This window comes from Acidovorax sp. JG5 (assembly GCF_017939685.1).
Lineage (GTDB): Bacteria > Pseudomonadota > Gammaproteobacteria > Burkholderiales > Burkholderiaceae_C > Acidovorax.
In genome coordinates, this window is the sequence record NZ_JAGKSE010000001.1 from 395,407 (window position 1) to 451,015 (window position 55,609).

Annotated in this window: 52 protein-coding genes and 1 riboswitch (2 of these 53 running past the window's edge); of the genes, 29 read left to right on the forward strand and 23 right to left on the reverse strand. The window is 66.8% G+C overall.

From position 1 onward, the window contains the following. The 3 genes from J8G26_RS01775 to J8G26_RS01785 form a co-directional block, all read right to left on the reverse strand. Window positions 1-421, reverse strand: partial view of an enoyl-CoA hydratase/isomerase family protein gene (locus J8G26_RS01775; protein ID WP_210567703.1) — the 5' portion only. The gene continues 374 nt to the left of window position 1, outside the view; only the first 421 of its 795 coding nucleotides appear in the window; its start codon is at window positions 419-421; its stop codon lies beyond the left edge, outside the window. 81 nt (window positions 422-502) lie between these two features. Further along, window positions 503-1,396, reverse strand: coding sequence for a MaoC family dehydratase (locus J8G26_RS01780; RefSeq protein ID WP_210567704.1), 894 nt, complete (start codon window positions 1,394-1,396; stop codon window positions 503-505). Between the two features lie 16 nt (window positions 1,397-1,412). Next, window positions 1,413-2,330, reverse strand: coding sequence for an SDR family NAD(P)-dependent oxidoreductase (locus J8G26_RS01785; protein ID WP_210567705.1), 918 nt, complete (start codon window positions 2,328-2,330; stop codon window positions 1,413-1,415). A 195-nt stretch (window positions 2,331-2,525) separates the two neighbouring features. Here J8G26_RS01785 and J8G26_RS01790 point away from each other — a divergent pair, with 195 nt between their 5' ends. The 6 genes from J8G26_RS01790 (at window position 2,526) to J8G26_RS01815 (ending at window position 9,347) form a co-directional block, all read left to right on the forward strand. Further along, window positions 2,526-3,431, forward strand: a complete 906-nt coding sequence (locus J8G26_RS01790; RefSeq protein WP_087742963.1) for a MaoC family dehydratase N-terminal domain-containing protein — start codon at window positions 2,526-2,528, stop codon at window positions 3,429-3,431. Between the two features lie 71 nt (window positions 3,432-3,502). Further along, window positions 3,503-4,663, forward strand: coding sequence for an acyl-CoA dehydrogenase family protein (locus J8G26_RS01795; protein WP_087748097.1), 1,161 nt, complete (start codon window positions 3,503-3,505; stop codon window positions 4,661-4,663). Window positions 4,664-4,796: 133 nt separating this feature from the next. Continuing rightward, window positions 4,797-5,978 (forward strand): CaiB/BaiF CoA-transferase family protein, encoded by a 1,182-nt coding sequence (locus J8G26_RS01800; RefSeq protein WP_210567706.1) that lies wholly within the window; start codon window positions 4,797-4,799, stop codon window positions 5,976-5,978. Between the two features lie 50 nt (window positions 5,979-6,028). Next, the gene (locus J8G26_RS01805; RefSeq protein WP_210567707.1) at window positions 6,029-7,396 is read left to right on the forward strand and encodes an MmgE/PrpD family protein; all 1,368 of its coding nucleotides are present in this window, start codon (window positions 6,029-6,031) and stop codon (window positions 7,394-7,396) included. Between the two features lie 62 nt (window positions 7,397-7,458). Beyond that, entirely contained in the window at window positions 7,459-8,466 is a 1,008-nt protein-coding gene (locus J8G26_RS01810; protein ID WP_087742966.1) for a tripartite tricarboxylate transporter substrate binding protein BugD, read from the forward strand. An 11-nt stretch (window positions 8,467-8,477) separates the two neighbouring features. Next, window positions 8,478-9,347: a CoA ester lyase gene (locus J8G26_RS01815; protein ID WP_210567708.1), complete on the forward strand. Its 870-nt coding sequence runs from the start codon at window positions 8,478-8,480 to the stop codon at window positions 9,345-9,347. 191 nt (window positions 9,348-9,538) lie between these two features. On the opposite strand, the gene J8G26_RS01820 is transcribed toward J8G26_RS01815, so the two are convergent. The 8 genes from J8G26_RS01820 to J8G26_RS01855 all read right to left on the reverse strand — a co-directional run bounded on the left by J8G26_RS01820 (window position 9,539) and on the right by J8G26_RS01855 (window position 18,329). Beyond that, window positions 9,539-10,660, reverse strand: a complete 1,122-nt coding sequence (locus tag J8G26_RS01820) for a CaiB/BaiF CoA-transferase family protein (protein WP_210567709.1) — start codon at window positions 10,658-10,660, stop codon at window positions 9,539-9,541. Between the two features lie 45 nt (window positions 10,661-10,705). After that, the gene (locus tag J8G26_RS01825; protein ID WP_246881187.1) at window positions 10,706-11,335 is read right to left on the reverse strand and encodes a hypothetical protein; all 630 of its coding nucleotides are present in this window, start codon (window positions 11,333-11,335) and stop codon (window positions 10,706-10,708) included. Between the two features lie 4 nt (window positions 11,336-11,339). Continuing rightward, window positions 11,340-11,804: a PaaI family thioesterase gene (locus J8G26_RS01830; protein ID WP_087742969.1), complete on the reverse strand. Its 465-nt coding sequence runs from the start codon at window positions 11,802-11,804 to the stop codon at window positions 11,340-11,342. A 264-nt stretch (window positions 11,805-12,068) separates the two neighbouring features. Next, a complete protein-coding gene (locus tag J8G26_RS01835; RefSeq protein ID WP_210567710.1) occupies window positions 12,069-13,634 on the reverse strand; it encodes a class I adenylate-forming enzyme family protein in 1,566 nt (521 codons plus the stop codon). Between the two features lie 57 nt (window positions 13,635-13,691). After that, entirely contained in the window at window positions 13,692-14,639 is a 948-nt protein-coding gene (locus tag J8G26_RS01840) for a tripartite tricarboxylate transporter substrate binding protein (protein WP_210567711.1), read from the reverse strand. A gap of 218 nt (window positions 14,640-14,857) precedes the next feature. Continuing rightward, window positions 14,858-16,165: a Glu/Leu/Phe/Val dehydrogenase gene (locus tag J8G26_RS01845; RefSeq protein ID WP_210567712.1), complete on the reverse strand. Its 1,308-nt coding sequence runs from the start codon at window positions 16,163-16,165 to the stop codon at window positions 14,858-14,860. A 197-nt stretch (window positions 16,166-16,362) separates the two neighbouring features. After that, window positions 16,363-17,229, reverse strand: a complete 867-nt coding sequence (locus J8G26_RS01850; protein ID WP_087748098.1) for a PPK2 family polyphosphate kinase — start codon at window positions 17,227-17,229, stop codon at window positions 16,363-16,365. Window positions 17,230-17,390: 161 nt separating this feature from the next. Then, on the reverse strand, window positions 17,391-18,329 hold the full coding sequence (locus J8G26_RS01855) for a LysR family transcriptional regulator (RefSeq protein WP_087742973.1): 939 nt from the start codon (window positions 18,327-18,329) through the stop codon (window positions 17,391-17,393). A 124-nt stretch (window positions 18,330-18,453) separates the two neighbouring features. Here J8G26_RS01855 and J8G26_RS01860 point away from each other — a divergent pair, with 124 nt between their 5' ends. Continuing rightward, the gene (locus J8G26_RS01860; protein ID WP_198848002.1) at window positions 18,454-18,903 is read left to right on the forward strand and encodes a PACE efflux transporter; all 450 of its coding nucleotides are present in this window, start codon (window positions 18,454-18,456) and stop codon (window positions 18,901-18,903) included. Window positions 18,904-19,013: 110 nt separating this feature from the next. Here J8G26_RS01860 and J8G26_RS01865 read toward each other — a convergent pair whose 3' ends face one another. Beyond that, window positions 19,014-19,757, reverse strand: coding sequence for a hypothetical protein (locus tag J8G26_RS01865; protein ID WP_210567713.1), 744 nt, complete (start codon window positions 19,755-19,757; stop codon window positions 19,014-19,016). Window positions 19,758-19,917: 160 nt separating this feature from the next. Here J8G26_RS01865 and J8G26_RS01870 point away from each other — a divergent pair, with 160 nt between their 5' ends. After that, on the forward strand, window positions 19,918-20,109 hold the full coding sequence (locus J8G26_RS01870) for a helix-turn-helix transcriptional regulator (protein WP_210567804.1): 192 nt from the start codon (window positions 19,918-19,920) through the stop codon (window positions 20,107-20,109). A gap of 16 nt (window positions 20,110-20,125) precedes the next feature. Next, window positions 20,126-20,213: riboswitch (S-adenosyl-L-homocysteine riboswitch) on the forward strand. A 29-nt stretch (window positions 20,214-20,242) separates the two neighbouring features. Continuing rightward, a complete protein-coding gene (metH, locus tag J8G26_RS01875; protein WP_210567714.1) occupies window positions 20,243-22,981 on the forward strand; it encodes a methionine synthase in 2,739 nt (912 codons plus the stop codon). Between the two features lie 106 nt (window positions 22,982-23,087). Here the strand turns inward: metH and J8G26_RS01880 are convergent, their stop codons facing one another. Further along, window positions 23,088-23,648: a shikimate kinase gene (locus J8G26_RS01880; protein ID WP_210567715.1), complete on the reverse strand. Its 561-nt coding sequence runs from the start codon at window positions 23,646-23,648 to the stop codon at window positions 23,088-23,090. 169 nt (window positions 23,649-23,817) lie between these two features. Beyond that, window positions 23,818-24,591, reverse strand: coding sequence for a ferredoxin--NADP reductase (locus J8G26_RS01885; RefSeq protein WP_210567716.1), 774 nt, complete (start codon window positions 24,589-24,591; stop codon window positions 23,818-23,820). Between the two features lie 186 nt (window positions 24,592-24,777). Here J8G26_RS01885 and J8G26_RS01890 point away from each other — a divergent pair, with 186 nt between their 5' ends. Genes J8G26_RS01890 through J8G26_RS01900 form a run of 3 tightly spaced genes read left to right on the forward strand, consistent with a single transcriptional unit; the run spans window position 24,778 to window position 29,423 of the window. Next, a complete protein-coding gene (locus J8G26_RS01890) occupies window positions 24,778-25,983 on the forward strand; it encodes an ABC transporter substrate-binding protein (protein WP_210567717.1) in 1,206 nt (401 codons plus the stop codon). Between the two features lie 39 nt (window positions 25,984-26,022). After that, the gene (locus J8G26_RS01895; RefSeq protein WP_210567718.1) at window positions 26,023-27,918 is read left to right on the forward strand and encodes an ABC transporter permease; all 1,896 of its coding nucleotides are present in this window, start codon (window positions 26,023-26,025) and stop codon (window positions 27,916-27,918) included. Beyond that, window positions 27,915-29,423 (forward strand): ATP-binding cassette domain-containing protein, encoded by a 1,509-nt coding sequence (locus J8G26_RS01900; RefSeq protein WP_210567719.1) that lies wholly within the window; start codon window positions 27,915-27,917, stop codon window positions 29,421-29,423. Before J8G26_RS01895 ends, J8G26_RS01900 begins: the two co-directional genes overlap by 4 nt. Before the next feature lie 134 nt (window positions 29,424-29,557). Here J8G26_RS01900 and J8G26_RS01905 read toward each other — a convergent pair whose 3' ends face one another. Further along, entirely contained in the window at window positions 29,558-31,108 is a 1,551-nt protein-coding gene (locus J8G26_RS01905; RefSeq protein WP_210567720.1) for a YifB family Mg chelatase-like AAA ATPase, read from the reverse strand. A 210-nt stretch (window positions 31,109-31,318) separates the two neighbouring features. On the opposite strand from J8G26_RS01905, the gene J8G26_RS01910 reads away from it, so the two are divergent. The 6 genes from J8G26_RS01910 (at window position 31,319) to glcF (ending at window position 37,408) form a co-directional block, all read left to right on the forward strand. Next, on the forward strand, window positions 31,319-32,050 hold the full coding sequence (locus J8G26_RS01910; RefSeq protein WP_087742993.1) for a TorF family putative porin: 732 nt from the start codon (window positions 31,319-31,321) through the stop codon (window positions 32,048-32,050). A gap of 46 nt (window positions 32,051-32,096) precedes the next feature. After that, window positions 32,097-32,435 carry a P-II family nitrogen regulator gene (gene glnK / locus J8G26_RS01915; protein WP_086910987.1) on the forward strand — a complete coding sequence of 113 codons (339 nt, stop codon included), beginning with the start codon at window positions 32,097-32,099 and terminating at the stop codon, window positions 32,433-32,435. 42 nt (window positions 32,436-32,477) lie between these two features. Next, window positions 32,478-33,917: an ammonium transporter gene (gene amt, locus J8G26_RS01920; RefSeq protein WP_087742994.1), complete on the forward strand. Its 1,440-nt coding sequence runs from the start codon at window positions 32,478-32,480 to the stop codon at window positions 33,915-33,917. Between the two features lie 212 nt (window positions 33,918-34,129). Beyond that, entirely contained in the window at window positions 34,130-35,251 is a 1,122-nt protein-coding gene (glcE, locus tag J8G26_RS01925) for a glycolate oxidase subunit GlcE (protein WP_210567805.1), read from the forward strand. Window positions 35,252-35,321: 70 nt separating this feature from the next. Next, complete coding sequence (locus J8G26_RS01930; protein WP_210567721.1) at window positions 35,322-36,107, forward strand: YoaK family protein; 786 nt, start codon at window positions 35,322-35,324, stop codon at window positions 36,105-36,107. A 35-nt stretch (window positions 36,108-36,142) separates the two neighbouring features. After that, the gene (glcF, locus tag J8G26_RS01935) at window positions 36,143-37,408 is read left to right on the forward strand and encodes a glycolate oxidase subunit GlcF (RefSeq protein WP_210567722.1); all 1,266 of its coding nucleotides are present in this window, start codon (window positions 36,143-36,145) and stop codon (window positions 37,406-37,408) included. 24 nt (window positions 37,409-37,432) lie between these two features. Here glcF and J8G26_RS01940 read toward each other — a convergent pair whose 3' ends face one another. Then, window positions 37,433-38,053 (reverse strand): phosphoribosyltransferase family protein, encoded by a 621-nt coding sequence (locus tag J8G26_RS01940; protein ID WP_210567723.1) that lies wholly within the window; start codon window positions 38,051-38,053, stop codon window positions 37,433-37,435. A 249-nt stretch (window positions 38,054-38,302) separates the two neighbouring features. Here J8G26_RS01940 and J8G26_RS01945 point away from each other — a divergent pair, with 249 nt between their 5' ends. Next, window positions 38,303-39,166 (forward strand): ProQ/FINO family protein, encoded by an 864-nt coding sequence (locus tag J8G26_RS01945; protein ID WP_210567724.1) that lies wholly within the window; start codon window positions 38,303-38,305, stop codon window positions 39,164-39,166. A 10-nt stretch (window positions 39,167-39,176) separates the two neighbouring features. Here J8G26_RS01945 and J8G26_RS01950 read toward each other — a convergent pair whose 3' ends face one another. The 3 genes from J8G26_RS01950 to lplT are packed head-to-tail and all read right to left on the reverse strand — an operon-like array spanning window position 39,177 to window position 41,969. Next, window positions 39,177-39,671 (reverse strand): glutathione peroxidase, encoded by a 495-nt coding sequence (locus J8G26_RS01950; protein WP_210567725.1) that lies wholly within the window; start codon window positions 39,669-39,671, stop codon window positions 39,177-39,179. Window positions 39,672-39,711: 40 nt separating this feature from the next. Further along, window positions 39,712-40,608 (reverse strand): DMT family transporter, encoded by an 897-nt coding sequence (locus J8G26_RS01955; RefSeq protein ID WP_210567726.1) that lies wholly within the window; start codon window positions 40,606-40,608, stop codon window positions 39,712-39,714. 56 nt (window positions 40,609-40,664) lie between these two features. After that, window positions 40,665-41,969, reverse strand: coding sequence for a lysophospholipid transporter LplT (gene lplT / locus J8G26_RS01960; protein WP_087743000.1), 1,305 nt, complete (start codon window positions 41,967-41,969; stop codon window positions 40,665-40,667). A gap of 184 nt (window positions 41,970-42,153) precedes the next feature. On the opposite strand from lplT, the gene alr reads away from it, so the two are divergent. After that, complete coding sequence (gene alr / locus J8G26_RS01965; protein WP_210567727.1) at window positions 42,154-43,269, forward strand: alanine racemase; 1,116 nt, start codon at window positions 42,154-42,156, stop codon at window positions 43,267-43,269. Window positions 43,270-43,530: 261 nt separating this feature from the next. Here alr and J8G26_RS01970 read toward each other — a convergent pair whose 3' ends face one another. Continuing rightward, on the reverse strand, window positions 43,531-44,010 hold the full coding sequence (locus J8G26_RS01970; RefSeq protein ID WP_087743002.1) for a MarR family transcriptional regulator: 480 nt from the start codon (window positions 44,008-44,010) through the stop codon (window positions 43,531-43,533). A 73-nt stretch (window positions 44,011-44,083) separates the two neighbouring features. On the opposite strand from J8G26_RS01970, the gene J8G26_RS01975 reads away from it, so the two are divergent. The 3 genes from J8G26_RS01975 to J8G26_RS01985 all read left to right on the forward strand — a co-directional run bounded on the left by J8G26_RS01975 (window position 44,084) and on the right by J8G26_RS01985 (window position 47,641). Next, on the forward strand, window positions 44,084-44,896 hold the full coding sequence (locus J8G26_RS01975) for a siderophore-interacting protein (protein ID WP_087743004.1): 813 nt from the start codon (window positions 44,084-44,086) through the stop codon (window positions 44,894-44,896). Window positions 44,897-45,001: 105 nt separating this feature from the next. After that, the gene (locus J8G26_RS01980) at window positions 45,002-45,913 is read left to right on the forward strand and encodes a transglycosylase SLT domain-containing protein (RefSeq protein WP_087743006.1); all 912 of its coding nucleotides are present in this window, start codon (window positions 45,002-45,004) and stop codon (window positions 45,911-45,913) included. 147 nt (window positions 45,914-46,060) lie between these two features. Beyond that, the gene (locus J8G26_RS01985; protein ID WP_087743008.1) at window positions 46,061-47,641 is read left to right on the forward strand and encodes an ABC transporter substrate-binding protein; all 1,581 of its coding nucleotides are present in this window, start codon (window positions 46,061-46,063) and stop codon (window positions 47,639-47,641) included. A gap of 73 nt (window positions 47,642-47,714) precedes the next feature. Here the strand turns inward: J8G26_RS01985 and J8G26_RS01990 are convergent, their stop codons facing one another. After that, the gene (locus tag J8G26_RS01990) at window positions 47,715-48,338 is read right to left on the reverse strand and encodes a glutathione S-transferase family protein (protein ID WP_087743011.1); all 624 of its coding nucleotides are present in this window, start codon (window positions 48,336-48,338) and stop codon (window positions 47,715-47,717) included. A 198-nt stretch (window positions 48,339-48,536) separates the two neighbouring features. Continuing rightward, the gene (gene hpaI / locus J8G26_RS01995; RefSeq protein ID WP_087743014.1) at window positions 48,537-49,367 is read right to left on the reverse strand and encodes a 4-hydroxy-2-oxoheptanedioate aldolase; all 831 of its coding nucleotides are present in this window, start codon (window positions 49,365-49,367) and stop codon (window positions 48,537-48,539) included. 115 nt (window positions 49,368-49,482) lie between these two features. On the opposite strand from hpaI, the gene radA reads away from it, so the two are divergent. The 4 genes from radA to J8G26_RS02015 all read left to right on the forward strand — a co-directional run bounded on the left by radA (window position 49,483) and on the right by J8G26_RS02015 (window position 52,569). Beyond that, on the forward strand, window positions 49,483-50,862 hold the full coding sequence (gene radA / locus J8G26_RS02000; RefSeq protein ID WP_210567728.1) for a DNA repair protein RadA: 1,380 nt from the start codon (window positions 49,483-49,485) through the stop codon (window positions 50,860-50,862). A 69-nt stretch (window positions 50,863-50,931) separates the two neighbouring features. Next, a complete protein-coding gene (locus J8G26_RS02005; RefSeq protein WP_210567729.1) occupies window positions 50,932-51,366 on the forward strand; it encodes a glycerate kinase in 435 nt (144 codons plus the stop codon). 43 nt (window positions 51,367-51,409) lie between these two features. Next, complete coding sequence (locus J8G26_RS02010) at window positions 51,410-52,360, forward strand: branched-chain amino acid transaminase (RefSeq protein WP_094097038.1); 951 nt, start codon at window positions 51,410-51,412, stop codon at window positions 52,358-52,360. 2 nt (window positions 52,361-52,362) lie between these two features. Next, on the forward strand, window positions 52,363-52,569 hold the full coding sequence (locus J8G26_RS02015; RefSeq protein ID WP_210567730.1) for a zinc-finger domain-containing protein: 207 nt from the start codon (window positions 52,363-52,365) through the stop codon (window positions 52,567-52,569). Here the strand turns inward: J8G26_RS02015 and J8G26_RS02020 are convergent. Beyond that, window positions 52,563-53,519, reverse strand: coding sequence for a capsular polysaccharide synthesis protein (locus J8G26_RS02020; protein WP_210567731.1), 957 nt, complete (start codon window positions 53,517-53,519; stop codon window positions 52,563-52,565). The genes J8G26_RS02015 and J8G26_RS02020 overlap by 7 nt on opposite strands. A gap of 68 nt (window positions 53,520-53,587) precedes the next feature. On the opposite strand from J8G26_RS02020, the gene J8G26_RS02025 reads away from it, so the two are divergent. Both J8G26_RS02025 and J8G26_RS02030 read left to right on the forward strand, forming a co-directional pair. Next, the gene (locus tag J8G26_RS02025) at window positions 53,588-54,682 is read left to right on the forward strand and encodes a glycosyltransferase (protein ID WP_210567732.1); all 1,095 of its coding nucleotides are present in this window, start codon (window positions 53,588-53,590) and stop codon (window positions 54,680-54,682) included. After that, window positions 54,679-55,609, forward strand: partial view of a glycosyltransferase family 2 protein gene (locus tag J8G26_RS02030; protein ID WP_210567733.1) — the 5' portion only. Its footprint extends 125 nt past the window's final position; the window shows 931 of its 1,056 coding nt (coding positions 1-931); it begins with the start codon at window positions 54,679-54,681; the stop codon falls past the right edge of the window. The genes J8G26_RS02025 and J8G26_RS02030 overlap by 4 nt, the downstream gene beginning before the upstream one ends.

The following is a 55,609-nucleotide window of genomic DNA, read 5'->3' on the forward strand; positions in this document are numbered from 1 at the left end:
CCAGGCCGATGCGGCCAAATACCGCGCAGAACTTGGCGCGGCGCGTGGCCAGCACAAAGTCTGCCGCCAGCGCCAGGCTCAGGCCGGCGCCAAACGCCGGGCCGTCCACGGCGGCGATGACGGGCTTTTCCAGGTTCACGAGCTCAGGGAACCACTGGTGCAGCTCGCGCATGCCGGTGCGGAAAGTGAGGCCGGTGCGGCTGGTGTCGAGCATGGCCGAGATGTCGCCGCCCGAGCAGAAGGCCCCGCCCGCGCCGGTCAGGATGACGGCATGCACCTGCGCGTCGTCACGCATCTGCGCAATCGCGGCGGCCAGGGCCGGGCGCATGTCCATGCTGAGCGCGTTGCGCGCCTCGGGGCGGTTCAGGGTGATGGTGCCGATGCCGTCCAGCACCGAGGTCAACACGGGGGATGCGCTCATGGCGTTCTCCTGGGATTGTTATGGATGAAAATGGGCCGCAGCGCTTTCACAGCAAGCGCTGATAGCTCACTTTTTGATAGTTCAGGACAATTCGGCAAACCCGTGGCTCAGCACCACCTTGTCGCGCTCGGCCACGCGGGCGCGCAACTGGAATTGCCCTGCTTGACCGGGCACGCGCCAGATCTCGGTCACCAGGGTCTCGCCCGGGTACACCGGTGCGGCGAAGCGAATGTCCAGCGCCTTCAGGCGCGCGGGGTCGCACCCGCCACACTGGCGCAGCACCGCGCGGGCCACCAGGCCGTAGCTGGCCAGGCCGTGCAGGATGGGGCGCTCAAAGCCGGCCTTGGTGGCCACGGCCGGGTCGGCGTGCAGCGGGTTGAAATCGCCCATCAGGCGGTACAGCAGCGCCGCTTCTGGGCGGGTGGGCTGGGTGTCGGTGAAGTCGGGCGCGCGGTCCTCGGGCGTGGGCTGCAGCGCGGGCAGCGGTGCGTCGCTGGGCTGGCCGCCACCTTGCTGGCTGTAGCCGCCGTCGCCGCGCAAGAAGGTCGCCTGCTGCACAGTGGCCAGCAGCTCGCCGGCAGCGGATTCGAGGCGCCGCTCGGTGATCATGATGGCGCCCTTGCCCTCCCCCTTGTCGGTCAGGTGCGTGATGCGGTTGTGGCCCACAACGTCGCCGCTGGCTGGCAGCGCTTGGTGCCAGCGCACGCGCTGCTCGCCGTGCAGCAGTTTCACCCAGTCGATGCCGGTGTCGGGTTCGCGCGCCCAGAAGCCGGGGTAGCCCAGCACCACGGCCTGCGTGGGCAGGGCGCGCAGGCCGCCCTCCAGGCCCTCATAGACGAAGGGCAGGGCGGCGGCGTCCAGCGGGTCGTTGCCCAGTCCGAGGCTGAGCGCATAGAGCATGGTGTCGCGCTCGGTGTACGACTGGCGGACCACGCCAAAGTCGCGCGCCTTCAGGTGGTGGTAGTTGATGGGCATGGAGCCGCTCCCGGGGTCAGACTGGATCCCAGCTGAACACATCCGCCGAACGGTCCATCGGCACGAACGAGGCCTTGAGCGCGGGCATGCCGTGCTCGGCGATGAACTCGGGCGTCCAGCCTTCGCTGCGGTGCACCGAGCGCAGGGGGCGCGGCTGGCTCATCAAAAAGATTTCGTTGTTGCGCACGGCAAACACCTGGGCGTTCACGTCCTGGGCCTGGTCAGACAGCAGGTACACGGCCAGCGGCGCGATCTTGTTGGGCGTCATCTGCTGGATCTTGGCCACGCGCGCCTGCTGCTCGGGCGTGTCGGTGGGAATCGACCCGATCATGCGGCTCCAGGCAAACGGGGCGATGCAGTTGGAGCGCACGTTGAACTTCTGCATGTCCAGCGCAATGCTCTTGGACAGGGCCACCAGCCCCAGCTTGGCGGCGCTGTAGTTGGCCTGGCCAAAGTTGCCGATCAGGCCCGAGGTGGAGGTCATGTGCACAAAGGCGCCGCTTTCCTGCTCCTTGAAGTGGGTGGCGGCGGCGCGGGCCATGTAGTAGCTGCCGTACAGGTGCACCTTGATGACGGCGTCCCACTCGTCCAGGCTCATCTTGTGAAAGAAGCGGTCGCGCAGGATGCCCGCGTTGTTGACCACGCCGTCGATGCGGCCAAAGTGGTCCAGCGCGCACTGGATGATGCGGCCGGCAGCGGCAGCGTCGGCCACGCTGTCCATGTTGGCAACGGCCTGGCCGCCGGCGGCCTTGATCTCGTCCACCACTTTTTGCGCGGGGCCGGCGTCGGTGCCCTCGCCGGTGGTGGAGGTGCCGATGTCATTCACCACCACCTTGGCGCCGGCCGCGGCCAGGGCCAGCGCCATGTCGCGCCCGATGCCGCCGCCAGCCCCCGTGACCACCACTACCTTGTCCTGCACCATCTTTTTCGTCATGTTTGTCGTCCTTCGTTAGCGATATGGAAATCAATGGCCGCGAGCATGAACGCAAAGGCCCCGGTGCGCTATTCGGCAATCAAGAGGACAGGCTTTTGCCGCATGAAAGCAGGCCTTTGGCGCATCGGGGCTTCATGGCTGCCAAAGACATGCTTTCATAAACGTGGATTGCGCGGGCGCGGGCCTGCCGCGACGATGGCGGCCATGACAGATATCACCATCGACACCGCCGCCCTGGCCCACCTGCAAACCTGGCAGGGCCAAAGCGAAACCCTGAGCGACACCCTCACGGCAGCGCCCGTGGACGCCCTGTCGGCCACGCTGGACAGGGACGACCCGGCGCCCGCTGCCGGCACCGCCCTGCCGCCGCTGTGGCACTGGCTGTATTTTTTGCCGCATGCCCGGCAAAGCGAGATCGGCCCCGACGGCCACCCCAAGCGCGGGGGCTTTTTGCCGCCCGTGCCGCTGCCGCGCCGCATGTGGGCGGGCGGGCGCCTGCGCTGGGAAATGCAGGGTGATGGCGCCAACCCGCTGCGCGTGGGCCAGCAGGTGCAGCGCACATCCACCATCCAGTCGGTCAAGCACAAGGCCGGGCGCACCGGCGAGCTGCTCTTTGTGCTGGTGGAGCACCAGTACCGCAATGCCCAGGGCCTGGCGCTGACCGAAGAGCACGACATTGTTTACCGCAGTGCCGCCCAGCCCGGCGACCCCGCACCCGCGCCGCAAAAGCCGCCACTGGACGGCCAGGCCGCCTGGTCGCGCACCATCGTGCCCGACGACGTGCTGCTGTTTCGCTACTCGGCGCTCACCTTCAACGGCCACCGCATTCACTATGACCGCAAGTACGTCACCGAGGTCGAGGGCTACCCCGGCCTGATCGTGCACGGCCCGCTGATCGCCACGCTGCTGCTGGACCTGCTGCGCCGCAGCCTGCCGGGCGCGCAGGTGCTCACGTTCGACTTCCGCGCAGTGCGCCCCACGTTCGACCTGCACCCGTTCAGCGTGCACGGCAAACCATCGGCCGACGGCAAGACCGTGGAGCTGTGGGCCCAGGACCACGAGGGGTTCCTCACCATGCAGGGCACGGCCACCTTGGCCTGAAAACTACCAAATCAATAGCTGCTCACGCTTGCTACATAAGCGCTAGAGCCCCAAAACACTTGAAATCCACCATGATTCACCAGCCCGACCAATACCAGGAAATCCGCGACGCCGTGCGCGCCCTCTGTGCCCAGTTCCCCGACGAATATTTCCGCAAAATCGATGAGGCCCGCGCCTACCCCGAGGAGTTTGTCGATGCCCTGACCAAGGCCGGCTGGATGGCCGCGCTGATCCCGCAGGAATACGGCGGCTCGGGCCTGACCATGGCCGAGGCCTCGGTGATCATGGAGGAGATCAACCGCAGCGGCGGCAATTCCGGCGCCTGCCACGGCCAGATGTACGTGATGAACGCCATCGTGCGCAGCGGCTCGCAGGCGCAAAAAGAAAAGTACCTGCCCCAGATCGCTTCGGGCGCGTTGCGCATCCAGTCCATGGGCGTGACCGAGCCCACCACCGGCAGCGACACCACCAAGCTCAAGACCACGGCGGTGAAGAAGGATGGCCGCTGGGTCATCAACGGGCAAAAGGTCTGGATCTCGCGCATCCAGCACAGCGATTTGATGATTTTGCTGGCGCGCACCACGCCAGCCGACCAGGTGAAGAAGAAGTCCGATGGCCTGTCGTGCTTCCTGATCGACCTGCACCAGGCGATTGGCAACGGCCTGACGGTGCGGCCCATCCTGAACATGGTCAACCACGAGACCAACGAGCTGTTCTTCGACAACCTCGAAATCCCCGAGGACGCGCTGCTGGGCGAAGAAGGCAAGGGCTTCAAGACCCTGCTGGACGGCCTGAACGCCGAGCGCACCCTGATCGCCGCCGAGTGCATTGGCGATGGCTACTGGTTCATTGACCGCGCCGCCAAGTACGCGAACGAGCGCGTGGTGTTCAACCGCCCCATTGGCCAGAACCAGGGCGTGCAGTTCCCGATTGCCGATGCCTTCATCGAGCTGGAAGCCGCCAACCTGATGCGCTGGAAGGCCTGCGAGAAGATCGACGCCCACCAGAACGCGGGCGCCGAGGCCAACATGGCCAAGTACCTGGCGGCCAAGGCCAGCTGGGAAGCGGCCAACGTCTGCCTGCAGACCCACGGCGGCTTTGGCTTCGCGTGCGAGTACGACATCGAGCGCAAATTCCGCGAAACCCGCCTGTACCAGGTGGCGCCGATTTCGACCAACATGATCTACAGCTACGTGGCCGAGCACATCCTGGGCCTGCCGCGGTCTTTCTGATGGACTTACTCCTTCCCCCGCTGGGGGAAGGTTGGGATGGGGGCTGCCAGGCAAGGTGACGCCGCAGGCCCCCACCCCCACCCTCCCCCAGCGGGGGAGGGAGTGAAGGCAGCCAACACATAACGGAGTTTCCATGACCCGCCCCCTCGACGGCATCACCGTCGTATCGCTCGAACATGCGGTGGCCGCACCGTTTTGCACACGCCAGCTGGCCGACCTGGGCGCGCGCGTCATCAAGGTGGAGCGCCCCGGCAGTGGCGACTTCGCGCGCGGCTATGACCAGCGGGTGAAGGGTCAGTCGTCGCATTTCACCTGGCTCAACCGCAACAAGGAAAGCCTGGCGCTGGATGTGAAGCAGCCGCAGGCCAAGGCCGCGCTGCTGCAGCTCTTGAAGACCGCCGATGTGCTGGTGCAAAACCTGGCGCCCGGCGCGGCCGCGCGCATGGGGTTGTCGTATGAAGCCCTGAAGGCGCACAACCCGAAGCTGATCGTGTGCGACATCAGCGGCTATGGCGCCGACGGGCCGTATCGCGACAAGAAGGCCTACGACCTGCTGATCCAGAGCGAGGCGGGGTTCCTGTCTGTGACGGGCACGCCCGAGACACCCTCCAAATCCGGCATCTCGGTGGCCGACATCGCTGCAGGCATGTATGCCTACACCAACATCCTGTCGGCCCTGCTGCTGCGCGGCAAGACGGGCGAGGGCAGCCATATCGATGTGTCCATGCTCGAAGCCATGGGCGAGTGGATGGGCTACCCGATGTACTACGCCCACGATGGCGCCCCGCCGCCGCCGCGCACCGGCGCGTCGCACGCCAGCATCTATCCCTACGGACCGTTTGCAGCCGGCGACGGCAAGACGGTGATGCTGGGCCTGCAGAACGAGCGCGAATGGAAGGCCTTTTGCGACACCGTGCTGCAGCGCCCTGAGGTGGCCACGGACGCGCGCTTCTGTTCCAACGGCCAGCGCAACGCCCACCGCGACGCGTTGCAGGCGCTGATCTTGCAAGAGTTCTCCACGCTCAGCGCCGCCCAGGTCGTCGAGCGCCTGGAGGCCGCTGGCATTGCCAACGCCCGCGTCAACGACATGGCTGACCTGTGGGCACACCCGCAGCTGGCCGCGCGCCAGCGCTGGCGCACCGTGGGCACGCCTGCGGGCGCGGTGCCCGCGCTGCTGCCGCCGGGCGTGAACAGCGCGTTCGATTACCGCATGGACGCCGTGCCCGCCGTGGGCCAGCACAACGCAGCCATCCTGGCCGCGCTGGGCTGGAGCGCCGAGCAGATCGACGCACTGCAGGCCCCGCAATCTGTTTGAATCAAAAACCATAGCTGATAGCGCTTATCCCGCCTGCACTGGAGCCAAAAATGAAGCAAGAAACCCAAGCCGCCATCCACCCCCTGGCACAGTTTGCCGCCACGCTGCAATGGAGCGATGTGCCCGCGCCCGTGCAGCGCCGCGCCGAAGACCTGTGGGTGGACTGGTTCGGCTCGGTGCTGGCCGGCTGCCGCGCGCGGCCCGTGGCCAGCATCACGCGCTTTGCGCTGGCGCAGGGCCCTGCCTCGGGCCCCAGCGAAGTCATTGGCCACGGCGTTACCAGCAGCCCCATGATGGCGGCGCTGACCAACGCTGCGGCCGCGCATGTGGCCGAGCAGGACGACGTGCACAACGGCTCGGTGTTCCACCCGGCGGCGGTGGTGTTTCCGCCCGCGCTGGCGGTGGCGCAGGCCATCGGCGCCAGCGGCGCGCAGCTGATGGCGGCCTGCGTGGCCGGCTACGAGGTGGGCATCCGCGTGGGTGAGTTTTTGGGCCGCAGCCACTACAAGATTTTCCACACCACGGCCACGGCCGGCACGCTGGCGGCGGCCGCCGCCGTGGGCCGCCTGCTGGAGCTGACGCCCGCGCAGATGCAGCACGCCTTCGGATCGGCCGGCACGCAATCGGCCGGGCTGTGGGAGTTTTTGCGCACCGCCGCCGACAGCAAGCAGCTGCACACCGCACACGCCGCAGCCGCAGGGCTGATGGCCGCGTATCTTGCCAAGGACGGTTTCACCGGCGCGCAAGACATCTTCACCGGCCCGCAGGGCCTGGCCGCGGGCATGTCGCAGGATTCCAACCCGGCCAGGCTGACCGACGGCCTCGGCACCCGCTGGGCCACGGCCGAGACATCGTTCAAATGGCATGCCTCGTGCCGCCACACGCACCCGGCCGCCGACGCGCTGCAGCAGGTGATGCGCGAGCACGACCTGGCGCCCGCCGACATCGCGCAGGTCACCTGCCATGTGCACCAAGGCGCCATCGACGTGCTGGGGCCGGTGGTCTCGCCCAGCACGGTGCACCAGTCCAAGTTTTCCATGGGCACGGTGTTGGCACTGGCCGCGCGCTTTGGCCATGCGGGTTTGACCGAATTCGACGCGCAGTTCCTGGCCCCCGACACGGTGGCCTTGCGCGAGAAGGTGCGCATGGAGTTGGACGCCGAGGTGGACGCCGCCTACCCGCAGCGCTGGATCGGCAAGGTCACCGTGCAGACGACCGACGGCCGCACGCTGCACGGCCGGGTGGACGAGCCCAAGGGCGACCCCGGCAACACACTGTCGCGCGAGGAAATCACCGCCAAGGCGCTGCGCCTGGCGGCTTATGGCGGCGCGGTGCCTGCCGCGCAGGCCGACGCCGCCGTGCAGCGCCTGTGGCAGGTGCAGGATTGGCCGCGCACGCAGCACCTGCTGGGCCCGTAAGCTACGAAGGGCGCTGGCCAGGCGCCCGTTCATCACAAACCACAAACAGGAGACAGACCCCCATGACAGCACGCTTCATCCCGATTTCCCGCCGCACCGTTGCCGGCTCCATCGCTGCCGCCTGCGCCACGCTGGCACTGTGCGGCAACGCCCTGGCCAACACCTGGCCCGAAAAGACCGTCACCCTGGTCGTACCCTACAGCGCTGGCGGCCCCACCGACGTGGTGGCGCGCCTGCTGGCGGTGCCCATGGGCCAGTCGCTGGGCCAGACGGTGGTGGTGGAAAACACGGTGGGCGCGGGCGGCACGCTGGCGCCCGCGCGCATCGCCCGCTCCAAACCCGACGGCTACACCATCCTGATCCATCACATGGGCATGGCCACGGCCCCGGCGCTCTACAAGAAGCTGCCTTATGACCCGCTCAAGGACTTCGAGTACGTCGGCCAGGTGCTGGACGTGCCCATGACCCTGCTGTCGCGCAAGGACTTTCCGGCGAACAACTTCCAGGAGCTGCAGGACTACGTGAAGAAGAACCAGGACAAGGTGTCGCTGGCCAACGCCGGCATTGGCGCCGTGTCGCAGCTGTGCGGCATGCTGTTCATGCACCAGCTGGGCGTGAAGCTGACCACCATCCCCTACAAAGGTGCTGGCCCAGCCATGAACGACCTGATGGGCGGGCAGGTGGACCTGCTGTGCGACCAGACCACGCAGACCGCGCCCGTGATCCAGGACGGCAAGCGCGCCAAGGTGTTTGGCGTGACCACGCCGCAGCGCCTGTCGTCCATGCCCAATATCCCCACGCTGGATGAGCAGGGCCTCAAAGGCTTCGACGTGAAGGTGTGGCACGGCATGTACGCTCCCAAGGGCACGCCCAAAGACGTGATGGCCAAGCTCAACAAGGCGTTGAACGTGGCGATCAAGGACGAGAACGTGAAAAAGCGCATTGCCGAGCTGAGCTCCGATCTCGTCTCGCCCGACAAGGCCACCCCTGAGGGGCTGCGCAAGCACCTGGAGGCCGAGGTGGCGCGCTGGGACAAGGTCATCAAGGCTGCGGGCGTATCGGCCGAATAAGGAAAGCATCCATGTCCGATCTGGTGCAGCAGGCCTGCTCTTTTCTTTTCGTGCCGGCCACCCAGCCCGAGCGCTTGCCCAAGGCCCTGGCCAGCGGCGCCGACCTGGTGATCGCCGACTGGGAGGACGCCGTGGCTCCCGCCGACAAGGAGCGTGCCCGCACCGCCCTGGCCGAGGCCGTGGCCGCGCTGGAAGGCGCGGCGCGTGCGCGCCTGCTGGTGCGCATCAACAGCGAGGGTTCGCCCTGGTTCGCCGCTGACCTGCAGGCCCTGGCACAGCTCACGGCCCAGGGCCTGGCTGGCGCCGTGGTGCCCAAGGCAGAGCACGCGCAAACGCTGCAGGCCGTGGCCCAGGCCGCCGGGCCGCAGGCCGCGCTGGTGCCGCTGGTCGAGAGCGTGGCTGGCCTGGCCGCCGCCGATGCCCTGGCGGCAGCGCCGCAGGTGGTGCGCCTGGCCTTCGGGCACCTGGACTTCCAGGTCGATGCCGGCATGGCCTGTGGCGAAACCGAAGAAGAGCTGCTGCCCGTGCGCATGGCCCTGGTGTTCGCCTCGCGCCGCGCAGGGCTGGCCGCACCCGTTGACGGCGTGACGGTGGACACGCGCAACCCCGCGCGCATGGCCCGTGACGCCGAGCGCGCGCGGCGCATGGGCTTTGGCGGCAAGCTGTGCATCCACCCGGCGCAGGTGCCGGTGCTGCATGCCGCCTTCGACCCCGACGAGGCTGCGGTGGCCCACGCGCTGCGTGTTCAGCAGGCGCTGCAGCAGGCCGGTGGCGGCGTCTGCGTGCTGGATGGCCGCATGGTGGATGCACCGGTGCTGGCGCAGGCGCAGCAAACCTTGCTGCGCCACGCGCGGGCGCAGCAGCGCCTTGCGTCCCGCTGAAGTTGGAGCCGTTCGCCCAGGGCTTCCTGGATCGTGAACGCGTTCTGACGCAGCAATGCTGCTGGCCAAAGTCGCCTGTCTGGCGTTGGCCTCGCAGGCGTTCCGGCTTCTGGCGGCGTCGCCGCTGTTCAGGCAACGCTGAACGCACCTCCGGCGAAGAACGCCGTGACGGGCCTTCTACCCAGCGTCGCCTAGAGCGCTGGACGCTGGCGCCACACGGCCTGCGCTCCCGCCTGGCCCAGGCTTTCCATGACTGCCTGCGTGTGCGCACCCGGCACGCAGGCCTCGCCCGGCTCATAGGCCGCGCCGTCAAAGCGCGGCGCCGGTGCGGCCTGCAGCACGCCCTGGTGCTCGGTGTACACGCCGCGCGCCTGCATGTGCGGGTGCGCTGCCGCCTCTACTGGGCTGAGCACGGCGCCAAAGCAGGCATCGGTGGGCTCCAGCAGCGCCTGCCAGTGCGCGCGCGGCTGGGCCAGAAACAGGGCCGCGAGGCGCGAGCGGCGCTTGGGCCAGGCCGCCTTGTCCCACTGGGGGCCGGTGAAATCCGGGTCGTCGGCCAGCCCCAGAACCTCCAGCAGCAAGGCATGGAACTGCGGCTCGATGGCGCCCACGGTGATGTGCTGACCATCGGCGCAGACATAGGTGTCGTAGAACGGTGCGCTGTCGTGGATGCTCTGGCCGCGCACATCGGCCACCAGGCCGCTTTGGCGCGCGCTGAGCATCAGGTTCAGCATGTGGGCCGAGCCGTCCACGATGGCTGCGTCCACCACCGTGCCGCGGCCCGTGGCGCGCGCCTGCACGATGCCCGACAGCAGCCCCGTCATCAGGTACATGGCCCCGCCGCCGATATCGCCCAGCACGGCAAAGGGCGACACGGGCCGCGCGTCAAAGGGGCCGCAGCCCCACAGCGCGCCACTGACGGCGGCATAGTTGGTGTCGTGCCCGGCACGCGGCGCCAACGGCCCGCTCTGGCCCCAGCCGGTCATGCGTCCGTACACCAGGCGGGGGTTGATGCGTTGGCAATCCTCGGGGCCCAGGCCCAGGCGCTCCATCACGCCGGGGCGCATGCCTTCGATGAGCGCATCGGCCTCGGCCACCAGCGCCAGCACCAGCTGGCGGCCTTCCTCGGTTTTGAGGTCGGCGAATACCGAGCGCTTGCCCCGGTTGAGCAGCGGGCCCGTGGTCGCCTGGCTCTTGGCCTCGCGCACCACCGAGATCACGTCCGCCCCCAGGTCGGCCAGGTGCATGGCACAAAACGGCCCCGGGCCCAGGCCACCAATCTCCAGCACACGTACGCTGTCCAGAACCTTCACGATGTCTCCTTGGGTGGTGTTTTGTGTGTTGCTGGTGAGAGCGCGTCACGACAGGCCTGAGGCCCCGAGCACGCTTTCTACCGACCGCACCAGCGTGCGCAGGCGCGGGCCCACTTCGGTTTCCAGCTTGCCGCACAGCGGGCTGTAGATGGGCAGCGTCACCGCAAACACCCACAGCTCGCCGTCCTGCGGCCGGGACATTGCCACCGCGATCGACTCCAGCTCGCGGTGCAGGTCGCCGTGGCTGCGGCAAAAGCCGTGCTCTGCCAGGTCGCGGCGCGCGTCGCCCAGCCGCTGATCCAGCCAATCGGCGCGCTGCGGGTCGGTGGCGCGCAGGTCGCGCAGGTAGGCCTCGCGTTCCTCATCGGGCAGGCCCAGCAGATAGGCGCGGCCCGACGCGGTGCGCGGCAGCGAGGTGTGCACACCCACCTCGGGCCGGAAGACGGGGTTGCCCAGGCTGTTGGCCTGCTCCACCAGGCACAGCTCGCGCCGAAAACCCACGGCCAGCTGCACCTGCCCCTCGGTCAGGTCGGCCACATCATCGCTGCCGGCTTTATCCCCGTAGACGACGATACGCCCGCAAAATTTGCCCGAGCGTGGGCAGAGGAGGCCCCGATCTGGGGGCGCCTGCTGCAGGCCGCAGGCGTGCAGCCCAGCTGAGGCGCTCTGCGTCATGCTCTCACGCCCCGGCTGCTGCCGGGGCGCGTGCAATCAGTTTGAAGCTGCCGGTGGCCAGGGCCACCAGGGTACCGTCCTCGGCGCGCACCTCGCCACGGGCAAAACTGATGGATCGCCCGCGCCGCTCGCAACGCGCGGTGGCGATCAGATCCCCGCGGCCCGCGGCGACGTAGTGCAGCGTCAGGTCGATGGTGGCCACGCCATAGGCGGCGGGGTCATGGGCGCGCGCAGCCGCAGCCAGCGTGCAATCAAGCAAGGTGGCGATCGAGCCACCATGCACCTCTCCGCGGCTGTTGGCCTGTTCTGCCTGAAAGCCCATGCGCACCTGGGCCATGTCGTTGCCAATGCGCTCGCCGCGCAGCGCCATGGCGCGCGCCATGGCCATGGGCAGGCCGAAGAACATGTCGGGTGCCTCGCCAGTGAAGGGGCTCAGGGGAATGTCGGGGGTGCTGGACTGGTTTGTCATGGTTGCATGCGAAAGAAAATTACGCGGAAGAACTGTACTGCGCGCGCGGCACTGCGGTGGACGTGACTGGCCGCCTGGCAACGCGCAAACCACCTATTCGTTTGCCTTGTCTGCCATCACCGCGAAGGTGGGGAGCCGCCGTTGGCGGACGCGCAGGTCTTTGCCGTGTGCAAACACTGGCATTCTTGTGCTCGTGGGGATCCAGCGCCCCACCTTCAGACGTTCATCTGCGCGGCAAGGAAGATGAAGCACCCGCCACGCGCCTCACGGGGCCACGGTGGCCTGCAGGTACTGCTCGCGCAGCGTGCGCTTGAGCACCTTGCCGATCTCGCTGCGCGGCAGGCGCTCGGCCAGCCGCAGGTCGGCCACGCGCTGGGTCTTGCCCACGCGGGCGTTGAGCCAGTCGCGCAGCTCTTGCGCGGCGGCTTGCGTGCCGGGCCGCGCCACCACGCAGGCCACGGGGGTTTCGCCCCATTGCTCGGAGGGCACGCCCACCACGGCGCACTCGGCCACCTGGGGGTGCTGGCACAGCACGGCCTCGATGTCGCTCGGATAGACGTTGAAGCCACCCGTGATGATCATGTCCTTCTTGCGGTCGCCCAGCACGATGAAGCCGTCCGCATCCAGGCGACCTACGTCGCCGCTGCGGATGTAGCGCTGCCCTTGCGCGTCAAACCACTCGGCCTCGCGTGTCTTGTCGGGCAGGCGGTAGTAGCCGCTCATCATGCCGGCCGAGCGGCCGACGATCTCGCCCTGCTCGCCCGTGGGTAGCTCGCGTCCCTGCTCGTCGATGAAGCGGATGTCGGCCCCCGCGCCGGGGCGGCCTACGGTGTGCAGCTTGTCGGGGTGGTCGTGGCAGTGCAGCTCGCAGCGCACGCCGCCCTCGGTCATGCCGTAATACTCGATGAGCCGGCCCGGCCAACGCTGCAGTACCTCGGTCTTGAGTGCGGCGCTGAACGGCGCGCTGGTGCAAAACTTGTGCTGCAGCCGGCCCAGGTTCGCGCGGTCAAATTCGGGGCAGGCCATCAGGCGCTGGTATTGCACGGGCACCAGCATGGTGTGGGTGGCGCCGTGCTGCTGTGCCAGCGCCAGGTAATGCGTTGCGTCGAACCTGCGCATCAGCACCAGCGTGCCGCCCAGTGCCAGCGTGGGCAGCGCCGCCACCAGCGTGGTGTTGGAGTACAGCGGCGTGGCGCACAACGAGACGGCATCGGGCCCGTAGCCGTTGGTGACCGCGCGCTTTACATGCGCCCAGCGCATGGCCCAGGACTGCACGATGCCCTTGGGCACGCCCGTGGTGCCGGATGAATAGATCACGTTGAACGGCCAATCGGGCTTTGGCGCGATCGGTGCGGCAGCGCCGTCGCTCTGCGCCAACCATTGCGACCAGGGCTCGCCGGCGTCGGACGCATCGTCCAGGGCCACGCAGCGCAGCGCCGCACCCGCATGCAACGGCCATTGCGCGGCCACCTCGCGGTCACGCAGCACCAGGCGCGCGCCGCAGTTGTCCAGCATGGCGCTCAGGTGCTCGGCCGTGGCTGAGGGCGCCAGCGGCGCCACAGCCACGCCGGCGCGCAGCGCGCCAAGGTAAGCCAGCACATATTCGACCGAGGTGCCGGCGCAGATGGCCACCACATCGCCGGGCTCAAGGCCGTCACGCTGCAGGCTGCGGGCCGCGCGGTCCATGCCCGCGCGCAGCGCGGCGTAGTCCAGGCGCTGATCCCCCAGTACGAGGGCGGTGTGGCGGGGGCGGTGCAAGGCCTGCTGCGCAATCAGTTCGGGCAGCGAGCCGAAGGGCTGGGAAAGCCGTTGTTCGATGTCTGGGTGCATGGAGTCGGGATGCCAATGAAAGGCGGGGGACGTGCGCGCGCGCCCGTACCGCCGGGGTTATTCGAGGGACAGGCCCGCCGCCTTGACGATCTGGGCCCAGCTCTTGCGCTCCTGGGCGATGAAGGCGTCGTACTCGGCCGGCGTCTCGCCGCCGGGCACGCCGCCCAGCTCGGCAAAGCGCTGGCGCACCTCGGGCGTCTGCATGGCCTTGCGCGCCGACTGCTGCAGGCGCTCGACCACGGCGTCGGGCGTGCCGGCCGGTGCCAGCAGGCCAAACCAGGCCGTGACCTGCATGGGCACGCCAGCCTCGGTCATGGTGGGCACATCGGGCAGTTGCGCCGAGCGCGTGCCGCTCGTGATGGCCAGCGCACGGAACTTGCCGGCCTTGATGTGCGGCATGGAGCTGGGCAGGTTGTCGATCATGAAATCCACCTGCTGCCCCAGCAGCGCCGTCACGGCCGGGGCCGCGCCGGGATAGGGCACCAGCGTCACGTCGATGCCCGACTTCTGGCGGAACATTTCCGAGGACATGTGGGGCGACTGGCCCACGCCCGAGGTGGATACGTTCAGCCGGCGCGTCTTCGCCAGGCCCACCAGGTCCTGTGCGCTGCGCACCGGCGAGTCGGCATGGACCACCAGGATGTTGGGCACGGAAATCACGTTGGTGATGCCGCGCAGGTCGCTTTCCTTGTAGCTGAGCTGCTTGTAGAGGCTGAAATTGATGGCCACCGGGCCGATGTTGCCCATCAGCAGCGTGTGGCCGTCGGGTTTTGCGCGCGCCACCTGCGCGGTGCCGATGCTGCCGCCGCCCCCGCCCTTGTTCTCCACGACGATGGCGGTGCCGAGATCCTTGGCCATCTTCTCGGCCAGCACACGCGCTGCAATGTCGGTGGTGCCGCCCGCGGCGGCCGGCACGACGATGGTGATGGGCCGCTCGGGCCAGGCGGCCCAGGCGACCAAAGGCAGGGTTGTCACGGCGGCCAGCATGCAGCGTCGAAAAATCATGGGTGGTTCCTCTTGGACGCGCCGACCTCGGCGAGGCTTTCAGCGCATGGGAACCAACCATAGCCGGGCCACCGCGATCCGTGCCTAGGGTTTTGGAGCGGATCGCTTTGCCAATGGCAAAGCCTGGCTTTCTAGACGCGAAAGCAGGCACTCTGGTATGGGCCGGCAGAAAAAAAGGCTGCCCATGGAGCAGCCTTTGTTTGCGAACGCTGTACTTTTCAGGGGTACAAACCGCGCATTTCACGCGCATGCAGGATGCGCTGGCAGGCCACGATGAAGGTGGCGGTGCGCAGGCTGACCTTGTGCTCCTGGGCCACCTGCCAGATGCCGGCGAAGGCCTCTTGCATGATGCGCACCAGGCGGGCGTTGATCTCGTCCTCGCTCCAGAAGAAGCTGGAAAAATCCTGCACCCATTCGAAGTAGCTCACCGTCACGCCGCCGGCGTTGGCGATGACGTCGGGCAGCACCAGCACGCCCTTGTCGTGCAGGATGTCGTCGGCCTCGGTGGTGGTGGGGCCGTTGGCGCCTTCGATCACGAGCTTGGCCTTGATCTGGCCCGCGTTGTCCTTGGTGATCTGGCCTTCGAGCGCGGCGGGGATCAGGATCTCGCAATCCACGCCCCAGAACTCTTCGGCTTTCATCACGTCGGCACCGGCAAATCCGCCCACGCCGCCGCGCGCCTTCACATGGGCCAGCAGCGCGGGCACATCGAGGCCGTTGCTGTTGACGATGGTGCCGGTGTGGTCCTGTACGGCCACCACCTTGGCGCCGGCTTCGGCAAACAGCTTGGCCGCCGTGCCGCCCACGTTGCCAAAGCCTTGCACGGCCAGGCGGGCGCCTTCGATGGGCAGGCCGGTCAGCCTGGCGGCTTCCACGCCCACGGTGTACACGCCGCGGCCGGTGGCCTCGACGCGGCCCAGCGAGCCGCCCAGGTCCACTGGCTTGCCGGTGACCACGCCGGTGGCGGTGGCGCCGGTGTTCATCGAATAGGTGTCCATCATCCAGGCCATGATCTGGCCGTTGGTGTTCACATCAGGCGCAGGGATGTCCTTGGAGGGGCCGATCAGCAGGCCGATCTCGCTGGTGTAGCGGCGCGTCAGGCGCTCCAGCTCACCCAGCGAGAGCTTCTTGGGATCGACACGGATGCCGCCCTTGGCACCGCCGTAGGGCACGTTCACAGCCGCGTTCTTGACCGACATCCAGGCCGACAGGGCCATCACTTCCGACAGCGTCACGTCCTGGTGAAAGCGCACGCCGCCCTTGCCGGGGCCACGGCTGAGGTTGTGCTGCACGCGGTAGCCTTCGTAGTGGGCGATGGTGCCGTTGTCCAGCTCGATCGGCACGTCCACGATCAGGATGCGCTTGGGGCGCTTGAGCGTTTCCACCCAGCGCGCCAGGCTGCCCAGGTAGGGCGTGACGCGGTCCACCTGCTGCAGGTAGTTGCCCCAGGGGCCGAGGTGGTTGGGGTCCAGGTACGACGGCAGGGTGTGGGTGGCGCTGGCGGGCGTTCCGGTGGGGTGTGACATGGAGGGTTCCTTGTGGGATCAGTTCAGGGGATGAAGCTTATGCCTGTGCCGCCGGGCTGTCCAAGGCCGGTGTTTCACGGGGTTATGCATTGTTTGCATGATGGGCCGGTCTCCGCGGGTGCGTCGGTTGCTCACTAAAAGATAGCTGTCAGCGCTTGCCATTCGGGCGCTACAGGCCTGAATGGCATCCAATCTGCTCACTCCACCGTGAAATGCTCCAGCGCCGGGTCGCCGGGCGGGTATTTCAGGCCCAGGTTCTGCAGCACCTCGCGCAGCACGGTGGCGATCATCAGGTTGCGGTGCGTCTTGGAGTTGGCCGGCACGATGGTCCAGGGCGCCCAGGGGGTGTGCGTGGCCGACAGCAGCGTTTCGTAGGCCTTTTGGTAATCGGCCCACTGCTTGCGCACGGCGATGTCGCCCATGTCGAATTTCCAGTGCTTGGCGGGGTCGTCCAGGCGCTCCTGCAGTCGCTCGCGCTGCTCGTCGTAGCCGATGTGCAGCATGAACTTGACGATGACCGTGCCGGTCTCGCTGAGCAGGCGCTCGAAGTCGTTGATGTGGGCCAGGCGCTGGCGGTGCTGCTCGGGCGTGATCCAGTCGTTGACCACCGGCACCAGCACGTCTTCGTAGTGGCTGCGGTTGAACACCGTCAGCTCGCCGGCGCCCGGCACCTGCTGGTGGATGCGCCACAGGTAGTCGTGCGCGCGCTCGGGCTCGGTGGGCGCCTTCCAGCCCACGGCGTGCACACCCAGGGCGCTCATGCTGCCAAACACGCCGCGCACGGTGCCGTCCTTGCCCGAGGCATCGGTGCCCTGCAGTATCACCAGTAGCTTGTAGCGCCGGTCGGCGTACAGCAGGTTTTGCAGTGCGTCGAGTTCAATGGCCAGGGCCTGCACATCTTCTTTGCCCTGCGCCTTTTCGCCGTCCATGAACGGCGTGGCGTCAGGGTCGAAATCCTTCAGCGAGACCGGTCTGGGGCCGGAGCCATTGGCCGGCCGGGGTTGCCACGCGGCCCAGCGCTTGGCCAGGGCCTTGTCGTTGGTTTGAAAGGGGGATTTGCTCATGGGTGTTTTTTGGGGGTTGTCATCCAGGTGGGGTTGCCAGCTTGGCGCAATGTGGCGGGTGGGTCAATGCGCGGTTTCCGCAGAAGGGCGGGCCCATTTGCTATAGATAATATAGCTATTGGCGCTTGATGAATAAGCGCTACAGGCACTTTTGTTTCAAATTACGCCGCCGCGCCCGATGCACCCTGCTGCGCAATCAGCTGCACGAAACGCCGCGCGCCCAGGCCCAGCGGGCGCTCCTTGGACCAGACCACGTCCACCCACAGCGCCACGCCGTTGCTGAGGTTCTCGAACGGCATCTCCACCAGCGAGCCCGCCGCGATGCGCGGCTGCACCAGCGCGCGCGGCTGCCAGCCCCAGCCCAGACCGGCCTCGATCAGGCCCAGCGCGGCCAGGTGGTTGTCGGTGCGCCAGTGGTGGCGGGCAAACACAAAGCGCGGGTCGGTCTGCGCCAGATCGCGGCTGGCCACCACGATCTGGCGCGTGGTGGTGAGGTGTTCCTCGCGCAGCTGCGCGCGCTCGGGTGCTTCGCCCCGCGCCGCTGCGGCGGCGCGCGCGGCGGCCAGCACCGGGTGCTGACGGGCCATCACGGCCACCAGGGTTTCGCTGCCCACCTCCTGGAACCCCTCGCGCCCGTCGATGCTGGGGCGCTCGAACACCAGCGCCAGCTGCGCGCGCCCGCTGTGCAGCAGGGCCAGGGCATCCTCTTGCGGCGCGGCCAGCACCTCTGCCTGCAGCAGCGGGTATTCGTGCGCCAGCGTGGCCAGCGGGCCGCTCCAGCGCGCGGCCAGCAGCTCGGGGGCAATGGCCAGCGTCAGGCGCTCTTCCAGCCCTTGCGTCAGCGCCAGCGCCTGGGCGTTGAGCTGCTGCAGCTGCCCGGCCAGCAGGCGCGCCTGGGGCTCCAGCGCGCGCGCGGCGGCGGTGGGGCGGGGCTCGCGGCCGCTGCGATCGAACAAGGGCACATTCAATTCGGCTTCGAGGTGGGCGATGGTCATGCTCACGGCCGAAGGCACCCGCGACAACGCCCGCGCGGCCGCCGAAAACGAGCCCCGGTCCAGCACCGCCAAAAACACCTGCACGCTGTCGGAAGAAAAAGCCATGGCCTCAATTATCAGAAAAACTGAAACAAGCTGACTTTATGTATCAGCAATACGCACATAAAGTCGCCCCATGCCTTTCACCCAGACTTCTCCCGCCGCCCCCGGTACGCCAGCCCCTCAGGGGCTGCAGGGCCCGTGGCGCCGCGTTCTTTATGTCACCTTGTATGAACTGATCGCCATCGCGGTGGCCACGGCGGGGCTGGCGCAGCTCTCCGGGCAGGGCGCAGGGCACTCCAGTGTGGTGGCAGTGGCCGCGTCGGCCATTGCCGTGCTGTGGAACGTGGTGTTCAACTGGGCCTTTGAGCGCTGGGAGTCGCGCCAGACAGTGCGCGGGCGCAGCGTGGCGCGCCGGGTGGCGCACGCCATCGGGTTCGAGGGCGGGCTGGTCTTCACGCTGGTGCCGCTGTTTGCCTGGTGGTTCAAGGTGAGCCTGTGGGAGGCCTTTGTGATGGACCTTGCGCTCATCGTCTTCTTTCTTTGCTACACCTTTGTCTTCAACTGGGCGTTTGACCGCGTGTTTGGGCTGCCTGCTTCGGCACAGGGCGCGGTGAATTCGCAATCCGTGGTGTCTTAGCACGCGCTATATAAAAAAGAGCTGCCAGTGCTTGCATATCAAGCGCTGGCAGCTCTTTGTCACTTTGACCAACACAGTGGCGTCGCCGCTTGGCCGCCACTGCGGACCGTTTACTTGCGGCCGGTGAAGATGAAACCGGCTGTTTGCGATGGCAGCAGCCCCATGGCGAGCAGCGTCCCACCTTCGTAGTAGGCCACGCCTGAAACGGTTGCACCGTTGCCCAGGGCGCAGTTTGCTCCCGAGAAGGTGATGCGCAGGTCAAAGATGTTCTTGCCGCTGCTCCGCGGCGTGACGGGCCCACTGGCGCTGCACCCGAGTGATGACGGCGAGGTAATGGTGCCGGTGGCAGAGATGGTGACTGTTATCGACTGCACCGGTGCGCCCGTGCTCACGCCGGAGCCCGTATATGTGCCGGCCAGTGCGGACAGTGTGGCTGGCTGGTCGTACGCGGTCGAATAGGTACCCGCAAAGGTGACGCCGCTGGGAAACCGGATATCGGTCTTGGTCTTGGCGGTGTAGGTGCCGCTGTAAGTGCTCGACGCGATTTGTCCGGAGCGGAGATCGAATTCCCGACCCGAGCCCGTCAATGTGCCACCTGAGGAAGTAGTGTTGCCTTGCAGAGCGCCGTAGATAGCCCCGTTGCTGGTGTAAACGCCCCAGGTTTCACCGTTTTCCAGCACGGCCAAAGCAACGTCCCAGCCGGTGGAGGACTTGCCCGTCCAGAAGCCCTCCACGCTTGTAGCGGCAGGTGGTGGCGCGGGAGTGGATGAGTCGTCGCTGCCACCGCCACAGGCTGTCAGCAGTGTTGCTGCTATCAAAGCCGAATACCCTGCCAGTCGAAGCTTCGTTGTCATCGCTGCTCTCTTTTCAGTGTTGGCGAGCAAGGCACCGTGCCCCACTCTGTTACGCACTGTAGCGTAAAAAGTCGTAAATGGACTATTCCGAATCGGGGTAAAGCATGCACGGGTGCCGATCACTGTCTATCACCCGCGTTACTAGGCCCTTCGGGAGGGTCTGGCTGCACTGCGAAAGAAAGCTGGTCTTTCGCAGGTGCAGTTGGCCGAGCGGTTGGGGGTGGGGCAGTCATTCGTATCCAAGATAGAGCGCGGCGAAAGTTACGTGGACGTAATGCTCTTCGTTGATTGGTGTCGCGCTTGCGATGTCCCCCGTGCGGGGCCAGAACTGGACAGGTTGACAGGAACCTGAGCCGGTAGAATTGTCGGCTCCCAAGGAGCGTTGCAGCGGCCCACCGGATGAACGGTGGCACCGTCAGGCTTGGGGCCTTTTCTTCGCAACGACGCTCACCTGTTATTCCGCTGTTTCTGCACAGGTGAGCCCTATGTCTGCTATTTCGCTGCCCCCCATGAAGCTGTCCGGCCTGGAGCCTGTCTCCATTGGCGAGGGCACCCTGTTCGTCAACATCGGCGAGCGCACCAATGTCACGGGCTCCAAGGCGTTTGCCCGCATGATCCTGAATGGCCAGTACGAAGAGGCCCTGGCCGTGGCACGCCAACAAGTGGAAAACGGCGCACAGGTCATCGACATCAACATGGACGAGGCCATGCTCGACAGCAAGGCCGCCATGGTGCGCTTTTTGCAGCTGATCGCGTCCGAGCCCGACATTGCGCGCGTGCCCATCATGGTCGACAGCTCCAAGTGGGAGGTGATTGAGGCCGGGCTGCGCTGCGTGCAGGGCAAGGGCATCGTGAATTCCATCTCCATGAAGGAGGGCGTGGAAAAGTTCAAGCACGAGGCACGCCTGGTGCGCCGCTATGGCGCGGCCGCCGTGGTGATGGCGTTTGACGAAAAGGGCCAGGCCGACACCTATGAGCGCAAGGTTGAAATCTGCGAGCGCGCCTACCGCATCCTGGTCGACGAGGTGGGTTTCCCGCCCGAAGACATCATCTTCGACCCCAACATCTTTGCCGTGGCCACCGGCATTGAAGAGCACAACAACTACGCGGTCGATTTCATCAACGCCACACGCTGGATCAAGCAGAACCTGCCGGGCGCCAAGGTCTCGGGCGGCGTGAGCAACGTGTCGTTCAGCTTCCGCGGCAACGACCCGGTGCGCGAGGCCATCCATACCGTGTTTCTGTACCACGCCATCCAGGCAGGTATGGACATGGGCATCGTCAACGCGGGCATGGTGGGTGTGTACGACGACCTGGAGCCCGTGCTGCGCGAGCGCGTGGAAGACGTGGTGCTCAACCGCCGCCCCGACGCCGGCGAGCGCCTGGTCGAAATCGCCGAGACCGCCAAGAGCGGCGCCAAGGACGAAAGCAAGAAGCTCGAATGGCGCGGCACGCCCGAGCACCCCAAGACCGTGGGCGAGCGCCTCTCCCACGCGCTGGTGCACGGCATCACCGACTTCATCACCGAAGACACTGAAGAGGCCTACCGCGACATCCTGGCCAAGGGCGGCCGCCCGCTGCACGTCATCGAAGGCCCGCTGATGGACGGCATGAACGTGGTGGGCGACCTGTTTGGCGCCGGCAAGATGTTCTTGCCGCAGGTGGTGAAAAGCGCCCGCGTGATGAAGCTGGCGGTGGCCCACCTGATTCCGTACATCGAGGAAGAAAAGCGCCAGGACGAGGCCGCCGGGCGCGACGTGCGCAGCAAGGGCAAGATCGTCATCGCCACCGTGAAGGGCGACGTGCACGACATCGGCAAGAACATCGTCACCGTGGTTTTGCAGTGCAATAACTTCGAGGTGGTGAACATGGGCGTGATGGTGCCCTGCCACGAAATTCTGGCGCGCGCCAAGGTCGAGGGGGCCGACATCGTGGGTCTGTCGGGCCTGATCACGCCCAGCCTCGAAGAAATGCAGTATGTGGCCGGCGAAATGCAGAAGGACGAGCACTTCCGCATCAAGAAGATCCCGCTGCTGATTGGCGGCGCCACCTGCTCGCGCGTGCACACCGCCGTCAAGATCGCGCCGCACTACGAAGGCCCCGTGGTCTATGTGCCCGACGCCTCGCGCAGCGTGAGCGTGGCGCAAAGCCTGCTGGGCGACGGTGTCGAGAGCTACGTGGCAGAGATCAACGCCGACTACGACAAGGTGCGCACCCAGCACGCCAACAAAAAGCAGGTGCCGCTGTGGCCCCTGGCCAAGGCGCGCGCCAACAAGACGCCCGTGGATTGGTCTGCCTACCAGAGCGCCCGGCCCCGCGCCCTGGGCCGCCGCGTGTTCAAGAACTTCGACCTGGCCGAGTTGGCCAAATACATCGACTGGGGCCCGTTCTTCCAGACCTGGGACCTGGCCGGCCCGTACCCCGCCATCCTGACCGACGAAGTGGTGGGCGTGGAAGCCACGCGCGTGTTTGCCGACGGCCAGGCCATGCTGAAAAAGATCATCGAAGGCCGCTGGCTCACGGCCAGCGGCGTGATGGCCCTGCTGCCCGCCAACAGCGTGAACGACGACGACATCGAGTTCTACACCGACGACACCCGCACCGAAGTCGCCATGACCTGGTACGGCCTGCGCCAGCAGACTGAAAAGCATGTGATAGACGGCGTGATGCGCCCCAGCCGGTGCCTGGCCGACTTCGTGGCGCCCAAAAGCAGCGGCATTGCCGACTACGCCGGCATGTTCGCCGTGACGGCGGGGCTGGGCATCGAGAAGAAGGAACAAGCCTTCATCGACGCGCTGGACGACTACTCGGCCATCCTGTTCAAGAGCCTGGCCGACCGCCTGGCCGAGGCCTTTGCCGAATGCCTGCACCACCGCGTGCGCACCGACCTGTGGGGCTATGCCGCGCAGGAGCAGCTGAGCAACGACGACATGATTGCCGAGAAATACCAGGGCATCCGCCCCGCCCCCGGCTACCCCGCCTGCCCCGACCACAGCGCCAAGACCGACCTGTTTAGGCAGCTGCAGTGCGAGGAAGTCGGCATGTCGCTCACCGAGAGCCTGGCCATGACGCCCGCCGCCAGCGTGAGCGGCTTTTACATCGGCCACCCCGACGCGGTGTATTTCAACGTCGGCAAGATCGGTGAGGACCAGCTGCACGACCTGGCCCAGCGCCGTGGCATGGACGAGAAGGTGCTGGAGCGGCTGCTGGCGCCCAATCTGTAATGCTATGAAATAAAGAGCTGATGGCGCTTGCTGCTAAAGCGTCAGAGGCCTTTTTGTTTTGAAATCCGAGGGTTCCGCGAGCGGAGACCTTCTGTCGTCAGCAAGCTTAGGGTTGGCGGGTGGGGGCTGCTGGCGCCGCAACCGCAGCACTCTCCGCCATCTCCAGCTGCATCATCACCATGTTGACCAGCGTGCTCACCGATGGCCGCCCCGTCTCGATGACGTAGTGCGCGGTTTCGCGGTACAGGGGGTCGCGCTGGGCGTACAACTCGCGCAGCTTTTCCATGGGGTTGCCGCCTTGAAGCAGGGGGCGCGTCTTGTCGTGCTTGACGCGCTTGTAGATTTCTTCGGGCGATGCGCGCAGATACAGCACGTTGCCAAATTGGCGCAGCACCGCGCGGTTGTCGGCGCGCAGCACGGCCCCGCCGCCGGTGGACAGCACAATGCCGCCGGGCTGCTGCGCCACATCGGCCAGCACCTGCGCTTCGAGGTCGCGAAAGCGCGCTTCGCCTTGCGCCTCGAAGAAGCTGCGGATGGTGGTGCCGAGCAACTTTTCCAGCCGGTGGTCCAAGTCGATGAACGGCACCCCGGCCCGGTGGGCCAGCTGCCGGCCGACGGTGGATTTGCCCGAGCCGGGCATGCCGACCAGTGCGCAGCGAATCTGCATAAATGGTGTCCTGTTTTCTTGCCTGCCCAGCGCAAGTCGAGTGTAAGGCGGTGGCCCGGGGACATCGGAGCGGGGCGCTGGAACAAGTCGCGAACGCGCGGAGGCCAGGTGCCTGCCGCAGCGCCGGCGCGGGCGGCAAAACCGCTGCCGGCCGGTGTTGAAACAGGGCTTACTTTTCGACGAAAGCGCGCTCGATGACGAAATCGCCCGGCTTGGTGGTGTTGCCTTCCTCGAAATCGCGGTGCTCCAGGATGTGCTTGAGCGACGCCAGCATTTCGGGGCTGCCGCACAGCATGACACGGTCTTCCAGCGGGTTCAGGGCGGGCACGCCCAGGTCGGCAAACAGCTTGCCGTTTTCAATCAGGTCGTTGATGCGGCCCTGGTTGCGAAACGGCTCGCGCGTCACCGTGGGGTAGTACTTGAGTTGCTTGCTGATCAGCTCGCCCAGGAACTCGTGCTGGGGCAGCTCCTTCGTGATGTAGTCGTGGTAAGCCAGTTCGCTCACCTGGCGCACGCCGTGCACCAGCACCACTTCCTCGAACTTCTCATAGGTTTCGGGGTCGCGGATCACGCTCATGAAGGGTGCCAGGCCCGTGCCGGTGGACAGCATGTACAGGCGCTTGGCGGGCAGCAGGTAGTCGATCAGCAGGGTGCCGGTGGGCTTTTTGCCGACGACGATGGAGTCGCCCACCTGGATGTGCTGCAGCCGCGAGGTCAGCGGGCCGTCGGGCACCTTGATGGAGAGGAACTCCAGATGCTCTTCGTAGTTGGCGCTGACGATGCTGTAGGCGCGCAGCAGCGGCTTGTCGTTCACCTTCAGGCCGATCATGGTGAAGTGCCCGTTGGAAAAGCGCAGCGCCGGGTCGCGGGTGGTGGTGAAGCTGAAAAGCCGGTCGGTCCAGTGGTGAACGCTCAGCACGCGTTCTTCGAGAAAGGCACTCATGGTTTTTTGGCAGGAATGAAAAAAAACAAGGCCCCAACGGGGCAGGGCTCAGGGCGGTGGTGATGGCGCGGCGGTGGCCTGGCATGCACCCCGGACTGGCGGGCAAACCCGCACATTGTCCGGCAAATGCGAGGGGCGGTACATTTTGTGGTTTCGGCCCCCGTGATGTGGGACAAAGGAAAACCAATGCGAAGCTTCTCCGCCGCCCTGGGGGCACTGTGTGTGGCCACTCTGTCACTTGCCGCTGGCGCGGTGCACGCCCAGGGCGCGATCAAGATCGGTGAGATCAACAGCTACAAGGCGCAGCCTGCCTTCCTGGGCCCCTACAAGAAGGGGATGGAACTGGCCGTGGCCGAGGTCAACAGCGCCGGCGGCATCAACGGCCGCAAGCTCGCGCTGGTGGTGCGCGACGACAACGGCAACCCAGGCGACGCCGTGCGGGCCGCCGACGAGTTGCTGGCGCGCGAGAAGGTGGATGTGCTCATGGGCAGCTTTCTGTCGCATGTGGGGCTGGCCCTGACCGACTTTGCCAAGCAGAAAAAGGTGTTCTTTCTTGCGGCCGAGCCGCTGACGGACAAGATCGTCTGGGAAAACGGCAACCGCTACACCTTCCGATTGCGCGCCTCCACCTACATGCAGGTGGCCATGCTCGTGCCCGAGGCCGCGGCCCTGAAGAAAAAGCGCTGGGCCATCGTCTATCCCAACTATGAATACGGCCAGTCGGCGGCGGCCACGTTCAAGAAGCTGCTCAAGGCCGCGCAGCCCGATGTGGAGTTTGTGGCCGAGCAGGCGCCGCCCCTGGGCAAGGTGGATGCCGGCAGCGTGGTGCAGGCGCTGGCCGATGCCAAGCCCGACGCCATCTTCAACGTGCTGTTCGCCGCCGATCTGGCGCGCCTGGTGCGCGAGGGCAACACCCGCGGCCTGTTCAAGGGGCGCGAGGTGGTGAGCCTGCTGACGGGCGAGCCCGAGTACCTGGACCCGCTCAAGGGCGAGGCGCCGGTGGGCTGGATCGTCACCGGCTACCCCTGGTACGCCATCCAGACCGCCGAGCACCAGGCGTTTCTGAAGGCCTATAAAGAGCGCTTCAACGACCATCCCCGGCTGGGCTCGGTGGTGGGCTACACGGCCATCCAGTCGCTGGCCGCAGGCCTGCGCAAGGCCGGTGGCAGCGACACCGAAAAGCTGATCGCCGCCTTCACGGGGCTGGAAGTGGCTTCGCCCTTCGGCCCCATCCGCTACCGCCCGGAAGACCACCAGTCCACCATGGGCACCTTTGTGGGCCGCACGCGCGTGCAAAACGGCACCGGGGTGATGTCGGACTTTCGCTATCTCGACGGTGCGCGCTTTCAGCCGTCTGCCGACGAGGTGCGCAAGCTGCGCGCAGCCGACTGACATGGGCCACGTTCCGCTGTTTCGCTCGGCTGTCTGCGCATGAGTTTTTCTGGGCTGCTGGTGCAGCTGCTCAACGGGCTGGCCTCGGCCTCGTCGCTGTTTCTGGTGTCGGCGGGGTTGTCGCTGATCTTCGGGGTCATGCGCATTGTCAATTTCGCCCACGGCTCGTTTTTCATGCTGGGCATCTACCTGGCGTATTCGCTGGTGGAGCGCCTGGGCGGCGCCATCGGTTTCTGGCCGGCGCTGCTGCTGGCACCGCTGGCCACGGCGGCCCTGGGGGCGCTGGTCGAGGTGTTGCTGCTGCGGCGCATTTACCGCGCGCCCGAGCTGTTTCAGCTGCTGGCCACCTTCGCGCTGGTGCTGGTCATCAAGGACGCCGTCCTGTGGCTGTGGGGGCCCGAGGAACTGCTGGGCCCGCGCGCGCCGGGCCTGGAGGGCGCGGTGGAGCTGCTGGGTCGGAGTTTTCCTGCCTACGACCTGCTGCTGATCGCCGTGGGGCCGCTGGTGCTGGCGCTGCTGACGCTGTTGCTCACGCGCACGCGCTGGGGCACGCTGGTGCGCGCCGCCACGCAAGACCGCGAGATGCTGGGCGCGCTGGGCGTGAACCAGGCCTGGCTGTTCACTGGCGTGTTCGCGCTGGGCGCGCTGCTGGCCGGCCTGGGCGGCGCGCTGCAACTGCCGCGCGAGCCCGCCAGCCTGGAGCTGGACATGCTCACCATCGGCGCGGCCTTTGTCGTGGTGGTGGTGGGCGGCATGGGCTCGTTGCCTGGCGCGTTTGTGGCGGCGCTGGTGATTGCCGAGCTGAAAGCCGTGTGCGTGTGGCTGGGCGTGCAAGAGGTGGCGGGCGTGGAGCTCTCGTTTTCCAAGCTGACGCTGGTGGTCGAATTTGTGGTGATGGCCGGCGTCCTCATCTGGCGCCCCTGGGGCCTGATGGGCCGCGCGCAGGCCGCTGCGCGCACGCCGGGCGAGCCCGAACGGCCCCTGCGCCCCGCGGGCCGTGCCGCCACCGTGGCGTGGTGCGCGCTGCTGGCCATGCTGGTGCTGCTGCCTTTCGCGGCGGGCCAGCACAGCTATGCTGCCGTGCTGCTGACCGATGTCTGCATCGCCGCGCTGTTCGCTGCCAGCCTGCACTTCATCCTGGGGCCGGGGGGCATGCATTCCTTTGGTCATGCGGCCTATTTCGGCCTGGGAGCCTATGGCGCGGCGCTGCTTGTACGCTGGGTGGATGCACCGTTCGGCGTCGTGCTCATGCTCGCACCGCTGCTGGCGGCGGCGGGTGCGCTGCTCTTTGGCTGGTTCTGCGTGCGCCTCTCGGGCGTCTCCCTCACCATGCTCACGCTCGCGTTCGCGCAGATCACCTGGGCCATCGCGTTCCAGTGGGACGGCCTCACGGGTGGCAGCAACGGCCTGACCGGCGTCTGGCCGCCCGAGCTGTTCACGCAGGGCGCCGCCTTTTATTGGCTGGTGCTTGCCGTGTGCGCGGCGGGCCTGTATGTGCTGCGGCGCATGCTGTTCGCGCCCTTCGGCTGGTCGCTGCGCGCTGCGCGCGACTCCGGCGCGCGCGCGCAGGCCATCGGCATCGACGTGCGCGGCACGCAGTGGGCGGCTTTCGTGGTGGCAGGCCTGTTTGCGGGCCTGGCGGGCGCGCTGGCCGCGTATTCCAAGGGCAGCATCGCGCCCGATGTGCTGTGGGTCACCAAGTCGGTCGATGCGCTGGTCATGGTGCTGCTGGGCGGCATGCAGACGCTCGCAGGCCCCATCGTGGGGGCGGGCGCTTTCACGTGGCTGCACGACAGCGTGGCGCGCAGCACCGAGTATTGGCGCGCGCTGCTGGGCGGCGTGATGCTGCTGCTGGTGTTGCTGTTTCCACAGGGAATTTCGGGTTTTGCGCAAGCGTGGCAAGCGCGGACAGCTCATAAAAAAGGAGCAATATGACCCTGCTGCGCGTGGAGGACCTGTCCAAATCCTTCGGCGGCGTGCAGGCCGTGCAGGGGCTCTCGTTTGCGCTGGCCGAGGGTGAACTGCTCGCCCTCATCGGCCCCAACGGCGCGGGCAAGACCACCACCTTCAACATGGCCGGCGGCCAGCTCGCCCCCGATGGCGGGCGCGTGTTGCTGGATGGCCGCGACATCACCGCCCTGCCGCCGCGCGCCATCTGGCGCCTGGGTGTGGGCCGCACCTTCCAGATCGCGCAGACGCTCATGAGCTTCACCGTGCTGGAGAACGTGCAAATGGCGCTGCTTTCCCACGACGGCCACGCCTGGCGCTGGTGGCGCCGCGCTGGCGCGCATCGGCCGCAGGACGCGCTGGCGCTGCTCGCGCAGGTGGGCATGCAGGAACAGGCGCAGCGCCCGTGCAGCGAACTCGCCTATGGCGACGTGAAGCGCGTGGAACTGGCGATCGCTCTCGCGCACGCGCCGCGCCTGCTGCTCATGGACGAGCCCACGGCCGGCATGGCGCCCGCCGAGCGCGTGGCCCTCATGCAGCTCGTGCGCCGCATCGCGCGCGAGCGGCGCATGGGCGTGCTGTTCACCGAGCACAGCATGGACGTGGTCTTCGGCCAAGCCGACCGCGTGGCCGTGCTGGTGCGCGGCCAGTTGCTGGCCGCAGGCACGCCCGAGGCCATCCGCCAGGACGCGCGCGTGCAGGCCGCGTACCTGGGCGGCTCTGAAAATGATAGCTGTCAGCGCTTGCCAGACAAGCACGAAGTGCCAAAAACACCATTACTCAGCGTGGAAGGGCTGCATGCCTGGTATGGCGCGGCTCACATCCTGCACGGCGTCTCGCTCTCCGTGGGGCGCGGCGAGGTTGTGGCCCTCATGGGCCGCAACGGCGCGGGCAAGTCCACTACGCTCAAGAGCATTGCCGGACTGCTCGGCCGCACCGAGGGCCGCGTGGACTTCATGGGGCGGCCTTTGCGCGGCAAGGCCCCGCACCAGATCGCGCGCGCAGGGCTGGGCTACGTGCCCGAGGACCGGCGCATCTTCACGGACCTGACCGTGCAGGAAAACCTGGAAGCCGGCCGCCAGCCGCCGCGCGCGTGGCCCGATGGCGAACCGGCGCCGCACTGGACGCCGGAGCGCCTGTTCACGCTCTTCCCCAACCTGGGCGAGATGCCCGGCCGCCTGGGCGGGCGCATGAGCGGTGGCGAGCAGCAGATGCTCACGGTGGCCCGCACGCTCATGGGCCAGCCCTTCATGGTGCTGCTCGACGAGCCCTCCGAAGGCGTGGCCCCCGTCATCGTCGAGCAGATGGCCCACGCTATCCGCGCGCTCAAGAGCCAAGGCGTGGGCATCCTGCTCAGCGAGCAGAACCTGGCCCTGGCCGAGGCTGTAGCCGACCGCGTCTGCGTGCTGGAAAAGGGCTGCATCGTGCACACCGCGCCCATGGCCGATTTCGCGGGCGATGCGGGGGCGCGGCAGGCGTACCTGGGGGTTTAAGGTGGCCGTGCGGCGCCAGTACCCGGGCGGTTGATTTTGATAAAAATGGCCTAAAGCGCTTATGTATCAAGCGAATTAAGCTATCAATAATGTAGTAAAAACCTGCCCGGAAAGATGCAGCGGCTGAAAGCCTCTCAGGCCGAAGGTCCGCGCAGCACGCGCCGGTATTGCACGGCCTCGGCCACATGGGCCACCTGGGTGCTGGCGGCGCCCGCCAGGTCGGCGATGGTGCGCGCCACCTTCAGGGTGCGGTGCGTGCTGCGGGCCGACCAGCCCAGGCGCGCTGCGGCAGTTTGCAGAAACTGCGCGGCGGCGGGCTCCAGCGCGGTGTGGGTGTCGATTTCCTGGCCCTGCAGCGCCTGGTTGGTTTTGCCCTGGCGGGTGATGGCCGCCTGGCGCGCGCGGGCCACGCGCTCGCGCACGGCGGCGCTGGTCTCGCCCGGTGGTGCGTTCAGCAGGTCGTTGGCGGGCAGGGCGGGCACTTCCACATGCAGGTCGATGCGGTCCAGCAAGGGGCCGCTGAGCTTGCCCTGGTAACGCGCCACCTGGTCGGGCGTGCAGCGGCAGGCACGCTGTGCCGCGCCCAGAAAACCGCAGGGGCAGGGGTTCATGGCCGCCACCAATTGAAAGCTGGCCGGAAACTCCGCCCGCCGCGCGGCCCGTGCAATGGTCACGCGCCCGGTTTCCAGCGGCTCGCGCAGCGCCTCCAGGGCGGCGCGGGGAAACTCTGGCATCTCATCCAAAAACAGCACCCCATGGTGGGCCAGCGATATTTCGCCAGGCTGCGGCGGCGAGCCCCCGCCCACCAGCGCCACGGCCGATGCCGTGTGGTGGGGCTGGCAGGTGGGCCGTTGCGCCCAGCGCGCGGGGGTGAAGCGCCCGGCCAGGCTGGCCACGGCGGCGCTCTCCAGGGCCTCCTCCATGGTCATGGCCGGCAGCAGCCCGGCAAAGCGCTGGGCCAGCATGGATTTGCCGGAGCCGGGCGGCCCCATCATCAGCAGGCTGTGCCCACCGGCGGCGGCGATTTCGAGTGCGCGCTTGGATGCCGCCTGGCCCTTGACATCCGACAGGTCGGCATAGGTCACCTGTGTGGCCAGCGGCGTGGGGTGGAGCAGGCACCAGCCGTCGTCCGTGGCGCTGGCGTCGTCGATGGGGTCCTGGCTGCCTGCCGGCAGGAACTGCCGTACGACATCCAGCAGGTGGCGGGCGCGGTAAACCTGTGCGTCGGGCACCAGGGCGGCTTCTTCGGCGCTGCCCGGCGGCAGCACCAGGCGCACCGCCACCTGCTGGGCCCGCAGCGCCAGGCTGGTGGCCAGCGCACCGCGCACCGGGCGCAATTGGCCCGATAGCGACAGCTCGCCCGCGAATTCATGGCCGGCCAGGCGGCTGGCGTCGATTTGTCCGCTGGCGGCCAGCAGCCCCAGGGCAATGGGCAGGTCAAAGCGCCCAGAATCCTTGGGCAGGTCGGCCGGCGCCAGGTTGACGGTGATGCGCTTGTTGTGCGGGAACTCCAGCCCCGCGTTCTGCAGCGCCGAGCGCACCCGTTCGCGCGCCTCCTTCACCTCCACGTCGGCCAGACCGACCAGCGTGAAACTGGGAAGCCCGTTGGCCAGATGCACCTCGACGGTGACGGAGGGCGCCTCCAGCCCCAGAAGCGCGCGGCTTTGCACCAATGCAAGACTCATGAACGGTTTTCTCCCCAGATAGGTGCGGTGTGCGGGTGGCTGTCATCCGTCGGTCCCGCCGCGCACCAAGGAGGTGCGGTGGCGCGGCGCTACCACCAATGTAAGCGAATGCACGATGTGGGCGTGTGGCTTGCCGCCACAGCGATGCGCGACATGGCACGGACCGTGCTTAACACGACTGTCCCTAATCATTGTCCAACCGGAGGAAACATGACCCGCGCATCCATCAAGCTCTTGAGCGTCGCCTTTGTTGCAGCCCTGCCATTGCTGGCCAGCGCCCAGCTCACCGGCAATGTCAGTATGACCAGCAACTACAAGTTCCGGGGGCAGGACCAGGACACCAGCAAGGTGAGTGCGTTCAAGCCAGCAGTGCAGGGCGGTTTTGACTATGCCTTCGGTGACACCGGCTGGTATGTCGGCAACTGGAACTCCAGCGTGAACTGGCTGTCCGGCAACTCGCTGGAATCCGATGTCTACGGCGGCTACAAATTCAAGGCCGGCGAGGTGGATATGGATGTGGGCGCGTTGGCCTATCTGTACCCCGGCAACACCAGTGGCAACACCGTCGAGCTCTATGGTGCCGCCACGTTTGGCCCGTTCGTCGCCAAGTATTCGCACACGGTGTCCAAGGACTATTTCGGCTGGGCAGGCGCCAAGGCCGGATCGGGCCTGCGGGGCCGCAACACGGGTTATCTGAACCTGGCGCTGGCGCAGGAAGTGATGCCCAAGGTAACGCTCAAGGCATCGGTGGGCTTTACCCGCTTTTCCGGCGACATCAAGGACACCGGCGTGCCCAACTACATGGATTACAGCGTCGGCGGTGCCTACGACTTTGGCGATGGCCTGACACTGGGCGCTGCTATCGTGGGCGCCAACAAGAAAGACTTCTTCGGCCCCGTCAACAAAGCCCGCGTGGTCGCCACGCTCACCAAAACCCTGTAATCAACGGCAGGCACCCCTGCGGTGCCGTCTATCGGAGGAACCTCAAATGAAAATGGTGACAGCCATCATCAAACCCTTCAAGCTCGACGAAGTGCGCGAAGCCCTCTCCGACATCGGGGTGCAAGGCATCACGGTGACCGAGGTCAAGGGCTTCGGGCGCCAGAAGGGCCATACCGAGCTGTACCGCGGCGCGGAATACGTGGTCGATTTTCTGCCCAAGGTCAAGATCGAGGCCGCCGTGGCCGATGAACTGGTGGACCGCGTGATCGAAGCCATCGAAGGCGCGGCACGCACCGGCAAGATTGGTGACGGCAAGATTTTCGTCACCCATCTGGAGCAGGTGGTGCGCATTCGCACCGGTGAAACCGGCAAGGAAGCCCTTTAAGCGCCGGCCAAGGCCCGCTGCATCCCACACAGAGAACATGCCATGAAAAAACTGCTTGCCTCCTTCGTTCTGGGACTGAGCCTGCTTTGCGCAGGATCCATGTCCCTGGCCCAGGCCCCTGCCCCGGCCGAAACCACCACGGCCGCCCCGGCGGCCGATGCCGCCGCACCTGCTGCCCCCGAGGCGGCTGCGGCACCGGCGCCCGCCGCCGCAACGGCTGCAGCTGCCGAGGCTGCGCCCGCAGCGCCAGCGCCCAAGCTCGACTCCGGCGACACCGCGTGGATGCTGACCTCCACCATGCTCGTGATCCTGATGGTGATCCCGGGACTGGCGCTGTTCTACGGCGGCCTGGCCCGCTCCAAGAACATGCTGTCGGTGCTGGTGCAGGTGTTCGTGATCTTCGCGTTGATCACCGTGCTGTGGGCCGTTTACGGCTACAGCCTGACCTTCGCCGGCGAGGGTCAGTTCTTCGGCGGGTTTGACAAGATCTTCCTCAAGGGCATTGCGCCCGACACGCTGTCGGGCCTGCTGCCGACCATCCCTGAGTACGTGTTCGTGGCCTTCCAGTCCACCTTTGCCGCCATCACCGTGGCGCTGATCGTGGGTTCGTTCGCCGAGCGCATCAAGTTTGCCGCCGTGCTGATCTTTGCCGTGCTGTGGTTCACCTTCAGCTACATCCCCATGGCCCACATGGTGTGGGGCGGCGGCCTTTTGGGCAAGGATGGCGCGCTCGACTTCGCGGGCGGCACCGTGGTGCACATCAACGCCGGTATCGCCGGCCTGGTGGGCGCCTACATGGTGGGCAAGCGCATCGGCTTCGGCAAGGAAGCGCTCACGCCCCACAGCCTGACGCTGACCATGGTGGGCGCCTCGCTGCTGTGGGTGGGCTGGTTCGGCTTCAACGCCGGTTCGGCCGGTGCCGCCAACGGCGTGGCCGGCCTGGCCTTCATCAACACCATCCTGGCCACGGGCGCTGCCACGCTGTCCTGGCTGGCTGGTGAAGCCCTGCACAAAGGCAAGGCCTCGATGCTGGGTGCGGCCTCGGGTGCGGTGGCCGGTCTGGTGGCGGTCACGCCGGCTGCCGGTTTCGTGGGCCCCATGGGTTCCATCGTGCTGGGCCTGATTGCTGGCGTGATCTGCCTGTGGGGCGTGGGTGGCCTCAAGAAGATGCTGGGTGCCGACGATGCGTTCGATGTGTTTGGCGTGCATGGCGTGGGCGGCATCGTCGGCGCCATCCTGACGGCGGTGTTTGCCTCGCAAAGCCTGGGTGGCACGGGCGGCCTGACCCCCGACACCTTTGCCATGGGTGCGCAGCTGTGGATCCAGGTCAAGAGCGTGTTGCTCACCATCGTGTGGTCGGGCGTGGTCTCCTTCATCGCCTACAAGATCGCCGATCTGCTGGTGGGCCTGCGTGTCCCCGAAGAAGCCGAGCGCGAAGGTCTGGACATCACCTCGCACGGCGAAACGGCATACAACCGCTGACAACCCCCCGCTGCGGCGTCTGGTGGCGCCGCAGCGCCCTAAAATTTCGGTGAGTGTCTCTTCAAGGTTTTGGCCCGCCCTTTCGGCGGGCCTTTTTTATGGGATGAAGCAGCAGCTTGCAGCCTGCCCAGCCGCTGCGCCAGCGGATTGCATGGCCGCTGTTCAAAAAATTCATGCGGTTCGTCCGGCAGTCCCGGTTGCGAGCCGCTACCATGCAGGCCATGGAAATCGCCCTGCGCCAGATTGTTGATCGTGTCCAAGCCTCCGTCGCCGCGCAAACTCCCCTGCGCATCCGTGGCGGGGGCACCAAGGACTTTCATGGCCTGGCCCTGCGCGGTGAGCTGCTCGACACCCGCGTGCTCACCGGCATCGTGAGTTACGAGCCCAGCGAGCTGGTGGTCACGGCGCGTGCCGGCACGCCGCTGGCCGAGCTGGAAGCCGTGCTGGCCGAACAAGGCCAGTGCCTGCCTTTTGAGCCGCCCCATTTCGGCGCTGGCGCCACGGTGGGTGGCATGGTGGCCGCCGGCCTGAGCGGCCCTGCCCGCGCCAGCGTGGGTGCGGTGCGCGACTACCTGCTGGGCGTGGTGCTGCTCAACGGCCGCGCCGAGCTGCTCACGTTTGGCGGCCAGGTCATGAAGAATGTGGCGGGCTACGATGTCTCGCGCCTCATGGCGGGCGCCTGGGGCACGCTGGGTCTGCTTACCGAGGTCAGTCTCAAGGTGCTGCCCGTGGCGCCCGCCGAGGCCACGCTGCGCTTTGAATGCCACCAGGCCGACGCCCTGCGCCGGCTGCACGCCTGGGGCGGCCAGCCCCTGCCGCTCAACGCCAGCTGCTGGGTGGAAGACGCGGGCGTGGGCCAGCTTTATGTGCGACTGCGCGGCGCCGTGGCGGCGGTCGATGCGGCCTGCCGCAGCATGGGCGGCACGCGGCTCGACAACGCCACCGTGGCGCCCGACTGGCGGGCCTGCCGGGACCAGACCTTGCCCTGGTTCGCCGCCCGCCGCGCCCGGCCCGGGCAGGCGCTGTGGCGCCTGTCACTGCCCGCCACCGCGCCGGTGCTGGCACTGCCCGCGGGTGTATCGCCGCTGATCGAATGGCATGGCGCCCTGCGCTGGGTGCAGGCGCCGCTGGAGCAGGGCGATGCGCTGCGCGAGGCGGCCCGGGCGGCGGGTGGAGGTGCTACTTTATTCATAGCTGATGGCGCTTGTGGGGTAAGCGCTACAGGCCAGTTCGACTTGAAATCTCCGGCCGTGGCGCAGATCCATGCGCGCCTCAAGCACGCCTTTGATCCGGCCGGCATCTTCAATCCTGGCCGCCTGGCGCCGCAGTGGTGAGGGGCGGGCACATGGCTGCCACCGCCGAATGGCACCGCAAGCCGCGCCTTGACGGCGGCGCAAGCTGACCATGCGGCGCCTGCGGCACCTCACCGGCCACCACCGCACCGGCACCAGCAACCGCGTGCTGGGCCTGCTGTTGGCCTTCAATGCCGGGGCGGTGAATGCGGGCGGTTTTCTGGTGGTGCACCTGTACACCTCGCACATGACCGGATTCCTGTCCATGCTGGCCGACAACCTGGTGCTGGGCAATATGGTGCTGGTGCTCAGCGCCCTGGGTGCCCTGCTGGCCTTCATCAGCGGGGCGGCCACCACGGCGGTGATGGTGAACTGGGCGCTGCAGCGCAAACTGCACAGCAGCTATGCGTTGCCGCTGGTGCTGGAGGCGTTGCTCATGCTGGTGTTCGGGCTGGTGGGCACCATCACGCTCGACTGGCGCACTCCGTTTGCGGTGCCCACGACGGTGCTGCTGCTGTCCTTCATCATGGGGTTGCAGAACGCCACCGTGACCAAGATGTCGTCGTCCCAGATCCGCACCACGCACATGACGGGCGTGGTGACCGACCTGGGCATCGAGCTGGGCAAAATGCTGTATTGGAACCGCACCGGCATCGCGGTGGAGAACCAGGTGCGCGCCAACCAGTCCCGGCTGCGGCTATTTGCTGGCCTGGTGGCAATGTTTCTTGTCGGCGGCATTGCCGGGGCGGCCGGCTTCAAGCATGTGGGTTTTGTGTTTGTGGTGCCGCTGGCGCTGGTCCTGCTGGCCCTGTCGCTGCCCCCGCTGTGGGCCGATCGCTCGCGCCTGCGCCATCCCTTGCGCAAAGCCGTGCCCGCCCAGCTGCCGCCCGCCCCCTGAATTTTCTTCTTGTTGACCCGTCCAGGCTGCACCCCATGCAAACCCAACTCGCCCCTGAATACCGCGCCCGCCCTGACGGCCTGGAGGCCGAATCCATCCTGCGCAAGTGCGTGCACTGCGGCTTTTGCACCGCCACCTGCCCCACCTACCAGCTGCTGGGCGACGAGCTCGATGGCCCGCGCGGCCGCATTTACCTCATCAAGCAGGTGCTCGAAGGAGAGGCGCCCACGCGCAAGACCCAGATGCACCTGGACCGGTGCCTGACCTGCCGCAACTGCGAAAGCACCTGCCCCAGCGGCGTGCAATATGGCCACCTGGTGGACATCGGCCGCAAGATCGTCGATGAAAAGGTGCCCCGCCCCCTGGGCGAAAAGGCCCTGCGCTGGGCGCTGAAGGAAGGCCTGCCATCGCCCCTGTTTGCCCCGGCCATGAAGGTGGGCCAGGCAGTGCGCGGCCTGCTGCCCAAAACCCTCCAGGCCAAGGTGCCTGCGCCGCAGTCGGCCGGTGCCTGGCCCACCCGCCAACATGCGCGCAAGGTGCTCATGCTGGCCGGTTGCGTGCAGCCGGCCATGATGCCCAACATCAACGCCGCCACCGCCCGCGTGCTCGATGCTGCGGGCATCCAGGCCGTGATCGCGCCCCAGGCCGGGTGCTGTGGCGCCGTCAAGTTCCACCTCAACGACCAGGAAGGCGGCAAGGCCCAGATGCGCGCCAACATCGACGCCTGGTGGCCGTTGGTGCAGGCGGGCGGGGTGGAATCCATCGTCATGAACGCCTCGGGCTGCGGCGTCACCGTCAAGGAATACGGCCACATCCTGAAGGATGACCCGCACTACGCCGCCAAGGCAGCGCGCATCAGCGCCCTCACGCGCGACCTGTCGGAGCTGCTGCCCGCCTTGCTGCCCGAGCTGGCGCAGAAACTGGCGGGCCCACTGGCGGGCCGGGTGCGGCGCCCCGACCTGCTGTTTGCCTACCACCCGCCCTGCACGCTGCAGCACGGGCAGCAACTGCGCGGCGGCGTCGAGACGCACCTGGCGCAACTGGGGTTCAAGCTGCGCGTGGCACGCAATGAATCGCACCTGTGCTGCGGCTCTGCGGGCACGTATTCGGTGCTGAACCCTGACCTGTCGTACCAGCTGCGCGACCGCAAACTGGATGGGCTGAAAGAAGCCTTTGGCGAGCAGCCACCGGACGTCATCCTGTCGGCCAACATCGGCTGCATCACCCACCTGCAAAGTGGCACCGGCACGCCGGTGCGGCACTGGGTGGAAGTGCTGGACGAGGCGCTTGGCGCGGCTTGAACGCAAGCGCCCGCAGCGCCGGCGTCAGGCGCGCAGTAGCGCGATCACTTCCTCGTCGTCCACCTGCGGAAAGTGGCGGTAAAACTGGCCCACCGCCTGAAAATTTTCTGGCGCCTGCAGGCACACCACCTCGTCGGCCATGGGCCGGATTTTTTCCAGAGCGTCGGGTGATGCCACCGGAATGGCGCAGACCAGCTTGCCGGGTTGGCACTGGCGCAGGCTGTGCAGCGCGGCAATCATGGTGGCCCCCGTGGCCAGGCCATCGTCCACCACGATGACGACGCGCCCGTGCGGGTCGATCGGTGCGCGGATCGGCGTGTATTGCACCCGGCGCGCGTGGATCGTGGCCAGCTGTTTTTGCTTTTCGGCGGCGATGTAATTCGGGTCGGCGCCCACCGCAGCCGCGTAGGGCGCGAGGTAGGTCCAGCCGCTTTCTGCCACCGAACCGATGGCCACTTCCGGCTCGAAGGGCGCGCGCAGCTTGCGCACCAGCACCACGTCGAAATCGCCGCCCAGCTGTCGCGCAACGATTTTGCCGATGGGCACGGCGCCGCGCGGAATGGCCAACACCAGGGGCTGCTGCGCGCCGTAGGCCTTCAGGTGATCGGCCAGCTGGTGGGCAGCGTCAACGCGGTCTTGGAACATGGTGTCACCTTGGGCGGGTTCAGCGCTGCCGATCAGGTTTTGCGCGCGCAACGGCCCACTTTATGGAGCGTTGCTCTGGGCGTCAATCCCGGGGATGGCTTCGGTAGAGCATGTCAGCACCCCCGCGACAAACAGCCAGCTCACTGCAACATTCCTGTTCCCGAGCGGTGGTTCTGGTGCGCCGTGTGTGGGCCGTTTTGCCAAGGCTGGCATGATCGAGGGTTTTGTTGCCCTTCCACCCGCTACGCCATGACCGACAACGTGCCAGAACAAGAACCTACCGCGGCGCCCGCCGCCAGCGCCCCGCAGGCCATGCAGCAGCCCGAGACTGGCGACAGCGCTCCGGCAGCCACGGATCCTGCCACCGCGATCGCGACCACTGCGGATTCCCCGCGCGGCGATCGCCCGCCCCGTGGTGGGCGCGGTGGCCGCAACAACGGCCGTGGCCGCGATCGCGCCCATGCCGAGGGCCAGGCCCCGGCAGGCCAGTCGGCACCGTCGCGCACGCCCCCGCGCACCCACCCGGCGCTGGAGCAGTTGGCGGGCCTCTATCCCCATCTGTTTGGCGCGGTGTTTTTGCCGCTCAAGCGCGGCATTTTCCAGGACTTGCTGGAAGCGCATCCAGAGCTGTTTGAACGCGACGCGCTCAAGGTGGCGCTGGGCATCCACACCCGTTCCACCCGCTACCTGCAAAGCGTGGCCGCGGGCGAAAAGCGCCACGACCTGGCAGGCCAGCCCGTTGAAGACATGGCGCCCGAGCATGTGCACCATGCGCTGCTGGAGGTGTTTCGCCGCCGCAAGGCCCGGGCGGGCGAAGACATGTTGCCCAAGCTGCGCAAGCGCATGATCCAGGCCTTCGAGGCCTCGGGCCTCACGCGCGAGGCCTACACCGAGCTGGTCACCGGCCGCGACGAAGCGGCCAATGCCATCCTGCAAGAAGCCTTTGCCGAATGGGCGGCACGCAATGCCAAGGACGAGGCCCTGCTGCGCGCCTTTGAAGCCAGCGGCCAGACGCTGGAGGCCTTTGCCGACATGTACGGCATGGACCCGCGCCAGACCGGGCAGATGCTGGAGCGTGCGCGCCGCCAGCGCCCGTCCGCCGCAACGGCCTGATTGCCGTTTTTCAGGCGGCAGGGGCGGCCAGAGCCGCCTCAATGTCCGCTGCCAGTTTTTTTGGCGCATCCTGCGGCGCATAGCGGCGAATCACGCGGCCGTCCTTGCCCACGAGGAATTTCGTGAAGTTCCACTTGATGGCCTTGCTGCCCAGCAGGCCAGGGGCCTCGGCGGTAAGCCACTGGTACAGGGGCGAGGCGTTGGCGCCGTTCACGTCGATCTTGGCCATCATCGGAAAGCCCACGCCGTAGTTGCGCTGGCAGAAACTGGCGATCTCGTCGTTGCTGCCCGGGTCCTGGTGGCCGAACTGGTTGCACGGAAACCCCAGCACCACCAGCCCCTGGTCGCCGTACTGCCGGTGCAGCTCTTGCAGCCCGCCGAACTGCGGCGTGAAGCCGCAGGCGCTGGCCGTGTTGACGATCAGCAATACCTTGCCCTCGAACTGGCGCAGCGGCACGGCGGGGCCGTTCATGGGCTGGGCTTCGAAGTCGTAGAGGCTGGACATGGGCAACTCCTTGGGGGCAAGCCCCATCGAAAGGCCCATGTTAGCGGCTGGCGCCGGGGCGTTGCCGCGATGGCAAGGCTGCCAGCAGCGCCGCCAGCATGATCAGTGCCCCGCCCAGCAGGGTGCGCGGCGCCAGCGAGGCAGAAGTCAGCAGGGCCGACGACACGCTGGCAAACACCACTTCCGACAACATCACCAGGGCCGTGGTGCCCGCCGCCAGCCGGGCGGCGCCATATTGCAGGGCGTAGTTGCCCAGCAAAAAGGCCAGCGACAGCCCCAGCGCCAGCGGGACCCAGGCCATTGCCAAGGCGGGCAGGGCGGGCACGGCCCCCGCCGCCAGCCCCAGCGCCGCACTGAGGCCCGCCAGCAGGACGCCGCCGGCAAACATGGCCAGCATGCGCGCCTCGCCGGGCACCGCATGCAAGCGCCGCAGCGTGACGTTGGTGAGGGCAAAACAGAAACCGCCCGCCAGGGCCAGCAGGTCGGCGCCCGAGAGGTGGGACGCCAGCCGGGCCCACGCGGCATCGGCGGGCACCAGCACCAGTGCCACACCCGCAAAGGCCAGCAGCAGCCGCACCAGCGCCATGCCGGTGGGGCGGTCGCCCAGCACCTTCCAGGCCAGCAGCACCGACCAGGCGGGCATGAGATAGAACAGCAGCACCACGCGCACCACGTCGCCCACCGTCACGGCCCAGTTGAAGGCCACGTTGGTCAGGCCCGAGCTCAGCGCCAGCAGCCACAGGGCGGGGTGTTGCAGCGCGCTGCGCAGCGCCTGCGGCCGGGCCAGCAGCAGGCAGGCCAGCGCCAGCGCATACATCAGCGCCGTGGCCCACAGCGGGTGCAGCCCGGCCGCGTGTAGCTGCCGGAACGGCCACCACGAAACGCCCCAGACAAAGGCGTTGAGCAGCAGGGCCAGTATGGGGAGTAGATTAGGCATCAAATCGGCATCTAGCGCTTATGCAGTAAGCGCTAGCAGCTATTAAATTAATAGCTTCAGTGGTGCGTATCCTGCCGCGCGATGTGCAGCAGGTGGGTCAATTCCTCGCTGTGGTTGCGGCAGTTGCTGGCATGCCAGCGCTGGATGATCCACATGATGCCGGCCACCACCACACCAAACACGGTGATGGCGCCGAAGACCGACAACCCCAGCTTGAGCGACAGGCTGTAGAACGCGCCCAGGCCCAGGATGCAGGCCTGCTCGTTGAAGTTCTGCACGGCAATCGACCGCCCAGCGCCCATGAGGTTGTGGCCCCGGTGCTGCAGCAGGGCGTTCATGGGCACCACCAGAAAGCCGCCCAGCCCGCCCAAAAGGATCAGGAACGGAATGGCCAGCCAGATGTTGCTGATGAACACCATCAGGATCAGCAGCAGCCCCATCGCGATGCCCAGTGGAATCACGCGGGTGGCCATGTCCAGGCGCATGCGCATCGATGCCGCCACGGCGCCCACGGCGGTGCCGATGGCCACCACGCCGGTCAGGGCCGACGCCTGCGTGGTGTCGTAGCCCAGGGCCACGCCGGCCCAGGCCAGCACGATGAACTTGAGGTTGCCCCCCGCGCCCCAGAACAGGGTGGTGGTCGAGAGGGAAATCTGCCCCAGCTTGTCGCGCCACAGGCGGCTGTTGCAGGCCCAGAAGTCGGGCAGCAGGGCCAGCGTGCTGGCCAGAATGCTGCGTTGCGGGTGCTGGCGCAGCGGACGCATCTCCACGCCCGTGTGGGGGATGCGCGTGTTGAACCAGGCGGCCAGCGCATACACCACGATGAGCGCGGCGATGGCCGATTCGGCGGCGGTGTCGACGCCCGTATCGATCATGGGAAGGTTGATGGACAGCAGCGCCGCCGACAGATGCTGCCCCACCAGCTGCCCGCCCAGCAGCACCCCGAGGATGATGGAGGCAATGGTCAGCCCCTCGATCCAGCCGTTGGCCTTGACCAGCTGCGAGGCCGGCAGCAGCTCGGTGAGGATGCCGTACTTGGCCGGCGAATAGGCCGCCGCGCCCAGCCCCACCACGGCGTAGGCAATCAGGGGGTGCGAGCCGAACAGCATCATCAGGCAGCCCACGATCTTGATCGCATTGCTGACAAACATCACCCGGCCTTTGGGCAAGGCATCGGCAAACGCGCCCACGAAGGGCGCCAGTACCACATAGAACAGGGCAAACATGGGCACCAGTGCCGCGCGCTGCCATTCGGGGGCACCGCCGGTGCGCAGCAATTCCACGGCCGCCACGAAGAGTGCGTTGTCGGCAAGCGAGCTGAAAAACTGCGCCGACATGATGGTGTAGAAACCACGCTTCATCGAATGGCTGGAGGGGGCATCAGTGAGGCTGATGCCCGATTGGATTGGGAGGCCGCGTACAAGTGACTGGCGGTTATATCACGCGTTCAGAGCCTGTTTGCGAACCCTTGCGAGATCGCAAACAGGCTCTTGCGGGCGTGCAATGCCACAATTCCACGCTCGTTTCTCCCACCATTGCCATGCCATGCCGCGCCCGATCCACGCCACCATCCATACCGCTGCCCTGCAACACAACCTGGAGCGCGTGCGCCAGGCCGTGCCCGACGCCAAAACCTGGGCCGTGGTCAAGGCCAATGCCTATGGGCACGGCATCGAGCGGGTCTTTGAGGGCCTGCGCGCCGCCGATGGTTTTGCCTTGCTCGACCTGGCCGAGGCTGAGCGCGTGCGCCAGCTGGGCTGGCGCGGCCCCATCCTGCTGCTGGAAGGGGTGTTCGAGCCGCGCGACCTGGAGCTGTGCTCGCGCCTCTCGTTGTGGCATGCCGTGCACTGCGACGAGCAGATCGACATGCTGGCCGCCCACAAGACGCAGGTGCCGCACCGCGTGTTCCTCAAGCTGAACTCGGGCATGAACCGCCTGGGGTTCACCCCGCAGCGCTATCGCAGCGCCTGGGCGCGCCTGAACGCGTTGCCGCAGGTGGATGAAATTTCGTTCATGACCCATTTCAGCGATGCCGATGGCCCGCGCGGCGTTGCGCACCAGATGGCGGCCTTCAACGCCGCCACGCAAGACCTGCCCGGCGAACGCAGCCTGTCCAACAGCGCCGCCACGCTGCGCTTTGCCAGCGACGCCCAGGTGCGCGGCGACTGGGTGCGTGCAGGCATCGTGCTGTACGGCAGCGCGCCCGATTTTCCGGCCCGCAGCGCCGACTACTGGGACGTGCAGCCCACCATGACGCTGGCCAGCCGCATCATCGGCACGCAGCAGCTGCAGGCGGGCGACACCGTGGGCTACGGCTCGCGCTTCACGGCCGAGGGGCCGCTCACCATTGGTGTGGCCGCCTGTGGCTATGCCGATGGCTACCCGCGCCATTGCGACACCGGCACGCCCGTGCTGGTGAACGGCGTGCGCACGCGCCTGGTGGGGCGGGTGAGCATGGACATGGTGACGGTGGACTTGACCCCGGTCATCGCGGCCGGCGTGGACGCCGGTTTCGGCAGCGAAGTCACGCTGTGGGGGCGCGCCCGCAGCGGCGCCGTGCTGCCCATCGACGAGGTGGCGCAGGCCGCTGGCACCGTGGGCTATGAGCTGATGTGCGCGCTGGCGCCGCGCGTGCCGGTGGCGGTGGACGGCGGGGCCTGACCTGGAAGCCGCTGCGGGGCACCACCATTGACCATTTCCCGCGCCCAGGCGCAAGTGAAGGTGCAAGTGCAGGTGCAAGTGCAGGTGCAGTCACTGCCCGCGTCGGTGAGGTTTCTGCGGGGCTGAATACTATGTTTTTGATAGCTGCTAGCGCTTTATTGATAAGCGCTATAGCCTGATTTCATCTAAATATAGCCGGCATCTTTGATGCTTGAAACAACCGTTCAGGCGGGGCTTGATCGAATGTTCGGGGATGCGCACTCAATCGCCTCGCTGGCAATCGACCGGATCGCCCTGCTCAGCGGGCAGGGCATCGAGGTTGCCGCGCACGCGCGCCAGCAAGGCCAGCAACTGGGTCTGCGTGGCCTCGTCGCAGCCGGCAAGCACCGATGCTGACAGTGCTTGCCGTGAAGCCTGCAGCGCCTGGTACAGGGTGGCGCCTTCAGCGCTGAGGGTGAGGCAGCGGCTGCGTTTGTCCTCGGCATGGGGCAGCCGCTCCAGCCAACCCCTGTCCTGCAGCAGGCCAAGCATGCGCGCGACCTGCGCTTTGTCCGCGCCGCTGTGGCGCACCAGCTCCTTTTGCGTGGCGCCGGGGTGGCGGCCAATGAAGGAGAGCGCACGCATCTCATTGAATGTCAGCCCGGGATGCACGTCCGCCATGGCGCGCACCATGTGCGCCCGGTAGGCGTGCATCAGCTCGTGCATGGCTTCCAAGACGTCGGGGCGGGTGCGCTGGGTCATAAAAGCAAGGTAATAGGTTGACAAAGTCAACTTTATGGTGAATGATTGGTTGATTAAATCAACATTTTAACGCATGAGCACACCTCTTTCCATCGCTGCGACTGCCGCACACCTGGCCATCGAACGCATTCGCCACCCGATCCAGGCACGCCATCTTCAGGTGGTGCGCCGCATCCAGGTCAGCCCCGGTTTTGTGCGGCTCACATTGGCGGGCCCGGAACTGGCCGGCTTTGCCAGTGCGGGCTTTGACGACCACCTCAAGCTCATCCTGCCGCAGGCCGGGCAGGAGCGCCCATCGTTGCCCATCGTGCAGGATGGCCGTCCCGTGTTCTCCGGGCCCCGCCCCGTGCTGCGCGACTACACCCCGGCGCGCTTTGACGCCGCCGCGGGTGAGCTGGACATCGAAGTCGCGCTGCACGAGGCCGGTCCGGCGTCGGACTGGGCGGCTGCGGCCTTTGTCGGCCAGTGGGTAGGCATTGCGGGGCCACGCGGCAGCCTGGTAATTCCTGCCGGTTTTGACTGGCACTGGCTCATCGGCGACGAGACCGCACTGCCCGCCATCTCCCGCCGCCTGGCCGAGCTGCCTGCACATACACGGGCCACCGTGCGCATCCAGGTGCAAAACCCTGCCGACCGGCGAGCGCTGCTCAGCGCGGCGCAGCTGGACCTGCAATGGGTGCCGGCCTTGCCTGCCGCCGTGGAAGAACTGGCGCTTCCTGCCGGCGCGGGCTACATCTGGGCTGCGGGTGAACATGCCGACATGGCCGCCGTGCGCCGCGCCGTGCTGGCCAAGCCGGGGGTGGATGCCAGGCGCATGCGCATCGCCGCCTACTGGAAGCGGGGCGTGGCCGATCACCATGAGGATCTGGCCACCGCAGCTGCATGAGGTGGGCCTGTGCCGGCAGTGGCAAGGCACACTGCCGCATGACCCCTGCGGGGTGCATATCGCACAGGACGTGACGGATGGCGCCAAGGCGCGCATACTGAAAATATGCATGCCAGCCTGTCGATCCTTGCGCCGCTGTCGGTGGTGTTGTCCTGCGCCTTGGGCGCGGGTGCGGTGCGGGCGCAAGGTGGCGAAACCGACAGCAACCGCGCCGCCAGCCTGCGCCAGGAGGCCATTGCCTACGAGCATGGCGAGGGCGTGGCGCGCGACCCGCTGCGCGCCGTGGCCCTGTATTGCGCCAGCGCGCGGCTTGGCGACATGCAGGCGCAATACAACTTGGGATGGATGTATGCCCATGGGCGCGGCGTGGCGCGCGACGATGTGGCGGCCGCCTACTTCTTCCGGGCCGCCGCCGAGCAGGGGCTGGGCGTGGCCGCGCGCATGTTGCAGGTGGTCGGCGGCGCCACCGACGAGGTGCCCGAGTGCCTGCGCCCCCCACCGCCGTCGCCGCCTGCGCAGCTTGTGGCAGCCCCGCCGGGGGTCAACTACCAGTTGACCGCGCCGCGCAAGATCGTGGAGCTGGTGCTCAAGATGGCGCCGCAATACCAGGTCGAGCCGCAGCTGGCACTGGCCATCATTGCCGCCGAATCGAACTTCAACACCCAGGCGCTGTCGCCCAAGAACGCGCAGGGCCTGATGCAGCTGATTCCCGAGACGAGCGAGCGCTTCAACGTCAAGAACCCGTATGACCCGGCGCAGAACATCCGTGGGGGCCTGACCTATCTGCGCTGGCTGCTGGCCTATTTTGAGGGCGACGTGGCGCTGGTGGCCGCCGCCTACAACGCGGGCGAGGGCAAGGTCGAGCGCTACCGCGGCGTGCCGCCCTACCTGGAGACACGCGCCTACGTGCAGCGCATCCTGAAGGCCGTTGGCGCCACCGCGCACCCGTTCGACCGCACCGTGGCCCCGCCATCGCCGGCGCTTGAACGCATTCGGCTGGCACTGCGGCGCAAGTAAGGTCCGTGCGGTGCACCCGCGGGCGCACATCGTCGGTGGCATGCATGGGGCTGACCCCACAACGCATATGGATACAGCCAAAAAATGGTTCCGACGGTGCCTGCCCTCGGTCACAGTAGCGTCTTGTTTTCTGAGAGGGGCAAACCCATGCAATTCAAACCCTTGCTGCTTGCCGCAGTGCTGGCTGTCACCTTGCCCCTGGCCACGCAGGCCAAGACGTTCCACTGGGCGCGTGCTGTCGATGTGTCGTCGTGGGACGTTCACGCCCAGAACGTGGGCGTGAACAACACCTTGCACGCCGCCGTGTACGACACGTTGGTCGAATACAACAGCAAGACGTTCAAGCCTGAACCATCGCTGGCCACTGAATGGAAGCTGGTGAGCCCCACCCAGCTGCGCCTGAGCTTGCGCAAGGGCGTGAAGTTCAGCGACGGCAGCGAGTTCACCGCTGACGATGCCAAGTTTTCTCTGGAGCGTGCCAAGTCGAAAAGCTCCAACTACGCGGTCTATGCCCAGGGCATTGACCGGGTGGAAAAGGTCAACAGCCACACCATCGACATTTTTTCGGACGTGCCCAACCCGGTGCTGCTCAACCAGCTGACCGAGCTGCGCATTCTCAGCAAGGCCTGGGCCGAGAAGCACAAGTCGGTCGAGCCCAAGGACATCAAGAGCAAGGACGAAACCTTTGCCCACCGCAACGCGCTGGGCACGGGGCCATTCGTGCTCAAGCAGTGGGCGCCCGACCAGCGCGTGGTGCTCGAATCCAACCCGCACTGGTGGGGCAAGGGCAAGTTCGCCACCAACGTGACCGAAGTGGTCTTCACCCCCATCAAGTCCGACGCCACGCGCACGGCGGCGCTGCTGTCGGGCGAGATCGATTTCATCATCGACCCGAGCCTGCAGGACCTGGCGCGGGTGCGCCAGACGCAGGGCCTGAAGGTGCTGGAAGGCGCCGAATACCGCACCATTTTTCTGGGGCTGGACCAGTTCCGCGACGAACTGCCGGGCTCGGACGTCAAGGGCAAGAACCCGCTCAAGGATGTGCGGGTGCGCAAGGCGCTGTACCAGGCGATCAACATCAACGCCATCCAGCGCGTGGTGCTGCGCGGCCTGGCCCAGCCCACGGGCGCGCTGATTGCCCACCAAGTCAACGGCTGGACGCCCAAGGCCGATGTGCGCTGGCCGTTCGACGCCAAGGCGGCGCAAAAGTTGTTGGCCGATGCGGGCTATCCCAGCGGCTTCGAGGTGGACTTTGCCTGCAGCGCGGGCCGCTATATCAATGACGAGCAGCTGTGCCAGGCCATCACCTCGCAGTGGGCCAAGGTGGGCGTGAAGGCCAAGCTGCGTTCGCTGCCGTTTGCCACGTATTTCCCCATGATCCAGCGCAACGAGGCCAGCATCTATTTGCTGGGCTGGGGCGTGCCGACGTTTGATGCGTTCTATTCGCTGCAGTCGCTGATCCGCTCGCCGGGCGTGGGCGGCGACGGCAATTTCAACCTGGGTCGTTTCAGCAACCCGCAGCAGGATGCGCTGATCGAGCGCATCAAGAAGGAAACCGACCCGGTCACGCGCAACAGCCTGATCGAAAAGGCCCTGGTGCAGGACCACGAGCTCATTTCGCACATCCCGCTGTACAACCAGGTGATCCCGTGGGCCGCCACGCAAAAGGTGGACCTGCCGCACCGGGCGGACAACCGCATTGACTGGCGCGCGCTCAAGGTCAACTGACCAGGCCCACACAGCAAAAAGCCCCGGTGCTGGGCAAGCGTCGGGGCTTTTTTTATATTTGCTCGCCGGGTTGTCAGTCCAGTGCGCGTTGCACCGCCGGACGCTCCAGCATGCGCTGTGTGTGGGCAAACACTTTGGGGAACAGCGCAATGTCCACGCCATCGCTTTTCAGCCAGCCTGCGATGGTGAACAGATAGCCGTCCGCCACGGTGTACTGCTCACCCATGACCCAGGGACCCTGCTGCGCGTATGCCAGATAGTGGGTTTCAATCAGCTGGAAACAGTCGGTCATGTTTTGCGGCACCTTGCGCTGTATGGCGGCAATGGCTTCAGGCTCGTCGGCCCACCGGCTGGCGCGGGGGCGGTGGGCGTGGGCGATATGCACTGTGGACGCGAGGTAGCTGTGGAACTCCTGCATGCGCGCAAAGCCGTGGGCCTCGGCGGGTGCAAGGCGTGCTTCGGGAAAACTCTGCGCCACGTAGGCCAGCAGCGCGGGCGTTTCCGTCAACGTACCGTGGTGGGTGACGAGGGCGGGCACGCGGCCCTTGGGGTTGACGGCGAGGTATTCGGGCGTTCGCTGTTGGCCAGCGGTGAAGTTCACACGCACCAGCTGGTGCTCGGCGCCAGCCTCTTCCAAGGCGATGCGAACGGCCTGCGCGCAGGTGCCGGGGGTGTAATAAAGCGTGAGAGGGGTCATGGTTGGTGTGCTATTAATTGAGTAGCTGTTAGCGCTTTATGGATAAGCACTTGAGGCCAATTTGGTTTGAAAATTCAACTACAAAGTGCACCGAATTTCAGTGTGACGGACCGGTCTCCAAGCCGGCTTTCATGGGTGTTGGGCCTTTGTCTTCCTGGGTGTTTTGATTGATTCGATGCGGGTGATTTCGCCAGGGCATCAATAGCCCGCAGGGCGCTGGGGTGTACCACCGGCATTGGTGCGAAAGCGCGCCAGAAGATCCTGCGCGGCGCTGGCCAGCAGCATGGTGTCCACGCCCACGGCCACAAACAGCGCACCGGCGGCGAGCCATTGGCGCGCTTGTGATTCGGTGGTGGCCAGAATGCCCGGCGCCTTGCCCGCGCGCAGGATGCGCGCAATGCCGTCGTGAATGGCGGCTTGCACCTCCGGATGCCCCGGGTTGCCGGGGTGGCCCATCGAGGCCGACAGGTCGGCCGGGCCGATGAACACGCCATCCACGCCGGGCGTGGCGGCGATGGCATCGAGATTGGCCATGGCTTCCACCGTCTCGGCCTGTACCAGCAGGCAGATCTGCTGGTTGGCCTCGTGCACATACTGGGGGTAGGCCTGCCAGCGCGACGAGCGGGCCAGCGCACTGCCCATGCCGCGCACACCTTCGGGCGCATAGCGCGTGGCGCGCACCAGCTGCTGCGCCTGCTCGGCGGTGTCCACCATGGGCACCAGCAGGGTTTGCGCGCCGATGTCCAGGTATTGCTTGATCAGCGCGGTGTCGCCCACAGGCACACGGGCAATGGGGTGGGGCGCCTGTGCACCCGGCGGCAGGGCGCTGGTGGTACTGGCAATGGCCTGCAGCTGGTGCAGGATGGAGCGCAGGTCGTTGGGCGCATGTTCGCCATCGATCAGCAGCCAGTCGTAGCCGGTGCCGGCGAGGATTTCGGCGCTGTAGGCGTCGGCCATCCCGAGCCACAGGCCGATTTGGGCCTGGCCCTGGGCCATGGCCTGTTTGAAGCGGTTGGTGGGTGTCTGCAATCTGAACTCCGTGCGGCGTTGCCAAGCCCGCCATCGTACGGCGTGTCGCCAGGCCGCGTTGGCATGGTCGCTATAGTCAGCAGCCCCGTTCCAGGGGCTTCCAACGACATACGCCATGGCCAAAGACAAAACCACGTTCACCTGCACCGAGTGCGGCGGCACCAGCCCGCGATGGCTGGGCAAATGCCCATCGTGCAACGCCTGGAACACGCTGATCGAATCGGTGGCAGATGCCGGGCCCGGCAAAAACCGCTACAGCGGCGCACAGTTTGCCGGGCTGGCGCAGGCGCAGGCCGTGATGCCGCTGGCGGCCATCGAGGCGACCGACATCGCGCGCACGCCCAGCGGCATCGACGAACTGGACCGCGTGCTGGGCGGGGGCATTGTGGAAGGGGGCGTGGTGCTGATCGGCGGCGACCCGGGCATCGGTAAGTCCACTCTGCTGCTGCAGGCGCTGGACGCGCTGCAGCGCGCAGGTCTACCCACCCTGTATGTCACCGGCGAAGAAAGCGGCGCCCAGGTGGCGCTGCGCTCGCGCCGGCTGGGGCTGGACCACAGCCAGGTGAACGTGCTGGCAGAGATCCAGCTGGAAAAAATCCTGGCCACCATCGAATCCATGCAACCGGCGGTGGCAGTGATCGACTCGATCCAGACGGTCTATTCCGACCAGCTCACGTCGGCACCCGGCTCTGTGGCCCAGGTGCGCGAGTGCGCGGCGCACCTCACACGCTGCGCCAAGGCATCGGGCGTGGCCATCGTGCTGGTGGGCCATGTGACCAAGGAGGGTGCGCTGGCCGGGCCCCGCGTGCTGGAGCACATGGTGGACACGGTGCTGTATTTCGAAGGCGATACGCACAGCCAGTTCCGCCTGGTGCGCGCCATCAAGAACCGCTTTGGTGCCGTCAACGAGATCGGCGTGTTCGCCATGACCGAGAAGGGCCTCAAGGGGGTCAGTAACCCCAGCGCCATCTTTCTGAGCCAGCACAGTGAGCCCGTGCCGGGGAGTTGTGTGATGGTCACGCTCGAAGGCACCCGACCCTTGCTGGTGGAGATTCAGGCTCTGGTGGACAGTGGCGGCCCCAGCCCGCGGCGCCTGAGTGTGGGCCTGGACAAGGATCGCCTTGCCATGCTGCTGGCTGTGCTGCACCGCCATGCGGGCGTGGCCTGCATGGACCAGGACGTGTTTGTGAACGCCGTGGGTGGCGTGCGCATCAGCGAGCCCGCCGCCGACCTGGCCGTGATGCTGGCCATCACCTCCAGCCTGCGGGGCAAGGCATTGCCGCAGGGGTTCATCGCCTTTGGCGAGGTAGGGCTGGCGGGCGAGGTGCGCCCCGCGCCCCGCGGCCAGGAGCGCCTGCGCGAGGCGGCCAAGCTGGGCTTCAGCATAGCGGTGGTGCCCAAGGCCAATGCCCCCAAAAAGCCGATCGAGGGCCTGACCATCCACGCCGTGGAGCGGGTGGAAGAGGCCATGAACGTGGTGCGGGCCATGGGCTGAGCGCAGTTTCAGGTCTGCATACGCACTCCCCACAGGGCGGGGCGGGTGGCGTCGTAAGACAATGGGGCCATGAATTTACGAAATATCCTGGTGCCCGTGGGGCTGGTGATTGTTGTGGTGATGGGCTTTCGGTCCTATGGCTGGATGGGCGTTGCGGCCGTCGGCGGGGGCGTCCTCATGTGGGCCCTGCTGCATTTCACGCGGCTCATGAATGTCATGCGCAAGGCGGCCAACCGCCCCATCGGGTATGTCGGCAGCGCCGTCATGCTCAATGCCAAACTGCAGGCGGGGGTGAGCCTGATGCATGTGGTCGCCATGACCCGCTCGTTGGGGGCGCTGCAGTCGCCCGAAAACGAACAGCCCGAGGTCTACCGCTGGACCGATGGCACCCAATCGCATGTGACCTGCGTGTTCCAGAATGGCAAGCTGGTGAAGTGGGCGCTGGAGCGTCCGGTGGAACCCGCCGATGCCCAAGGCGGCGATGCAGGGTCGGCGGCGCCGTAAAATCCGTGGTTTTGCGACACCTCCAGCAACCCAAAGGACACCCATGAGCCCCGTAGTTCCCTCGATGGCCGATCGTGACGGCAAGATCTGGATGGACGGCCAGATGGTCGACTGGCGCGATGCCAAGATCCATGTGCTGACCCACACCCTGCATTACGGTTGCGGCGCCTTCGAAGGCGTGCGCGCCTACAACACCGTGGGCGGCACGGCCATCTTCCGTCTGCAGGACCACACCGAGCGCCTGTTTAACAGCGCCAAGATCCTGCGCATGAAGATCCCGTTCACCCAGGAGCAGGTGAACGAGGCGCAGTGCGCGGTGATGCGCGAGAACAAGCTGGAATCGGGCTATCTGCGCCCCCTGACCTGGATCGGCGACAAGAAGCTGGGCGTGTCGCCCAAGGGCAACGACATTCACCTGATGGTGGCGGCCTGGGCCTGGGGCGCTTACCTGGGTGAAGACGGCATGGCCCGCGGCATCCGCGTCAAGACCAGCAGCTACACGCGCCACCACGTCAACATCACCATGAGCCAGGCCAAGGCGGTGAGCAACTACACCAACTCCATCCTGGCCAACACCGAAGCCACCGACGATGGCTACGACGAGGCGTTGCTGCTCGATGCCTCCGGCTTCGTCTCCGAGGGTTCGGGCGAGAACGTGTTCATCGTCAAGAACGGTGTGGTCTACACGCCGGACCTGTCGGCCGGTGCCTTGAACGGCATCACCCGCAACACCGTGTTCCATATCTGCAAGGACCTGGGGCTGGAAGTGGTGCAAAAGCGCATCACGCGCGACGAGGTGTACATCGCCGACGAAGCATTCTTCACCGGCACGGCCGCCGAAGTCACGCCGATCCGCGAACTCGACCGCATCGAGCTGGGCAAAGGCGACTATGTCGGCCGCCGCGGTCCCATCACCGAAAAAATCCAGAGCGCTTTCTTTGATATCGTCAACGGCCGCAATCCCCAATACGCCCACTGGCTCACCAAGGTCTGACCATGTCGCAAGCCGTTATAGAACTTCTGGCCAAAGACCTGAACGCCCAGGGCGGCGTGTTCTGCCCCAATCCCAAGGCCGACATGAAGCTCTGGAACAACCATCCCAAGGTCTACCTCGACGTGGCCCATACCGGGGAAGCCAAGTGCCCGTATTGCGGGACGGTGTATCGGTTGAAGGCGGGCGAAGCCGTGAGGGCTGGTCACTGAACGGCGCTGACCCCCGCGCACGCGCGCTGCCAGAGGCTGCCCGACACCGGGTCCCCGTGCTGATCGATCATCTGCGTGAAGTGCCGCCGCTCCCCGCCGCGCAGCTTGATGAGCGGCGCGGGCTGTGCCGCGTCTGGCACCAGGCACAGCCTCGGGTACAGCAGGTACCACTTCCACCACAGCGCTTGCTGGTAGAAAAAGGCAGTGTCCTCGGCCCGCAGCAGTACGAGCTTGAAGCTGTTGGCGCGGCGCAGCACCTGTTGTGCCGCCACGTGGATCAACAGGTATGCCGGGTCCGCGATGCCCTGCAGCACCGCCGCGCCACCATCGGCCTGCTGGCGCAGCCGGGCCAGGTAGGCATCGGGGCCCGCCTCGATCAGTGCATGGTGGAATTCGCGCTGCCAGGCCCCCACGAACGGCTCGCCCGCTGGCGCGCCAAAGGCCCAGCTCTCCACCACCGGGCAGGCAGGGTCGTGCGTGAAGCCGCCCAGGTAGAACCCGGCGAACCCGGCACCATGCTGCTGGCGCAGAGCGTCCAGCCAGCTGGGCGGTCGGGTCAGCACGATGGTGGCATCCAGCCAATAGCCGCCGAAACGGTGCACCAGGTACAGGCGCAGCCAGTCGGACTGCTTGGTCGGGTGCAGGGCCGCGAAGGCCTCGGGCAGGTCGCCGGGGGCCACGTACTCCGTCAGGTTGCCGGGGTGGACCAGCTGGATGGCGTAGCCTGGGCAATGCCGCTGCCAGCTTTGCAGGCATTGGCGCACGAACGCGTCGGGTTCAGGCTGGTTCCAGTATGTCCAGAGGATGGCCGGGATGTTCCCTTGCTCCGACACTGCAGCGGCAGTGCTGCCTTGGTAGATGCTGGGCGCGGGCATGGCATAGCCGGTGCGCTGGCGCGGCCTGACGCAGTGCAGGGCCCATTTGAAAAGGCTGGCGGGAATTCGTTTCATGGTGGGACGGATTGTCCGCCAGGACCGAAAGCACCAGAATCACCCGCGGCAGGCAGGGCTGAAACAACGTGAAAGTGCTGCACTTTGTCACTGGCGGTTTTTCCGGCGCCACGCAGGTGGCCGTGGATCTGGTGCGGGCCCATGCGGCCTCTGGCCGCTGCGATGCCCTGCTGGTGCTTCGCCGTAAACGGCATACGCGCAACGAGCGTGTGCAGGCCCTTGTGGACCAAGGGCTGGCCGTGGAGACCGTCGCCGGCTGGGCGCACGCAGTCACCATCTGGCAACTGGTCGCCATCTGCCAGCGTTTCCAGCCGGACGTGCTGGTGGCCCATGGCTTCAGCGAGCACCTGTGGGGCCGCTACGCGGGGTTGATCGCCGGCGTGCCGCGCCTGGTGCATGTGGAACACAACTCGCGCGAGCGCTACACCGCCTGGCGGCTGCGCCAGGCGGTGTGGCTGGCGGCGCGCACCGATCTCATCGTGGGCGTCTCCGAGGGCGTGCGCCAAAGCCTGCTGGCGCGTGGTTTTCCCGCCGCCAAGACCGTGGCCATTCCCAACGGCATCGACCTGGCGCCGTATGAACATGCACGCCATCCCGCCTGGGCCGACCGTGTGCCGGGCATCGTCATGGCCGCACGCTTTGCGCGCCAAAAAGACCACGCCACGCTGCTGCGTGCCGTGGCGCTATTGCGCCAGCGCGGCCTCACCCCGCCCGTCATGCTGGCCGGCGGCGGCAAGGCGGGGGCGCAGCGCGCCGCACGCCAGCTGTGCACCTCGCTGGGGCTGGACGGACAGGTGCAATTTCTGGGCCATTGCGGCGACGTGCCGGGGCTGCTCATGGGCCACCGCATCTGCGTGCTGGCCACGCATTACGAAGGCATGCCGCTGTCGCTGATCGAGGGCATGGCTGCAGGCTGCGCCGTGGTGGGCAGCCGCGTAGTGGGCGTGCAGGAGATCATCGACGACGGCCGCAACGGCTTGCTGGCCGAGCATGCCGATCCGCAGTCGCTGGCCGACGCACTGGCGCGGCTGCTGACGCACGATGACGAAGCCCAGCGCATGGCCCAGGCCGCGCGGGACGACGCAGTGGGCCTGTACAGCCTGCAGACCATGACCGCGCGGTATGAAGCCCTGCTGCTTGAGGGGCTGGAGGCCGCCCCATGAGCGCAGCGGTTGCCCCCTGGCTCAGCATTCTGGTGCCGGTCTATAACGTGCAGGACTATCTGCAGGAGTGCCTTGCGTCCGTCGTGGGGCAACTGCAGCAACTGCAGCAATCACCGAACGGCGTCGCGGGTGTGGAGATTCTGGTGCTGGACGATTGCTCCACCGACGACTCGCGGGCTCTCATGGATCAGCTGGCGCAGCGGTGGCCGGGCCGGCTGACGCTGATGCACCACGCTGTCAACCAGGGCCTGAGCGCGGCGCGCAACACCATGATCGACGCAGCCCGGGGCGAATATCTGTGGTTTCTTGATTCCGACGACCGCCTGCAAGGCGGTGCGATTGCAGCCTTGCACCGCATCGTGCAGGCGAACTGCCCGGACATGGTGGTGTGTGACTTCCGGCTGTGGCGAGAGCCCATGGGGTTCAAGCACCGCCTGCGCGGAGAAGGGCACCGTCGCAGTTTTGCAGGCCCCGCGCGCCGATTGCTCATCGATCAGGCCGCTTTCGTGACGGATCTGTGCATGCCCGGGCAAATGCATGCCTGGTCCAAAATTTCGCGGCGGACCTTGTGGCGCGATGGCCTGCGCTTTCCGGCAGGCCGGTATTTCGAGGACATGGCCACCGTGCCCCGATTGGTGCTGCGCGCGCGCAGCCTGTGGTACGAGCCAGCACCCTGGGTGGACTACCGCCAGCGCCGGGGCAGCATCCTGAGCACGCTCGATCTGAACAAGGTGGCGGACTTGTCAAGCGCGCTGCGGGCAACGCGCCAGGAGCTGGACGTCCTGCCCGTTCTGGCCCAGGATGCGCGGGTTTGTACCGCCTTGTCGCACCTGAGCGCGCGCAACTTCATCGGCGCGATCCGATGGTTGGATACGCAGGAGCCGGGTGAGTTGACTGACAGCCGGGCGCTCGCCCAGCGATTTCTTC

What these genes read in the sequence shown, in the direction of transcription:
- J8G26_RS01780 (WP_210567704.1), bottom strand. Translation starts at nt 1,396, where the DNA reads ATGCCCATCAACTACCACCACCTGAAGGCGCGCGACTTTGGCGTGGTC.
- J8G26_RS01785 (WP_210567705.1), bottom strand. Translation starts at nt 2,330, where the DNA reads ATGACGAAAAAGATGGTGCAGGACAAGGTAGTGGTGGTCACGGGGGCT.
- J8G26_RS01790 (WP_087742963.1), top strand. Translation starts at nt 2,526, where the DNA reads ATGGCGGCCATGACAGATATCACCATCGACACCGCCGCCCTGGCCCAC.
- J8G26_RS01795 (WP_087748097.1), top strand. Translation starts at nt 3,503, where the DNA reads ATGATTCACCAGCCCGACCAATACCAGGAAATCCGCGACGCCGTGCGC.
- J8G26_RS01800 (WP_210567706.1), top strand. Translation starts at nt 4,797, where the DNA reads ATGACCCGCCCCCTCGACGGCATCACCGTCGTATCGCTCGAACATGCG.
- J8G26_RS01805 (WP_210567707.1), top strand. Translation starts at nt 6,029, where the DNA reads ATGAAGCAAGAAACCCAAGCCGCCATCCACCCCCTGGCACAGTTTGCC.
- J8G26_RS01810 (WP_087742966.1), top strand. Translation starts at nt 7,459, where the DNA reads ATGACAGCACGCTTCATCCCGATTTCCCGCCGCACCGTTGCCGGCTCC.
- J8G26_RS01815 (WP_210567708.1), top strand. Translation starts at nt 8,478, where the DNA reads ATGTCCGATCTGGTGCAGCAGGCCTGCTCTTTTCTTTTCGTGCCGGCC.
- J8G26_RS01825 (WP_246881187.1), bottom strand. Translation starts at nt 11,335, where the DNA reads ATGACGCAGAGCGCCTCAGCTGGGCTGCACGCCTGCGGCCTGCAGCAG.
- J8G26_RS01830 (WP_087742969.1), bottom strand. Translation starts at nt 11,804, where the DNA reads ATGACAAACCAGTCCAGCACCCCCGACATTCCCCTGAGCCCCTTCACT.
- J8G26_RS01835 (WP_210567710.1), bottom strand. Translation starts at nt 13,634, where the DNA reads ATGCACCCAGACATCGAACAACGGCTTTCCCAGCCCTTCGGCTCGCTG.
- J8G26_RS01840 (WP_210567711.1), bottom strand. Translation starts at nt 14,639, where the DNA reads ATGATTTTTCGACGCTGCATGCTGGCCGCCGTGACAACCCTGCCTTTG.
- J8G26_RS01845 (WP_210567712.1), bottom strand. Translation starts at nt 16,165, where the DNA reads ATGTCACACCCCACCGGAACGCCCGCCAGCGCCACCCACACCCTGCCG.
- J8G26_RS01850 (WP_087748098.1), bottom strand. Translation starts at nt 17,229, where the DNA reads ATGAGCAAATCCCCCTTTCAAACCAACGACAAGGCCCTGGCCAAGCGC.
- J8G26_RS01855 (WP_087742973.1), bottom strand. Translation starts at nt 18,329, where the DNA reads ATGGCTTTTTCTTCCGACAGCGTGCAGGTGTTTTTGGCGGTGCTGGAC.
- J8G26_RS01865 (WP_210567713.1), bottom strand. Translation starts at nt 19,757, where the DNA reads ATGACAACGAAGCTTCGACTGGCAGGGTATTCGGCTTTGATAGCAGCA.
- metH (WP_210567714.1), top strand. Translation starts at nt 20,243, where the DNA reads ATGTCTGCTATTTCGCTGCCCCCCATGAAGCTGTCCGGCCTGGAGCCT.
- J8G26_RS01880 (WP_210567715.1), bottom strand. Translation starts at nt 23,648, where the DNA reads ATGCAGATTCGCTGCGCACTGGTCGGCATGCCCGGCTCGGGCAAATCC.
- J8G26_RS01885 (WP_210567716.1), bottom strand. Translation starts at nt 24,591, where the DNA reads ATGAGTGCCTTTCTCGAAGAACGCGTGCTGAGCGTTCACCACTGGACC.
- J8G26_RS01890 (WP_210567717.1), top strand. Translation starts at nt 24,778, where the DNA reads ATGCGAAGCTTCTCCGCCGCCCTGGGGGCACTGTGTGTGGCCACTCTG.
- J8G26_RS01895 (WP_210567718.1), top strand. Translation starts at nt 26,023, where the DNA reads ATGAGTTTTTCTGGGCTGCTGGTGCAGCTGCTCAACGGGCTGGCCTCG.
- J8G26_RS01900 (WP_210567719.1), top strand. Translation starts at nt 27,915, where the DNA reads ATGACCCTGCTGCGCGTGGAGGACCTGTCCAAATCCTTCGGCGGCGTG.
- J8G26_RS01905 (WP_210567720.1), bottom strand. Translation starts at nt 31,108, where the DNA reads ATGAGTCTTGCATTGGTGCAAAGCCGCGCGCTTCTGGGGCTGGAGGCG.
- J8G26_RS01910 (WP_087742993.1), top strand. Translation starts at nt 31,319, where the DNA reads ATGACCCGCGCATCCATCAAGCTCTTGAGCGTCGCCTTTGTTGCAGCC.
- glnK (WP_086910987.1), top strand. Translation starts at nt 32,097, where the DNA reads ATGAAAATGGTGACAGCCATCATCAAACCCTTCAAGCTCGACGAAGTG.
- amt (WP_087742994.1), top strand. Translation starts at nt 32,478, where the DNA reads ATGAAAAAACTGCTTGCCTCCTTCGTTCTGGGACTGAGCCTGCTTTGC.
- glcE (WP_210567805.1), top strand. Translation starts at nt 34,130, where the DNA reads ATGCAGGCCATGGAAATCGCCCTGCGCCAGATTGTTGATCGTGTCCAA.
- J8G26_RS01930 (WP_210567721.1), top strand. Translation starts at nt 35,322, where the DNA reads ATGCGGCGCCTGCGGCACCTCACCGGCCACCACCGCACCGGCACCAGC.
- glcF (WP_210567722.1), top strand. Translation starts at nt 36,143, where the DNA reads ATGCAAACCCAACTCGCCCCTGAATACCGCGCCCGCCCTGACGGCCTG.
- J8G26_RS01940 (WP_210567723.1), bottom strand. Translation starts at nt 38,053, where the DNA reads ATGTTCCAAGACCGCGTTGACGCTGCCCACCAGCTGGCCGATCACCTG.
- J8G26_RS01945 (WP_210567724.1), top strand. Translation starts at nt 38,303, where the DNA reads ATGACCGACAACGTGCCAGAACAAGAACCTACCGCGGCGCCCGCCGCC.
- J8G26_RS01950 (WP_210567725.1), bottom strand. Translation starts at nt 39,671, where the DNA reads ATGTCCAGCCTCTACGACTTCGAAGCCCAGCCCATGAACGGCCCCGCC.
- J8G26_RS01955 (WP_210567726.1), bottom strand. Translation starts at nt 40,608, where the DNA reads ATGCCTAATCTACTCCCCATACTGGCCCTGCTGCTCAACGCCTTTGTC.
- lplT (WP_087743000.1), bottom strand. Translation starts at nt 41,969, where the DNA reads ATGAAGCGTGGTTTCTACACCATCATGTCGGCGCAGTTTTTCAGCTCG.
- alr (WP_210567727.1), top strand. Translation starts at nt 42,154, where the DNA reads ATGCCGCGCCCGATCCACGCCACCATCCATACCGCTGCCCTGCAACAC.
- J8G26_RS01970 (WP_087743002.1), bottom strand. Translation starts at nt 44,010, where the DNA reads ATGACCCAGCGCACCCGCCCCGACGTCTTGGAAGCCATGCACGAGCTG.
- J8G26_RS01975 (WP_087743004.1), top strand. Translation starts at nt 44,084, where the DNA reads ATGAGCACACCTCTTTCCATCGCTGCGACTGCCGCACACCTGGCCATC.
- J8G26_RS01980 (WP_087743006.1), top strand. Translation starts at nt 45,002, where the DNA reads ATGCATGCCAGCCTGTCGATCCTTGCGCCGCTGTCGGTGGTGTTGTCC.
- J8G26_RS01985 (WP_087743008.1), top strand. Translation starts at nt 46,061, where the DNA reads ATGCAATTCAAACCCTTGCTGCTTGCCGCAGTGCTGGCTGTCACCTTG.
- J8G26_RS01990 (WP_087743011.1), bottom strand. Translation starts at nt 48,338, where the DNA reads ATGACCCCTCTCACGCTTTATTACACCCCCGGCACCTGCGCGCAGGCC.
- radA (WP_210567728.1), top strand. Translation starts at nt 49,483, where the DNA reads ATGGCCAAAGACAAAACCACGTTCACCTGCACCGAGTGCGGCGGCACC.
- J8G26_RS02005 (WP_210567729.1), top strand. Translation starts at nt 50,932, where the DNA reads ATGAATTTACGAAATATCCTGGTGCCCGTGGGGCTGGTGATTGTTGTG.
- J8G26_RS02010 (WP_094097038.1), top strand. Translation starts at nt 51,410, where the DNA reads ATGAGCCCCGTAGTTCCCTCGATGGCCGATCGTGACGGCAAGATCTGG.
- J8G26_RS02015 (WP_210567730.1), top strand. Translation starts at nt 52,363, where the DNA reads ATGTCGCAAGCCGTTATAGAACTTCTGGCCAAAGACCTGAACGCCCAG.
- J8G26_RS02020 (WP_210567731.1), bottom strand. Translation starts at nt 53,519, where the DNA reads ATGAAACGAATTCCCGCCAGCCTTTTCAAATGGGCCCTGCACTGCGTC.